53 protein-coding genes and 1 other RNA gene (2 of these 54 running past the window's edge) are annotated in these 57,506 nt (G+C 72.0%); 16 read left to right on the top strand and 38 right to left on the bottom strand.

Features of this window, described 5'->3' with window-relative positions; genetic code table 11:
* The 8 genes from ACQVFL_RS05025 to pruA form a co-directional block, all read right to left on the bottom strand.
* A protein-coding gene (locus ACQVFL_RS05025) for a hypothetical protein (protein ID WP_431728784.1) crosses the window boundary here: on the bottom strand, positions 1-415 show its start. Its footprint begins 554 nt before the window's first position; 415 of the gene's 969 nt are visible here — the first part of the coding sequence; the start codon lies at positions 413-415; its stop codon lies off the left edge, out of view.
* 94 nt (positions 416-509) lie between these two features.
* Positions 510-885: a transfer-messenger RNA gene (gene ssrA, locus ACQVFL_RS05020) on the bottom strand.
* Between the two features lie 108 nt (positions 886-993).
* Positions 994-1,473 carry an SsrA-binding protein SmpB gene (gene smpB / locus ACQVFL_RS05015; protein ID WP_431728783.1) on the bottom strand — a complete coding sequence of 160 codons (480 nt, stop codon included), beginning with the start codon at positions 1,471-1,473 and terminating at the stop codon, positions 994-996.
* A gap of 131 nt (positions 1,474-1,604) precedes the next feature.
* Positions 1,605-2,480, bottom strand: coding sequence for a permease-like cell division protein FtsX (ftsX, locus tag ACQVFL_RS05010; protein ID WP_396696018.1), 876 nt, complete (start codon positions 2,478-2,480; stop codon positions 1,605-1,607).
* Positions 2,481-2,548: 68 nt separating this feature from the next.
* Entirely contained in the window at positions 2,549-3,229 is a 681-nt protein-coding gene (ftsE, locus tag ACQVFL_RS05005) for a cell division ATP-binding protein FtsE (RefSeq protein ID WP_117229384.1), read from the bottom strand.
* Between the two features lie 118 nt (positions 3,230-3,347).
* Positions 3,348-4,469, bottom strand: coding sequence for a peptide chain release factor 2 (gene prfB, locus ACQVFL_RS05000; RefSeq protein WP_396696016.1), 1,122 nt, complete (start codon positions 4,467-4,469; stop codon positions 3,348-3,350).
* A 231-nt stretch (positions 4,470-4,700) separates the two neighbouring features.
* Complete coding sequence (locus ACQVFL_RS04995; protein WP_396696014.1) at positions 4,701-5,216, bottom strand: PadR family transcriptional regulator; 516 nt, start codon at positions 5,214-5,216, stop codon at positions 4,701-4,703.
* A gap of 205 nt (positions 5,217-5,421) precedes the next feature.
* A complete protein-coding gene (gene pruA / locus ACQVFL_RS04990) occupies positions 5,422-7,050 on the bottom strand; it encodes an L-glutamate gamma-semialdehyde dehydrogenase (RefSeq protein ID WP_431728782.1) in 1,629 nt (542 codons plus the stop codon).
* Positions 7,051-7,381: 331 nt separating this feature from the next.
* Here pruA and ACQVFL_RS04985 point away from each other — a divergent pair, with 331 nt between their 5' ends.
* On the top strand, positions 7,382-8,419 hold the full coding sequence (locus ACQVFL_RS04985; RefSeq protein ID WP_396696010.1) for a hypothetical protein: 1,038 nt from the start codon (positions 7,382-7,384) through the stop codon (positions 8,417-8,419).
* A 13-nt stretch (positions 8,420-8,432) separates the two neighbouring features.
* Here ACQVFL_RS04985 and ACQVFL_RS04980 read toward each other — a convergent pair whose 3' ends face one another.
* Positions 8,433-8,951: a DUF6912 family protein gene (locus ACQVFL_RS04980; protein WP_396696008.1), complete on the bottom strand. Its 519-nt coding sequence runs from the start codon at positions 8,949-8,951 to the stop codon at positions 8,433-8,435.
* Positions 8,952-9,150: 199 nt separating this feature from the next.
* Here ACQVFL_RS04980 and ACQVFL_RS04975 point away from each other — a divergent pair, with 199 nt between their 5' ends.
* Together ACQVFL_RS04975 and ACQVFL_RS04970 are read left to right on the top strand one after the other, a co-directional pair.
* Entirely contained in the window at positions 9,151-9,378 is a 228-nt protein-coding gene (locus ACQVFL_RS04975; protein ID WP_396696006.1) for a helix-turn-helix domain-containing protein, read from the top strand.
* Between the two features lie 121 nt (positions 9,379-9,499).
* Positions 9,500-10,135 (top strand): Rv3235 family protein, encoded by a 636-nt coding sequence (locus ACQVFL_RS04970; protein ID WP_396696004.1) that lies wholly within the window; start codon positions 9,500-9,502, stop codon positions 10,133-10,135.
* Positions 10,136-10,376: 241 nt separating this feature from the next.
* Here ACQVFL_RS04970 and secA read toward each other — a convergent pair whose 3' ends face one another.
* On the bottom strand, positions 10,377-13,304 hold the full coding sequence (gene secA, locus ACQVFL_RS04965) for a preprotein translocase subunit SecA (RefSeq protein WP_396696002.1): 2,928 nt from the start codon (positions 13,302-13,304) through the stop codon (positions 10,377-10,379).
* A 170-nt stretch (positions 13,305-13,474) separates the two neighbouring features.
* Between secA and ACQVFL_RS04960 the strand changes: the two genes are divergently transcribed.
* Positions 13,475-14,623 (top strand): GNAT family N-acetyltransferase, encoded by a 1,149-nt coding sequence (locus ACQVFL_RS04960; RefSeq protein ID WP_431728781.1) that lies wholly within the window; start codon positions 13,475-13,477, stop codon positions 14,621-14,623.
* A complete protein-coding gene (locus tag ACQVFL_RS04955; RefSeq protein WP_431728780.1) occupies positions 14,620-15,729 on the top strand; it encodes a GNAT family N-acetyltransferase in 1,110 nt (369 codons plus the stop codon). The genes ACQVFL_RS04960 and ACQVFL_RS04955 overlap by 4 nt, the downstream gene beginning before the upstream one ends.
* Positions 15,730-15,802: 73 nt before the next feature.
* On the opposite strand, the gene hpf is transcribed toward ACQVFL_RS04955, so the two are convergent.
* The 5 genes from hpf to mtrA all read right to left on the bottom strand — a co-directional run bounded on the left by hpf (position 15,803) and on the right by mtrA (position 21,666).
* A complete protein-coding gene (hpf, locus tag ACQVFL_RS04950) occupies positions 15,803-16,432 on the bottom strand; it encodes a ribosome hibernation-promoting factor, HPF/YfiA family (RefSeq protein ID WP_396695996.1) in 630 nt (209 codons plus the stop codon).
* Positions 16,433-16,682: 250 nt separating this feature from the next.
* The gene (locus tag ACQVFL_RS04945; protein ID WP_396695994.1) at positions 16,683-17,381 is read right to left on the bottom strand and encodes a ComF family protein; all 699 of its coding nucleotides are present in this window, start codon (positions 17,379-17,381) and stop codon (positions 16,683-16,685) included.
* Positions 17,382-17,389: 8 nt separating this feature from the next.
* Complete coding sequence (locus ACQVFL_RS04940) at positions 17,390-19,186, bottom strand: LpqB family beta-propeller domain-containing protein (RefSeq protein ID WP_431728779.1); 1,797 nt, start codon at positions 19,184-19,186, stop codon at positions 17,390-17,392.
* Positions 19,183-20,964, bottom strand: coding sequence for an MtrAB system histidine kinase MtrB (gene mtrB, locus ACQVFL_RS04935; RefSeq protein ID WP_431728778.1), 1,782 nt, complete (start codon positions 20,962-20,964; stop codon positions 19,183-19,185). The genes ACQVFL_RS04940 and mtrB overlap by 4 nt, the downstream gene beginning before the upstream one ends.
* A 12-nt stretch (positions 20,965-20,976) precedes the next feature.
* On the bottom strand, positions 20,977-21,666 hold the full coding sequence (gene mtrA, locus ACQVFL_RS04930; RefSeq protein ID WP_111245291.1) for an MtrAB system response regulator MtrA: 690 nt from the start codon (positions 21,664-21,666) through the stop codon (positions 20,977-20,979).
* Positions 21,667-21,875: 209 nt separating this feature from the next.
* Here mtrA and ACQVFL_RS04925 point away from each other — a divergent pair, with 209 nt between their 5' ends.
* The 5 genes from ACQVFL_RS04925 to ACQVFL_RS04905 are packed head-to-tail and all read left to right on the top strand — an operon-like array spanning position 21,876 to position 26,956.
* Positions 21,876-22,721: a hypothetical protein gene (locus ACQVFL_RS04925; RefSeq protein WP_431728777.1), complete on the top strand. Its 846-nt coding sequence runs from the start codon at positions 21,876-21,878 to the stop codon at positions 22,719-22,721.
* Positions 22,718-23,299: a DUF4129 domain-containing protein gene (locus ACQVFL_RS04920; RefSeq protein WP_431728776.1), complete on the top strand. Its 582-nt coding sequence runs from the start codon at positions 22,718-22,720 to the stop codon at positions 23,297-23,299. Before ACQVFL_RS04925 ends, ACQVFL_RS04920 begins: the two co-directional genes overlap by 4 nt.
* The gene (locus tag ACQVFL_RS04915; protein ID WP_431728775.1) at positions 23,296-24,663 is read left to right on the top strand and encodes a DUF4350 domain-containing protein; all 1,368 of its coding nucleotides are present in this window, start codon (positions 23,296-23,298) and stop codon (positions 24,661-24,663) included. Before ACQVFL_RS04920 ends, ACQVFL_RS04915 begins: the two co-directional genes overlap by 4 nt.
* Positions 24,660-25,649: an AAA family ATPase gene (locus ACQVFL_RS04910; RefSeq protein WP_396695972.1), complete on the top strand. Its 990-nt coding sequence runs from the start codon at positions 24,660-24,662 to the stop codon at positions 25,647-25,649. Before ACQVFL_RS04915 ends, ACQVFL_RS04910 begins: the two co-directional genes overlap by 4 nt.
* On the top strand, positions 25,646-26,956 hold the full coding sequence (locus ACQVFL_RS04905; RefSeq protein ID WP_431728774.1) for a DUF58 domain-containing protein: 1,311 nt from the start codon (positions 25,646-25,648) through the stop codon (positions 26,954-26,956). Before ACQVFL_RS04910 ends, ACQVFL_RS04905 begins: the two co-directional genes overlap by 4 nt.
* Before the next feature lie 23 nt (positions 26,957-26,979).
* On the opposite strand, the gene ACQVFL_RS04900 is transcribed toward ACQVFL_RS04905, so the two are convergent.
* A complete protein-coding gene (locus ACQVFL_RS04900; RefSeq protein WP_431728773.1) occupies positions 26,980-27,948 on the bottom strand; it encodes a stage II sporulation protein M in 969 nt (322 codons plus the stop codon).
* Positions 27,949-27,989: 41 nt separating this feature from the next.
* Here ACQVFL_RS04900 and ACQVFL_RS04895 point away from each other — a divergent pair, with 41 nt between their 5' ends.
* Positions 27,990-29,066, top strand: coding sequence for an RDD family protein (locus tag ACQVFL_RS04895; RefSeq protein ID WP_431728772.1), 1,077 nt, complete (start codon positions 27,990-27,992; stop codon positions 29,064-29,066).
* Positions 29,066-29,224 carry a hypothetical protein gene (locus tag ACQVFL_RS04890; RefSeq protein ID WP_396695964.1) on the top strand — a complete coding sequence of 53 codons (159 nt, stop codon included), beginning with the start codon at positions 29,066-29,068 and terminating at the stop codon, positions 29,222-29,224. The genes ACQVFL_RS04895 and ACQVFL_RS04890 overlap by 1 nt, the downstream gene beginning before the upstream one ends.
* A 78-nt stretch (positions 29,225-29,302) precedes the next feature.
* Here the strand turns inward: ACQVFL_RS04890 and ahcY are convergent, their stop codons facing one another.
* The 7 genes from ahcY to ACQVFL_RS04855 all read right to left on the bottom strand — a co-directional run bounded on the left by ahcY (position 29,303) and on the right by ACQVFL_RS04855 (position 37,014).
* Complete coding sequence (gene ahcY, locus ACQVFL_RS04885; protein ID WP_396695962.1) at positions 29,303-30,802, bottom strand: adenosylhomocysteinase; 1,500 nt, start codon at positions 30,800-30,802, stop codon at positions 29,303-29,305.
* Positions 30,803-31,095: 293 nt separating this feature from the next.
* Positions 31,096-32,259, bottom strand: a complete 1,164-nt coding sequence (manA, locus tag ACQVFL_RS04880) for a mannose-6-phosphate isomerase, class I (RefSeq protein ID WP_396695960.1) — start codon at positions 32,257-32,259, stop codon at positions 31,096-31,098.
* A gap of 3 nt (positions 32,260-32,262) precedes the next feature.
* Entirely contained in the window at positions 32,263-33,216 is a 954-nt protein-coding gene (locus tag ACQVFL_RS04875; RefSeq protein ID WP_396695958.1) for a cation diffusion facilitator family transporter, read from the bottom strand.
* Between the two features lie 79 nt (positions 33,217-33,295).
* On the bottom strand, positions 33,296-34,492 hold the full coding sequence (locus ACQVFL_RS04870; protein WP_396695956.1) for an SIS domain-containing protein: 1,197 nt from the start codon (positions 34,490-34,492) through the stop codon (positions 33,296-33,298).
* Positions 34,489-34,671 carry a Trm112 family protein gene (locus ACQVFL_RS04865; protein WP_396695954.1) on the bottom strand — a complete coding sequence of 61 codons (183 nt, stop codon included), beginning with the start codon at positions 34,669-34,671 and terminating at the stop codon, positions 34,489-34,491. Before ACQVFL_RS04865 ends, ACQVFL_RS04870 begins: the two co-directional genes overlap by 4 nt.
* A 62-nt stretch (positions 34,672-34,733) precedes the next feature.
* Positions 34,734-36,113 carry a phosphomannomutase/phosphoglucomutase gene (locus ACQVFL_RS04860; protein ID WP_396695952.1) on the bottom strand — a complete coding sequence of 460 codons (1,380 nt, stop codon included), beginning with the start codon at positions 36,111-36,113 and terminating at the stop codon, positions 34,734-34,736.
* Between the two features lie 70 nt (positions 36,114-36,183).
* The gene (locus ACQVFL_RS04855; protein ID WP_431728771.1) at positions 36,184-37,014 is read right to left on the bottom strand and encodes a hypothetical protein; all 831 of its coding nucleotides are present in this window, start codon (positions 37,012-37,014) and stop codon (positions 36,184-36,186) included.
* A 222-nt stretch (positions 37,015-37,236) separates the two neighbouring features.
* Between ACQVFL_RS04855 and ACQVFL_RS04850 the strand changes: the two genes are divergently transcribed.
* Positions 37,237-38,466, top strand: a complete 1,230-nt coding sequence (locus tag ACQVFL_RS04850; RefSeq protein ID WP_396695949.1) for an SUKH-3 domain-containing protein — start codon at positions 37,237-37,239, stop codon at positions 38,464-38,466.
* 7 nt (positions 38,467-38,473) lie between these two features.
* Here ACQVFL_RS04850 and ACQVFL_RS04845 read toward each other — a convergent pair whose 3' ends face one another.
* A complete protein-coding gene (locus ACQVFL_RS04845) occupies positions 38,474-39,913 on the bottom strand; it encodes an aldehyde dehydrogenase family protein (protein WP_396695948.1) in 1,440 nt (479 codons plus the stop codon).
* Positions 39,914-40,054: 141 nt separating this feature from the next.
* Here ACQVFL_RS04845 and ACQVFL_RS04840 point away from each other — a divergent pair, with 141 nt between their 5' ends.
* Both ACQVFL_RS04840 and gabT read left to right on the top strand, forming a co-directional pair.
* The gene (locus tag ACQVFL_RS04840) at positions 40,055-41,491 is read left to right on the top strand and encodes a gamma-aminobutyraldehyde dehydrogenase (RefSeq protein ID WP_431728770.1); all 1,437 of its coding nucleotides are present in this window, start codon (positions 40,055-40,057) and stop codon (positions 41,489-41,491) included.
* A gap of 34 nt (positions 41,492-41,525) precedes the next feature.
* On the top strand, positions 41,526-42,797 hold the full coding sequence (gene gabT / locus ACQVFL_RS04835) for a 4-aminobutyrate--2-oxoglutarate transaminase (protein WP_396696256.1): 1,272 nt from the start codon (positions 41,526-41,528) through the stop codon (positions 42,795-42,797).
* A gap of 58 nt (positions 42,798-42,855) precedes the next feature.
* Here the strand turns inward: gabT and ACQVFL_RS04830 are convergent, their stop codons facing one another.
* The 7 genes from ACQVFL_RS04830 to ACQVFL_RS04800 all read right to left on the bottom strand — a co-directional run bounded on the left by ACQVFL_RS04830 (position 42,856) and on the right by ACQVFL_RS04800 (position 49,396).
* Entirely contained in the window at positions 42,856-43,206 is a 351-nt protein-coding gene (locus ACQVFL_RS04830) for a hypothetical protein (protein ID WP_431728769.1), read from the bottom strand.
* Between the two features lie 120 nt (positions 43,207-43,326).
* Positions 43,327-43,962, bottom strand: a complete 636-nt coding sequence (locus ACQVFL_RS04825; protein ID WP_396695942.1) for a M15 family metallopeptidase — start codon at positions 43,960-43,962, stop codon at positions 43,327-43,329.
* Positions 43,959-45,086, bottom strand: a complete 1,128-nt coding sequence (locus tag ACQVFL_RS04820; protein ID WP_396695939.1) for a D-alanine--D-alanine ligase family protein — start codon at positions 45,084-45,086, stop codon at positions 43,959-43,961. Before ACQVFL_RS04820 ends, ACQVFL_RS04825 begins: the two co-directional genes overlap by 4 nt.
* 265 nt (positions 45,087-45,351) lie before the next feature.
* On the bottom strand, positions 45,352-46,419 hold the full coding sequence (locus ACQVFL_RS04815) for a threonine/serine dehydratase (RefSeq protein WP_396695937.1): 1,068 nt from the start codon (positions 46,417-46,419) through the stop codon (positions 45,352-45,354).
* The gene (locus ACQVFL_RS04810) at positions 46,371-47,510 is read right to left on the bottom strand and encodes an acyltransferase family protein (protein ID WP_396695935.1); all 1,140 of its coding nucleotides are present in this window, start codon (positions 47,508-47,510) and stop codon (positions 46,371-46,373) included. The genes ACQVFL_RS04815 and ACQVFL_RS04810 overlap by 49 nt, the downstream gene beginning before the upstream one ends.
* A gap of 165 nt (positions 47,511-47,675) precedes the next feature.
* A complete protein-coding gene (locus ACQVFL_RS04805) occupies positions 47,676-48,734 on the bottom strand; it encodes a sensor histidine kinase (protein ID WP_396695933.1) in 1,059 nt (352 codons plus the stop codon).
* Positions 48,731-49,396 (bottom strand): response regulator transcription factor, encoded by a 666-nt coding sequence (locus ACQVFL_RS04800; RefSeq protein WP_396695931.1) that lies wholly within the window; start codon positions 49,394-49,396, stop codon positions 48,731-48,733. The genes ACQVFL_RS04805 and ACQVFL_RS04800 overlap by 4 nt, the downstream gene beginning before the upstream one ends.
* Before the next feature lie 427 nt (positions 49,397-49,823).
* Here ACQVFL_RS04800 and ACQVFL_RS04795 point away from each other — a divergent pair, with 427 nt between their 5' ends.
* Complete coding sequence (locus ACQVFL_RS04795) at positions 49,824-50,678, top strand: endonuclease domain-containing protein (RefSeq protein ID WP_431728768.1); 855 nt, start codon at positions 49,824-49,826, stop codon at positions 50,676-50,678.
* 208 nt (positions 50,679-50,886) lie between these two features.
* Here ACQVFL_RS04795 and speB read toward each other — a convergent pair whose 3' ends face one another.
* The 7 genes in view from speB to ACQVFL_RS04760 are tightly spaced (at most 22 nt apart) and all read right to left on the bottom strand, a layout consistent with a single transcriptional unit that may run on beyond the window.
* Positions 50,887-51,900: an agmatinase gene (gene speB, locus ACQVFL_RS04790; protein WP_396695927.1), complete on the bottom strand. Its 1,014-nt coding sequence runs from the start codon at positions 51,898-51,900 to the stop codon at positions 50,887-50,889.
* Entirely contained in the window at positions 51,897-53,099 is a 1,203-nt protein-coding gene (locus ACQVFL_RS04785) for a saccharopine dehydrogenase family protein (protein WP_431729771.1), read from the bottom strand. Before ACQVFL_RS04785 ends, speB begins: the two co-directional genes overlap by 4 nt.
* Positions 53,099-54,517: an NAD(P)/FAD-dependent oxidoreductase gene (locus ACQVFL_RS04780; RefSeq protein WP_431728767.1), complete on the bottom strand. Its 1,419-nt coding sequence runs from the start codon at positions 54,515-54,517 to the stop codon at positions 53,099-53,101. Before ACQVFL_RS04780 ends, ACQVFL_RS04785 begins: the two co-directional genes overlap by 1 nt.
* Positions 54,514-55,350 carry an ABC transporter permease gene (locus ACQVFL_RS04775; RefSeq protein ID WP_396695923.1) on the bottom strand — a complete coding sequence of 279 codons (837 nt, stop codon included), beginning with the start codon at positions 55,348-55,350 and terminating at the stop codon, positions 54,514-54,516. The genes ACQVFL_RS04780 and ACQVFL_RS04775 overlap by 4 nt, the downstream gene beginning before the upstream one ends.
* Complete coding sequence (locus ACQVFL_RS04770; protein WP_396695921.1) at positions 55,347-56,261, bottom strand: ABC transporter permease; 915 nt, start codon at positions 56,259-56,261, stop codon at positions 55,347-55,349. The genes ACQVFL_RS04775 and ACQVFL_RS04770 overlap by 4 nt, the downstream gene beginning before the upstream one ends.
* A gap of 22 nt (positions 56,262-56,283) precedes the next feature.
* Positions 56,284-57,435, bottom strand: a complete 1,152-nt coding sequence (locus ACQVFL_RS04765; RefSeq protein ID WP_396696252.1) for an ABC transporter ATP-binding protein — start codon at positions 57,433-57,435, stop codon at positions 56,284-56,286.
* A gap of 2 nt (positions 57,436-57,437) precedes the next feature.
* Positions 57,438-57,506, bottom strand: the final stretch of a protein-coding gene (locus ACQVFL_RS04760; RefSeq protein ID WP_396695919.1) for a polyamine ABC transporter substrate-binding protein. 1,116 nt of this gene lie beyond the right edge of the window; 69 of the gene's 1,185 nt are visible here — the last part of the coding sequence; its start codon lies beyond the right edge, outside the window; it ends in the stop codon at positions 57,438-57,440.

The following is a 57,506-nucleotide window of genomic DNA, read 5'->3' as shown; positions in this document are numbered from 1 at the left end:
CACCGGGGTCGCCCTGGCGCAGTTCGCGGTACGCCTGTGCCGCGCTGACCAGCGGCACCCGCGTCGATCCGTGCGGGAAGCGTACGGTCCCCTCGGCCGGCTTCCGGTCGGGCAGGTCCACGGTGGCGCGGTACCACCCGGCCTGGAAGGCGGTCTTGGTCTGCGGGGTGAAGTCGGGCTCGCCGACGAGCACGGTGGGTTCCTGCAACGGCACGAAGCCCGTGGTCCACGCGTCGTCGGGCTGCCACGCCTGCGCCACGGCCGCCGCCCGTTGGGTGAACGCCCCCGGACGGTCCTGCGGGCCACCCGATCCGCCGGAGGCGGCACCGGACTCGTCCGGCTCGGTACCCACCGGGGCGCACCCGGCCACGATCATCATCAGGGGCAGGCCCAACAGGGCGAGTGATCGGCGCATACCGGGTTCGACGGGTGCACGCCCGACGGGGTTCCGCAATCGGAGCGGGAACGACTGCGCGCCCCGGTCGTGACGACCGGGGCGCGCAGTACGGGGGTGGAGGTGCCGGGAATCGAACCCGGGTCCTTCGCTGCCTTGTCAGGGCTTCTCCGAGCGCAGCTCGCTGTGCCTCTACTCGGCCCCTCCGATCACGCGAGCGAGTCGGTGTGACGGGCCCAGTCGCTGATTGATCTCGCCGCACGGACCCCGCGACCGGGTCCGGTTGGCCAGCCTTCTAGCTGATGCCGGCTATCTGGGTCGAAGGCGCTCCCAGGCCGACAGACTTGCTACTCGCCTCAGGCGGCGAGAGCGAAGTCAGCGCGATTGTTCTTGGCGCTTATTGGTTTCCGACGAACGATTCTCGAGACGACGTCGGCTTCCTCGGCTCGCTTCCCCTGCCGCAACACACGAAGTCGAAACCAGTCACCCCCTCGACGTGCCGCCGGATCTCCGGCGACTCCGACAAGCCTAACGCCTGCCGCAACCGGATTCATCCCGAGCCCGGGTCGATCGACCAGGAACCGGAGAATCCGGACAAATCAACCATCCATCCCTTTACCGCGCCGACCGACGGCCCGCGCGATCTCCCGATCTGCGTCCCGCTTGGCGAGGTCCTGGCGCTTGTCGTACGCCTTCTTGCCCTTGGCGAGGCCGATCTCCACCTTGGCCCAGCCGTCGTGGAAGTAGACCTGCAACGGCACCAGCGTCAGACCGCTCTCCCGGATCTTGCCGATCAGCCGGTCGATCTCCAGCCGCTTGAGCAGCAGCTTGCGGGTCCGCCGGGGCTCGTGGTTGGTCCAGGTGCCCTGGGTGTACTCGGGGATGTGCATGCCGTGCAGATACATCTCACCGTCGCGCTCCTGGGCGAACGCGTCGACCAGCGACGCCCGCCCGGCCCGCAGCGACTTGACCTCGGTGCCGGTCAACGCCATGCCCGCCTCGTACGTGTCGAGGATGGCGTAGTCGTGTCGGGCCTTCTTGTTGGAGGCGACGATCTTGCGCCCCTTTTCCCGTGGCATCGGCGGCCCCCTCTCTCGTCAACGCCCCGACCGGCGACGTGGCCCGCCGCAGAGCGGAGATCATGCTACCCGAACGACAAGGGCCCGCCCGCGTCGTTTATTCCGACGCCGACGGGCCCTGTCGAGGAGAGCTAGACCCGCAGGTAGAACCGGAGGGTGACCCAGGCGGTGACCGCACTGATCAGACCACCGACACCGGCCATCACCGGGAAGGTCAGCAGGATCTCGCCCCAGCTCACCGGCGCGAAGAGTCCCTGGAGCGCGCTGAGCGCGCCGTCGAACAGGAACACCTTCAACGCGACCAGCGCCCCGAGGCCGAGGACCGAGCCGATCAGACCCGCGACCACCGCCTCCAGCACGAAGGGTGCCTGGATGAACCAGTTGGAGGCACCGACCAGCTTCATGACCGCGACCTCACGCCGCTTGCTGTACGCCGCCACCTGGATCGTGTTGGCCACCAGCAGCAGCGCCGCGACAGCCATCGCGATGGCCGCGACGAGGGCGATGTTCTGCCCGGCGGTGAACAGGTTGAAGATCTTGTCGAGCACCTGACTCTGGTCGACGACCTGGTCGACCCCGGCCGTCCCGGTGTACTGGTCGGCGATGGTCCGGTACTGCTCCGGGTCCACCAGCCGGAGCCGGTACGACTCGGGAAGCTGGTCGGCCTTGACCGCGCTGAGCAGGTCCGGCGAGTCGCGGAACATCTCCTGGAAACGCTGGAACGCCTCGTCCTTGTTGACGTAGGTGACCTGCGAGATCAGCGGGTCGGCGTCCAGTTGGCCGGCGATCGCGGTCCGCTGCTCCTCGGTGACGTCGGCCTCGAGGAAGATCGAAACCTCGATGTTCTCGAAGTACAACTGCTTCATGTCGGCGACCTTGGTGTAGATCAGGCCGCTGGCGCCGAGCATGGTCAGCGAGACCCCCATCGTGATGATCATCGCGATGGTCATGGTCACGTTGCGCCACAGTCCGACCAGTACCTCGGACATGACGTATTTCATCCGCATCGGGATTTCCTCCGGCTCTCCGGCGTGAGGTGTTCGTCGTCAGATCGGGGTGCGGTGGGTTGCGCTCGTCACCCGTAGACGCCGCGGGCCTGGTCGCGAACGATGCGCCCACTCTCGATCTCGATGACGCGGCGCCGCATCTGGTTCACGATGTTGGAGTCGTGCGTGACCATCACGACGGTCGTGCCGGTGCGGTTGATCCGGTCCAGCAGGCGCATGATCTCGATGGAGGTGTCCGGGTCCAGGTTTCCGGTCGGCTCGTCCGCCAGCAGGATCAGCGGGCGGTTCACGAACGCCCGGGCCACCGCCACACGCTGCTGCTCACCACCGGAGAGCTCGTGCGGGTAACGGTGCTCCTTGCCGCCGAGGCCGACCAGCTCCAGGACCTCCGGCACGACCCGGCGGGCCACCGCCTTGGTCTTGCCGATCACCTCGAGCGCGAAGGCCACGTTCTCGTACGCGGTGCGGTTCGGCAGCAGCCGGAAGTCCTGGAAGACGCAGCCGATCGAGCGGCGGAAGTGCGGGCGCTTCCAGGACCGCATCGACGTGACGTCCTTGCCGTTCACCACGACGCGGCCCTTGTTGGGGGCCACCTCGTGCAGCAGCATCTTGATGATCGTGGACTTGCCGGAGCCGGATGGGCCGATGAAGAAGACGAACTCGCCCTTGTCGATCGACACGGACACGTTGTCGAGCGAAGGCCGCGACGCCTTCGGGTACGTCTTCGTCACTTGCTCAAGCTGAATCACGGGTGGTGAGTCTACGCGGTGTAACTGTCGTGCCAAGTCCCACGCCCCGCCGTTGCGGGCCATGTCATCTAATCAGCACGTCAGGTGGAGATCGATGCTGCAATCCGCCCACGATCGATCACGCACTGTCGCCGGCCAGTTGCTGCTGCTTACGCCAACGGATGCCCGCCTCGATGAAGGAGTCCAGCTCACCGTCGAAGACCGAGCTCGGGTTGCCGGTCTCCTGCTCGGTACGCAGATCCTTCACCATCTGATAAGGGTGCAGAACGTACGAGCGCATCTGGTCGCCCCAGGAGCCCGCCGCGTCGGTCTTCAGACCCTGGAGCTTGGCCTGCTCCTCCTGGCGCTTGCGCTCCAGCAGTCGGGCCTGGAGCACCCGCAACGCCGACGCCTTGTTCTGGAGCTGCGACTTCTCGTTCTGGCAGGTCACCACGATGCCGGTCGGGATGTGCGTGATCCGCACCGCGGAGTCGGTGGTGTTGACGCTCTGTCCACCCGGTCCGGACGACCGGTAGACGTCGATCCGCATCTCGTTCTCGGGGATGTCGATGTGGTCGGTCTGCTCCACCACCGGCAGCACCTCGACCCCGGCGAAGCTGGTCTGCCGCCGACCCTGGTTGTCGAAGGGGCTGATCCGCACCAACCGGTGGGTGCCGGACTCCACGCTGAGCGTGCCGTACGCGTACGGCACCTTCACGGTGAAGGTGGCCGACTTCAGGCCCGCCTCCTCGGCGTACGAGGTCTCGTAGACCTCCGTCGGGTAGCCGTGCCGCTCCGCCCAGCGCAGGTACATCCGCAGCAGCATCTCGGCGAAGTCCGCCGCGTCCACGCCACCGGCACCGGCGCGGATGGCCACCAGCGCCTCCCGGGAGTCGTACTCGCCGGAGAGCAGGGTGCGGACCTCCATCTCCTGGATGGCCTTGCCCAGCCCGGAGATCTCCGTCTCGACCTCGGTGAGGACACCGGAGTCGGACTCGGCCTCGGCGAGTTCCAGCAGCACGTGCGCGTCGTCGAGTCGCGAGCGCAGGCTGCCGAGCCGGTCGATCTCCCCGTTGACGTAGGAGAGCTGGGAGGTCACCTGCTGCGCCCGGGCCTGGTCGTCCCACAGGTCCGGGGCGGACGCCTCCTGCTCCAGGCGGGCCTTGTCCGCGCGCAGGCGATCGAGGTCGAGCACCGCCTCGATGTTGCGCAGGGTGGCGTCGAGGTCCTTGAGCTGTTCGGCGTAGTCGGCAGCGGTCACGACAGACAAGACTACTGCTCGGGCGAGGAGTTGAGCGTGCGAGCCCCGCAGTCCCGGGCCAAATACCTCCCCGCTCGGGCGAGGAGTGAGCGTGCGAGCCCCGCAGTCCCGGGCCAAATACCTCCCCGCTCGGGCGAGGAGTGAGCGTGCGAGCCCCGCAGCCCCGGGCCGAAATTCGCCCCGCTCGACCGAGCAGCCGACCTGCGCACCTCGTCGGCAGGCGGCGGGCGGTCAGCCGACGGGGGCGCTCTTGAGCCAGCTCAGGGCGGCCTTGTGGTAGGCCACGGCGAACTCCAACGCGCTGGCGTCGAAGTTGTCGCCTTCCTTCTTGGCGTTCTTGACCTGCTCACGAACCCGGGCCAGGGCCTCGGTGTGGTATTCGTTGGCCGCCGCCTGGAGGTTCTTGAGCTGGCTCGACGAGTGCAACTGCCCGAAGGCGATACGGAGGGCGATCGGGTTGCGGATGGTGTCCCGCCCGGGGTCCTCCGCGAGCCAGCGGGAGAATGTCCGCTTGCCGGCGGCCGTGATCGCGTACGGTTGACTCATCCGCGGCCCGGGTTTGCCCAGCCGGACGAAGCCTCGCTCGGCCAGCACCGGCAACTCCCGGTAGACCTGGCTGCGGGTCATCGACCAGTACGGCGCCAGTCGGCGCTCGGCGGCGGCCATCAACTGGCCACCTGTCATGGGGCCCTCGTGGAGCAGCCCGAGTAGGGCCGCCGCCGTGGGGTTGACTCCGGATTCCGCCATGCCGCTTACGCTGCCACTTTGCTGAGCCGGCGTCCAGGATTTCACCGTTTCGCCACCCATTGGGGTTTCCTATGTGCACTGTCGGCGCACGACGGTCCCCCAAGCCGCCCCCACCTGCACCGTTCCGCCCTCCGGCGACCGCCCGGATGAAAGGAAGGGCCCCCTGCTATGCACGAGGCGTTAGCAGGGGACCCTTCCTTTCATCTCAGCCCATGTGGGGGTAGGTGTGGTCGGTCGGCGGGACGAAGGTCTCCTTGATCGTCCGGGGCGACGTCCAGCGGACCAGGTTGTGCCAGGAGCCGGCCTTGTCGTTGGTGCCGCTGGCCCGGGCCCCGCCGAAGGGCTGCTGCCCGACCACCGCGCCGGTGGGCTTGTCGTTGACATAGAAGTTGCCGGCCGCGTACCGCATCCGCTCCGCCACCGCCTCGACCACCCGGCGGTCGGTGGCGAAGATCGACCCGGTCAGGGCGTACGGGGCGATCGACTCGGCCTGGGTGACCACGTCGTCGAAGCGGGCGTCGTCGAAGACGTGCACGCCGAGGATCGGGCCGAAGTACTCGGTGGTGAAGGTCTCGTGGGCGGGATCGGCGCACTCGAAGATCGTCGGGCGGACGAACCAGCCGACCGAGTCGTCGGCGGTACCGCCCGCGATGACCCGGCAACTGTCGTCGCCGGAGATCAGCTCCAGCGCGGCGGTGTGCCGGGCGAACGCCCTGTCGTCGATGACCGCACCGCCGAAGTTGCGGAAGTCGGTGACGTCGCCGTAGGCCAGTCCGTCGGCGGTGGCGGCCAGCCGGTCGCGCAGGCCAGCCTCCCAGATCGACCGCGGCACGTACGCCCGGGAGGCGGCCGAGCACTTCTGGCCCTGGTACTCGAAGGCGCCCCGGATCAGCGCGGTGTGCAGGGCGTCGACGTCGGCGCTGGGGTGCGCGACCACGAAGTCCTTGCCGCCGGTCTCGCCGACCAGCCGCGGGTAGCCGCGATAGCCGGCGATGTTCTCCCCGACCGTGCGCCACAGGTGCTGGAACACCTTCGTGGAGCCGGTGAAGTGGATGCCGGCCAGGTCGGGGTCGGCCAGTACGACCTCGGAGACCTCCTCGCCCCGCCCGGTGACCATGTTGATCACGCCGGGCGGCAGCCCGGCCGCCTCGAAGAGGCGCATGGTGAAGTGCGCCGCGAACTGCTGTGTCGGGCCCGGCTTCCAGACCACGGTGTTGCCCAGCAGGGCCGGCGCCGAGGGCAGGTTCCCGGCGATCGCGGTGAAGTTGAACGGGGTGACCGCGTAGACGAATCCCTCCAGCGGCCGGTGGTCGAACCTGTTCCACACCCCGGGCGAGGAGATCGGCTGCTCGGCGAGCAGCTTGCGGGCGAAGTGCACGTTGAACCGCAGGAAGTCGATGAACTCGCAGGCGGCGTCGATCTCGGCCTGCACGGCGGTCTTCGACTGGCCGAGCATGGTGGCCGCGTTGAGCGTGTCGCGCCACGGGCCGGAGAGCAGTTCGGCGGCGCGGAGGAAGACCGCCGCGCGCTCCTCGAACGGCAGGGCCCGCCAGCCGGGGGCGGCCTCCTTGGCCGCCGTGACGGCGGCCCGGGCGTCCTCCCGGGTGGCGTGCCCGGTCACCCCGAGGACGTGCGCGTGGCGGTGCGGCTGCACCACGTCGATCGGGTCGCCGCCGGCCATCCGCTGCGCGCCCGCGATGGTCATCGGCAGGTCGATACGCTCGGCGGCCAGTTCGGTGAGCCGCCGCTGGAGCCGTTCCCGGTCGGTGCTGCCCGGCTCGTAGGCGCGTACCGGCTCGTTGTGTGGCTCGGGTACGGAGAACACGGCGTCCATCAGGGCTCCTGGCGATCTCGACGGCAGTGGCGAAACCGTCCCGCGGTGGCGGGACGCGGTGACGAAACCGTCCCACGGTGGCGGGACCTCGGCCAATCCTCCCACGCCCACCGCACGTCGATCACAGCCCGGCCGCCCGATCGCCGTCGATCGCGAGGCGGACTCGCCCTCTCGGCATGGATTCGTACCCCGATGGGATGTTCGACCGAAGGAAAGAAGGCTGCCGGGGTGCTGCTCGGGGTTCGGGCCGGTATCCGGGCGGGACGCGTACGCTGGGTTGCCGGTGACGTACCCGGGCCAGGTCGTCGGGCCCGGTGGTGAAGGGGAGACGATGAGCGACCAGCCCGGCGGTGCGACCGCTGCGCAGCCCGATCGGGCCGAGACCGGCGATCCGGCGGCTACCGGCGCCCTCGCCGGTCGGCCCCTACGCGCCCCGGGTGCCCCGGTGCTGGCGCTGCTGGCGCTGGGCTGGCTGGCCGCCATGCTCTGGTCCACCCGGGAGGCGATCAGCTCGGCCACCGCCGGGGTCACCGCGGTCAGTCTGTCGGCCTTCGCGCTGCCCGGGGTGATCTCGGCCGCGCTGGTGGCCGGTGCCGCGGTCGGGCTGGCCGCCGCCGAGCCGGTGACCCGCCACCGGGACCGGGTGACCCTGCGGTTCGCGGCGGCGGTCGGGGCCGGTCTGCTGGTCGGGCTCGCCGCCGCACTCGTGATCGACCAGACCTACGTCGGCAACACCACCACCCGCACGATCGCGAGCACCACCGCCGCCGCAGCGGTCATCGGTGGCGCGCTGGCGGGTGCGCGCAACGGCGCCGTCGTCGGCGCGGTGGCCACCGCCACGCTGGGCACACTGCTGTTCGTGGTGGCCTTCAGCGCGGCCCGGGATCCGCTGTTCAACCTGTTCGGCGCGGGTGACAGCCAGCAGTCGCTGGTCGACGCCGCCGCCTGGGTCTCGCGTACCGAATCGCTGCTCGCCGGGCTGATCGCCGGTGCCCTGGCCTTCGGCTACCTCGCCTGGGCCCGGCGGCGGGCCGCCCGGGTCGACCCGGGCGCCACCGGGCCGCGCTGGCCGGCGTACCTCGTCGCCGGGGCCGGTCCGGGACTCCTGCTGCTGCTCGCCGAGGTGATCATCCGCATCGGCGGGCGCTCGTTGATCGACCTGGCCGCCGCGCTGAGCGAGGCCGACGCGGTGGCACAGACCTCGCTGGGCACCTCCCGGGTGGACAACGGGATCTGGGTCCTGTTCGTGGGCGCGCTGACCGCGCTGGTCGCGTTCGGCCGCACGCTCGGCCCCGCCTCGCACGACGACGAGCCGGAGAGCGACACCGAGGCCACCACCGCCGACGACTCGACCACCGCTGGTCGCTGAGACCCGCGTCGACTCAGCTCTCGTCGGCGGTCGCGCGCAGCAGCACCTCCAGTTCGCTCGGGTCGTACCACTCCAGTTCGTGGTCCTCGGCGCTGTCGACGGTGAACTGCGCGTCCGGGTCGCCGGCCAACGCCTCCGCCACCACCTCCGCGGCGGCGGCGACGTCCTTGGCGGCGTCCGCGCCGTCCACGTGGATGGCGGCGACCGCGGCGGCCGGCACCACGCCGCCCAACTCGACCACGCTGGACCCGAGTTCGCCGTCGCCGCGCCCGACCGCCCGCGCGGGCAGGTCCGCCGAGACCACCACCCGGCGACGCGGGGCGGCGGGGTCGTGCCGGATCAGTTGCAGGGCGTCCTGGGCGGCCCGGGTGAAGGCGACGTACTCCAACTCCTCCTCGTCGCCCTCGGCGTACCACTCGCGCAGCATCGGCGTCACCGCGTGCGCCTGCGTCATCCCGAGGCCGTCCTCGGAGAGCCTGGCCAGCATCGGCACGGTCGCCGGTACGTAGACCCGCACTAGCTCGTCGGTCACCGGTGGTCTCCCCCGCTCTCGTGGACCGGCCCCGCCGGTCTGCCGTACGACCACCGTCATACACCCCGTACCGCTCGGGTGGAAGTTCCGCGCCGGTCGGGTGTGTCCGGGTCGCCGGCCGACGGACGGCGCAGCGGCTGGGCCGGACCAGGTAGACAATGGCAAACTGAGGCAAACGACGCCAACCCGGGGAGTCTCCGTGGAGCCGAGGTTCCTGCTCCTGTCCGACGTGGCCACCGAGCTGAACGTGTCGGACTCGCAGGTCTACCACATGGTACGCAGCGGCGAGCTACCCGCGATCAAGATCGGCGGCCGGGGCCAGTGGCGGGTGGAGCGTGCGCGGCTGGAGGAGTACATCCAGCGCAAGTACGCGGAGACCGCCGACTGGATCCGGGGCAACCCGCTCACCGACCGCGACCCGGAGTAGTCACCTGATTCCGCCACGCCATTGACCGACCCTGATTCATGTCTCAAGATGGAGGCTGTCGAAGGTAAACAAAGGTAAACACAAGCAAAAACCGCTGACATCCGAGGCGAGGCGCAGTGCGATGACCGACCTACGGCGACCCGGGCCACCCCGCCCTCCCGTACGGCTACGACCCGCCCCCGCGATCGACCCGCCGTTCCTGGACGAGGACGCCGCCGGTTGGCCCGTCGCAGTACACGGCCAGCTCGCCCTCGACCTCTTCGCCGGGGCCGCACCGTGGCCCGTCCGACGCGAGCCCGACCGGCCACCCACCCGTCGGCCGGTCGGCGAACCCGGCCCGCAGACCCACCCGGCACCGTCCGGGCCGGGGTCCGAGCGAGCCCGACGACTACCCCCCGGGGCACTCGCCACGGCCACACCGGCAGCCACCCGGGTGGCGCACCGCTTCGTGGCGACCTGCCTGGAGGTGTTCAACGGCTTCCGGCCACCGGTGCAGTTGCGGCGTCACCTCGACCCGACCCGCACCGCCCACCTGCTGCCCGAGCTGGCGCGGGCCGCCGCCCGGGGCGCTCCGACCCGCCGCCGGTCGACCCGACCCGGTCTCCGGCTGCGCCGGCTACGTGTCTGCGAGCCGCGTCCGGCCGCCATCGAGGTCGCCGCAGTGTTCGCCGGTGCCGCCGGCCGCACCTGGGCGATGGCGCTGCGCCTGGAACACCGGCGCGGCACCTGGCTCTGCACCGACCTCCGCGTCCTCTGAGCGCCCCGACCGAGCGAGGCCGTCCGGGCCGGGACGAGGCCGTCCCGGCGGAGACGAGGCCGAACGGACCATGTCGGCTCCGGACGGGATGCCTCGGGCCGGACGAGCCGGGCACGGCCACGACGGCCGCGGCCAGGAGCGAACACTTCCGGGCCGGACACGACGGAGCCGTGGCCACCAGGACCACGGCTCCGTCGAGAACCCGTCGCGGTGGGACCGTCAGGTCCCGCCGACTGCGGCGTCAGTCCGCCGAGCCGCCCCCGGGGGCACCGTGGCACCGCTTGTACTTGCGACCCGAGCCACAGGGGCACGGCGCGTTGCGGGACGGCCCGTTGCCGGCACTCGCCTGCCCGGTCGGCGCCGACTGGCGGGCCGTGCTGGCGGCCACACCGGCACCCCGGTTGGCGGCTGAACGCTGCGGTGCCGAGGGAGCCGTCCGACCGGGTGTCGCCGGAGCCGCCGGCTCCGGGCCACCGATACCGAGGGCGGGGGCACGCTGGTCGTCGCGCTGGACGGCGACCGCACCGGCCCCGGCCTCCCCGTCGATGGTCGGCGCGGAGTATTGCAGGCCCTGCTGCTGCGGTGCCCGACCCAGACCCTTGGCCCGGACCTCCACCGGCTTGTCCAGTAGCTGGACCTCCTCGGCCTCCGGCTCCGGCTCGTTGACCTGGACGTCCAGGTTGTAGAGGAAGCCGACCGTCTCCTCCTTGATGCCCTCCATCATGGTGGTGAACATCGCGAAGCCCTCGCGCTGGTATTCCACCACCGGGTCACGCTGGGCGTAGGCGCGCAGCGAGATGCCCTCCTGGAGGTAGTCCATCTCGTAGAGGTGTTCACGCCACTTGCGGTCGATGACCTGGAGCAGCACCATCCGCTCGAGCTGCCGGGCGCCCTCGGCGCCGAGCTCCTCCTCGCGCCGGTCGTACGCGGCGTTCGCGTCGTCCCGGAACTGCGCGACCAGGAAGTCGGCGTCGATGCTGGCGCGCGAGCCGCCGACCTCCTCCTCGATGTCCTCGATGGTGAGGCCGACCGGGTAGAGCTGCTTGAGGTTGGTCCAGAGCTGTTCGAGGTCCCAGTCCTCGGCGTACCCCTCGGAGGTGGCCCCCCGCACGTACGCCTCGACCACATCGTTGATCATGTTGCGGACCTGGTCGGAGAGGTCCTCACCGTTGAGTACGCGCAGCCGCTCGGCGTAGATCACCTGGCGCTGCTTGTTCATGACCTCGTCGTACTTGAGGACGTTCTTCCGGATCTCGGCGTTCTGGCCCTCGATCTGGGCCTGCGCGCCCTTGATCTGCCGGGTGACCATCTTCGACTCGATGGGCACGTCCTCCGGGATGTTGAAGCGCTCCATCACCGCCTCGACCGCGCCGGAGCGGAACCGCTTCATCAGGTCGTCCTGGAGGGACAGGTAGAACCGCGACTCACCCGGGTCGCCCTGTCGGCCGGAACGACCGCGAAGCTGGTTGTCGATCCGGCGGGACTCGTGCCGCTCGGTGCCCAGCACATAGAGTCCGCCGGCACCGGCGACCTCCTCGGCCTCGGCGTCGCAGGCCTGCTTCCACTTCGGCATGACCTCTTCGAGCGCCTTGTCGTACTCCTCGGCGTTCTCCTGCGGGTCGAGGCCGCGCTGGCGCAGCTCGCTCGCGGCGAGGAACTCGGGGTTGCCGCCGAGCAGGATGTCGGTGCCTCGACCGGCCATGTTGGTGGCGACCGTGACCGCGCCCTTGCGACCGGCCTGGGCGACGATCTCCGCCTCGCGGGCGTGGAACTTCGCGTTCAGCACCGAGTGCGGGATGCCCCGGCGGCGCAGGAGCTGCGACAGGATCTCGGAGTTCTCCACCGAGACCGTGCCGACCAGCACCGGCTGACCGGCCTGGTGCCGCTCGGCGATGTCCTCGATGACCGCGTTGAACTTGGCCTTCTCGGTCTTGTAGATGACGTCGGCGCGGTCCTCGCGGACCATCGGCCGGTGGGTCGGGATGGTCACCACGCCGACCTTGTAGACCTTGTTGAACTCGCCCGCCTCGGTCTGGGCCGTACCGGTCATGCCGGAGAGCTTGTCGTAGAGGCGGAAGTAGTTCTGGAGGGTGATGGTGGCCAGGGTCTGGTTCTCCTGCTTGATCTCCACCCCCTCCTTGGCCTCGATCGCCTGGTGCATGCCCTCGTTGTAACGCCGACCGTGCAGGATGCGGCCGGTGAACTCGTCGACGATCAGGACCTCGCCGTCGCTGACGATGTAGTCCTTGTCGCGCTTGTAGAGCTCCTTGGCCTTGATGGCGTTGTTCAGGTAGCCGACCAGCGGGGTGTTCACCGACTCGTAGAGGTTGTCGATGCCGAGCCGGTCCTCGACCTTGGCCACCCCGCGCTCAGTGACGGCGATGGTGCGCTTGGAGAAGTCGACCTCGTAGTCGCCCTCGCCGTCCTTGCCCGCCTGGAGGCGGGCCACCACGGCGGCGAACTCGCCGTACCAGCGGGCGGAGTGCTCGGCCGGGCCGGAGATGATCAGCGGGGTCCGGGCCTCGTCGATCAGGATCGAGTCGACCTCGTCGACCACGGCGAAGTTGTGGCCGCGCTGGACCAGCTCGTCCTTCGACCACGCCATGTTGTCGCGCAGGTAGTCGAAGCCGAACTCGTTGTTCGTGCCGTAGGTGATGTCGCACTCGTAGGCCGCGCGGTGCTCGGCGGCCGGACGGTTCGGCAGCACCACACCGACGCTCAGGCCGAGGAACTCGTGCACCCGGCCCATCCAGGCGGCGTCACGCTGGGCCAGGTAGTCGTTCACCGTGACCACGTGCACGCCCTCGCCGGACAACGCGTTGAGATAGACCGGCATCACCGAGGTCAGGGTCTTGCCCTCACCGGTCTTCATCTCGGCGATGTTGCCGAAGTGCAGCGCCGCGCCGCCCATCACCTGCACGTCGTACGGCCGTTGGCCGAGCACGCGCGCCGCCGCCTCCCGACAGACCGCGAAGGCCTCGGGCAACAGGTCGTCCAGGGTCTCGCCCTCGGCGAGCCGTTCCCTGAACTGCTCGGTCATGCCGCTCAGCTCTTCGTCGGTGAGGTTGACGTAGTCGTCCTCGATCGAGTTGACGGCGGCGGCGATCGCCTTGAGCCGGCGCACCATGCGCCCCTCGCCCGCGCGGAGGACCTTTTCCAGAATCGACACGGATCAACGCTCCCCTAGACAGTCTCGAACCATCGTAGGCGTTCCGTCGGGCCGATGGTCACTGGTGGCGGTGGTCGGCCGCCGCGAAACCGACATAACGCTCCGACGGGCCGCCCACCGCTCGGTCTTCCGGTTACGCCGTGGGCGAACGATCCGGCACGATGTCTCGGATGGAGCCCGTGGAGATCGCCGAGGACGGCGTACTGCTGCGTCCGTGGCAACCCGAGGACGCCGCCGACGTGTACCGCGCCTGCCAGGATCCGGACATCCAGCGCTGGACCACCGTACCCCGCCCGTACCGGGCGGTGGACGCCCGACGGTTCGTCGCCGAACTCGCCCCGGCGGCCTGGGCGGCCGGCACCGGGGCGCCCTTCGCGGTCTGCGACGCCACCACCGGCACCCTGCTCGGCTCCTGCGGCCTCGTCTCGATCCACCAGGGCACCGGCGAGGTCGGTTACTGGACCGCCCCGTGGGCCCGGCGACGCGGTGTGGCGGTACGCGCCACCCGGGCGGTCGCCCGCTGGGCGTTCGACGCGGTGCCGCTACGCCGCCTGATCTGGCAGGCGGAACTGGGCAACCACGCCTCCCGGCTGGTCGCGCTGCGGGCGGGTTTCCGGGTCGAGGGCCGACTCCGGCTGGCCGATCCGGCACCGGAGGGTCGACCGGAGGGCTGGATCGGGTCGCTGTCGCCCGAGGAGGTGCCGGCACCGGGCGAGACGGGTCCGGCCGGGCCGGGCACCCTGCCGGCCCGGCGGGCGGCGGTCTTCGGTCGGCCGCAGCCCGTCCTGTTCGCCACCTCCGACGACCAGGAGTTGCGGCTGCGGGCCATGGAGGAGGACGACCTCGACGCGATCGAGGCCACCTGCCGTGATCCGGAGACACGGCGCTGGACCAGCCTCCCGACGGACTACCGGCGACGGGACGCCGAGTCGTTCCTGGAGTACTGCCGCCAGGCGTGGGCCGGGGGCACCGCCGCCTGTTACGCGCTCGCCGACCGGCAGGACCGCTACGTCGGCACGATCGACCTGCGGCTGTCCGCCACCGACCCGCTGCTGGCCGACGTCGGCTTCATGACCGCGCCGTACGCCCGTGGCCGGGGGCACCAGACCGCGGCGCTGGCCGCGCTCTGCACCTGGGGCTTCGCCGTGCTCGGCCTGGCCCGCGTCGAGTGGCGGGCCGGCGTCGGCAACGTCGCCTCCCGGCGGGTCGCCGAGAAGGTCGGCTTCACCGTCGAGGGCACCGCCCGGCGGGCACTCACCCACCGCGGCACCCGGGTCGACGCCTGGGTCGGCGGCCTCCTCGCGGAGGATCTGGCATGACCCCGGAGACCATCGAGACGGCGGACGTCCGGCTGCGCCCGTTCCGCCCCGACGACGTCCCCGACGTCGTCGCCGGCTGCGCCGACCCGCTGGTCCGGCGCTACCTGGACGGGCTGCCCAGCCCGTACACCGAGGCCGATGGTCGCTGGTGGGTGACCGAGGGGGCTCCGGCGGCCTTCGCCACCGGCGGCGCCGCCTACGCCGTCGCCGACCTCGACGACGACCGGTTGCTCGGCACGGTCGGGCTGAGCCATCCGGTACCGCAGCGCGCCCAGGCCGAGATCGGTTACTGGGTGGCGCCGTGGGCGCGCGGCCGGGGCGTCGCCACCGCCGCCACCCGAGCCCTGGCGCAGCGGGCCTTCGCCACCGGCACCGCCCGGCTGGAACTGCTCACCCACGTCGAGAACACGGCCAGCCAGCGGGTCGCGCTGGCCGCCGGCTTCCGACCGGAGGGGGTACGCCGCAGCGGCGGGCCGGTGCGCGGTGGCGGCCGGCGGGACCTGACGGTCTGGGTACGCCTCGCCGACGATCCGCCCGGACCGTCCCCGCGTCCGCTGCCGGACCTGCCCGACGGTCGGCTCACCGACGGGGTGGTCGTGCTGCGCCCGCTCGGCCCCGACGACGCGGACGACATGTACCGCCTGCACAGCACGCCGGAGGTGGTGGCCAGCATGGTGCCACCCGAGCCGTACGCGCGCGACGCGGTGGACCGCAGGTGCGCCGCCGCGCAGAGCCAGTGGCTGGTCGGCCGGACCGCCGCCCTGGTCCTCCGGGACGCGGCCAGCGATGCGTTCGTCGGCGGGTGCTCGCTGGTCCACGAGCCACCCGCGAGCCAGGCCATGATCGGCTACAGCCTGCTGCCGCCCTGGTACGGGCGCGGGTACGCCACCCGCGCCGTCCGGCTGCTGACCAGGTGGGGGTTCGACCACGTCGGGCTGGCGCGGCTCTGGGCGGGCACCCTGCCGGAGAACCTCGCCTCGCAGCGGGTCCTGGAGAAGGCCGGCTTCCGCCGGGAGGGCCTGCTGCGCGGGCGGCTGCCCGGCGCGGAGGACACCCGGGCCGACTCCACGGTGTACGGGCTGCTCCGCACCGACCCGGTGGACTGAGACGCTGGGCCGGTGACCGGTCGCGCCGCCTCCGGCTCGGGCGCTCCCCGACCCGGAGGCGGCGGCGGGCCGCTCAGATGTCCAGCGAGATGATGCCGTAGTCGTAGGCGTGCCGTCGGTAGACCACGCTCGGCCGTCCGGACTCCTTGTCGTGGAACAGGTAGAAGTCGTGGCCGACCAGTTCCATCTGGAAGAGGGCGTCGTCGACGGTCATCGGCTCGGCCGGGTGGACCTTCTCCCGGGCGATGTGCCAGGGCTGGTCCTGCTCGTGCTCGTCCTCGGGCCGCTCGGCCACGGCGGTGGCGGTGCCGGACTCCGCGGGCGCGGCGAGCGCGGGCAGGTCGGTCACCGGCAGGCCGGCGGTGGCGGCGGCGACCGAGATCGGCGTGTGCCGGCCACGGTGTACGCGGCGTCGGTCGGCGGCGCGGCGCAGCCGGGCGTCGAGCTTGGCGATGGCCGCGTCGAGCGCGCTGTAGAAGTCGTCGGTGCAGGCTTCCGCCCGGATCACCGGGCCCCGGGAGTAGCAGGTGATCTCCACCCGCTGGCAGTGATCGGCCTGGCGCGGATTGCGCTCGTGGAACAGCTCCACATCGACACGAATAAGTTTGTGGTCGTAGCGTTCGATCTTCGCGAGCTTGTCTGCGACGTGTACCCGGTAGTGATCCGGCACTTCGACGTTACGGCCCTTGACCACGATGTCCACGTGACCTCCCTCGATCGGATGGTCTTCGATCCGAGCAACCCGGTCGCGCGTGGTGGGGACGGCCCCGTTCGGCGTCGACCGGTCAATACGGCTACGCCTCCTCTCACCGCCGGGGGTGGGTGGAGTTGCCTTCCTACCCTCGACAGCCAAACGCTAACTCCTGTTCGCCCGGCAGTCACCCCCCGTCGCCAAGACCACCGGGTGATTTCCACAGCTCATACACGAAGGGGTGAAACGGAAACACAATCGGTTACGGTTGGCGCCTTCGCTCGGTCGCCGCGAGCACCGTCGCCACCGACGGCGACCAGCCGTGGACGGTCAGCACGCGACTGACCGCCGCCAGGGTGGCCCCGGTGGTGACGATGTCGTCCAGCAGCACCACACGCGCCCCGTCCGGCACCGATCCGAGGCCGGGTCGCACCCGGAATGCCTCCACGGCGGCAGCCGCCCGGCCGACGCTGTCCAGCGTCACCGAGTCCGGCCGTGGCGTGGCGCGTAGCGGCCGGTGGACCCGCACCGGCCAGCCCGCCGCGCGGAGCCGGTGGGCACAGTGGCGGGTCAACCGGGCGAGGTGGTCGCCGTACCGGGCCCGGGCCGCCGCCGGGGTGTCCGGCACCGGCACCAGCAGCACCGGGCGCACCGGGCCGACCGCCGCCGCGACGACCTCGGCGAGCAGGGCACCGAGCGGTCGGGCCAGCCCGTGCCGGCCATGGTCCTTGTACGCCAGCAGGGTCTCCCGCAACGGCCCGCCGTACGGGCCCAGGGCGTGACAGGGCGGCAGCCCGGGTGGCGCGGGCACCGGCCGCACCGGCCCGGGACGCAGTGCCCCGAGCGTGGCGACGCACTCCGGACACACCCCGTGCCGCAGCCCCGACCGGCGTTCCCGGCAACCGGCACAGTCGGCGGGCAGCACCAGGTCGGTCAGGTCCGCCCAGAGCCCGCCCAGCACGGCGACGCCTAGTAGAGGAAGAAGGGCGCGGTGGGGTTGCCCGGGCGCACTCCGGCCGGCGGCGGGGTGACGTCCTGGACCTGGTCCCGGACGATCCGCTCGAACGGGTTGCTGCGGTACGCGACACCGTTCGCCTCGTACATGAACGAGCCCGCGTACGGGGACAGCGGCATCGTCGGGTACGCGGCCAGGTGGCTCACCTCGGCTCCGGCGTCCTCCCGCAGCGGGGTCTCCAGGGCACCGTCCACGCTGACGTCGTAGATCGCCGGTCGACCCGCCGAGCCGGCCACCAGCAGCCGGTTCTCCGCGCCCCAGTCGACGGCCGTCGTCCGGGTCAACGAGGTGACCAGTCGCCGCGCCGGGCCGACCGTGGGCACGCCGCCCTCCCAACTGATCGCCGCCACGTACAGCGCACCGTCGACGATCAGGGCGACCCGGTGCCCGTCCAGTGCCGCAGCGACGGCGCTGACCCGGCCCGGCAGGCCCAACTGCACCGGCCGCAGTGCCGCCTGGTCGTCGAAGCGGTACAGCCGGCTGTCGGCGACCACCAGCCCGTACGGGCGACCGTGGTCGCTGCGCAGCCAGACCGGCCGGCTGATCGCGGTGTGGCCACGGGCCGGTTCGGTCACGAGGTTCTCCACCACGTCCCGGCCCCGCCCCACGCTCAGCCGCTGCTTCCCGTCCTCGCCGGTCACCACCAGCGCGGCCAGCACGTCGGGGCCGGCCCGGCGCAGCCCGGCGGAGACGATTCCGCGGTTGGCCTCGGCGGCGACCGGGACCGGCCGATTCGGCTCGCTGGTCACGGCCAGCCCGTGGATCGCTCCGTCGTAGACGCAGTACCGGGCGGTGCCGTCGAGTGTGTACAGCGGGTTGGACGACCGCTGCCCGCCCAGGTCGACCACCTTGCGGGACTGGTTCAGAATCTTGATCTCGACGGTGCCCTCCAGCTCCGGCAGAGACCAGGCGAGCTGGGTGGCGAGCTGCTCCAGACGCCCGTCGTCGGCACCGGGCATGTCCAGGTTGACCTCCCACCGGCCGTCCGCGCCGGTGGCATTGTTGATCATCTCGGTGCGGTCGGGCAGGCCGGAGGCGCCGGCCCGCAGCCATTCCGAGGGGCCTGCGGTCAACCAGCGGACCACCTCGCTGACCCGGCGTTCGGGCGGCACGGCAGAGGAGAGGTAGCGCTGGTCGGGCACCAGCCGGGTGCGGTCGGAGTTCCAGAAGTAGATCGACTGGGCCTGGTAGTAGCGGCGCAGTGCCTCGTCGCTGAGCAGCAGCACGTTGGGCGGGTCGCTGACATAGAAGCCGGCGTCGTCCTGGCCCGCCGGGCCGGCACTGATCAGCCGGAACTCGTAGGTCGACTCGGTGGCGAGCGGGGGCACCAGCATGCCGTTGGCCCGCAGCAGGCCGACCTGCTGCACGGTGATGGTGACCTTCATGCTGTCCACGTCCGGCTCGATCACCGGGTCGTCGGTCAGACGTACCACCGACAGCGCCACCTCGCTGCCCTGCCGCTCCTGCAGGCTGGGTTTGTCGGCCGCCGCGATGAACTGCTTGACCCGCTCGTACGCCCGGTCCGGCTCGCCCGCGGCGGCGGCCAGGAAGTTGCGGACGAACGCCTCGGCGTCGCTTCCGCTGGCCGTGCGGGTCGGCGGCTCGCTGCCCCGTCCCAGCGACCAGCTCGCCTCGGCGGCCGGCCCACGCTGCTCGACCTGCACCTCGGACTGATCCGGGATGCCGCATCCTGCGGTGAGAGTCAGCGCCAGGGCGGTGCCGAACACGGCGCCGGCCACCCGGCGCCTCACGAGCCCACCTCCGCGCGCTGCTCGGGCACCGGCGGCGTGGTCCCGCTGGTCCCGCTGCCCGTCCGAACGACGGTGAGCCCGCCGGCCGGTGCGGGGCCGATGGCCAACAGGCTCCCGGCCGGGGCACCGCCGAACGGCAGCGTCGCATCGGCCGGCACCAGACGCAACGGCGAGGTGGTCAGCCGGTCCCCGGCCCGCGCCGGCAGGGTGAGCCGGAACTGGGCACCCTGTCCGGGCGCGCCCCACGCCTCCAGCCAGCCGCCGTGCAGCCGGGCGTCCTCCAGGCTGATCGACAGCCCCAGCCCGGTGCCGCCGGTCTGCCGCGCCCGCGACGGGTCGGCCCGCCAGAACCGGTTGAACACCAACTTCTCCTCGCCGGGCTTGAGCCCGACGCCGTGGTCGCGGACGGTGAGCGCCACCGCGGTCTCGTCCATCCCGAGCGTGATCCGCACCGGTCGGCCCTCGCCGTGCTCCACGGCGTTGCCGACCAGGTTGCGCAGCACCCGCTCGACCCGGCGCGGATCGATCTCGGCGATCACCGGGGCGGACGGCACGTCCAGCTCGATCGCCACCCCGACCCGCTCGGCCAGACCGGAGAGCCGGTCCACCACCCGGTGCACCACCGGCACCAGGTCGGTCGGCTCGGAGTCGAGCACCGCGAAGCCGGCGTCGAACCGGCTGATCTCCAGCAGGTCGGTCAGCAACTCCTCGAACCGGTCCAGCTCGGCCTGGAGCAGTTCGGCGCTGCGGGCCACCGCCGGGTCGAACTCGTCCCGCTCGGCGAAGATCAGGTCGGCGGCCATCCGGACCGTGGTCAGCGGGGTACGCAACTCGTGCGAGACGTCCGAGGTGAACCGACGTTGCAGCCGGGACATCTCCTCCAGCCGCAGGATCTGTCGTTGCAGGTTGGTGGCCATCTGGTTGAACGAGGCGGCGAGCAGGGCCAGGTCGTCCTCGCCGTTGACCGCCATCCGCTGGTCGAGCAGACCGGCGGAGAGCCGCTGGGCGGTCCGGGCGGCGACCCGCACCGGCAGCACCACGAGCCGGGTCACCAGCGCGGCCAGCACGCCGAGCAGCAGCACCAGCGCCACGCCGGTGCCGATCACGGTGGCCCGGGCCTGGCCGGACGTCACGTCCTGCACCGTCAGCGGCACGAAGTAGTAGAGCTCCACCTGGCCGAACTGGGTCGGCACCGGCGTGCCGTAGACCAGGTACTTCGTGTCGTCGTCGCTGGTCAGGCGACCGGTGACGATCTGGTTGGCCACGTTGCCGTCGGTGACCGCGGCTCGCAGCTCGGGGCTGATCAGCGGCCGGACGTTCACCGACGGCGAGGTGCGGGGCTCGATCACCCCGGGGTAGCTGTCCGCGGTGAGGGCCACCACGACACCGCTGTTCTGCTGGGGGTCCCCGCCGGCCAGGTAGTTGACCGTGCCGTCGATGGTCTCCTGGAGCTGGGCCTCCTGGGGCTGGCCGTAGAGGCTGAACTGCTTGGCCGCGTACTCGGCGCCGTTAGTCAGCCGGAGCTGGACGTCGGTCTTGGCGTTGTCCAGCAGGATGCTGGTGATCTTGTCGGCGATCAGGAAGGCGAACCCGCCCACCAGCAGACTGGAGACGACCAGGGTGATGGTCACCACCCGGACCTGCAACGAGCGCCGCCAGGTCTGGTGCAGTCCGGCGAACAGCCGCGCGGCCCGGCCACTGAGCCCACGCCACAGCTCCCACCCGGCACCTCGCCGGTGGGACGTCGTGTCAAGATCCGGTAGCGGGGAGTTGGTCACAGTGCGACCAGGCTATCCGGTACCCGCCTTGTAGCCCACGCCGCGCACGGTGAGGATGATTTCCGGGCGCTCCGGATCCGGTTCGATCTTGGCACGCAGCCGCTGGACGTGCACGTTGACCAACCGGGTGTCCGCCGCGTGCCGGTATCCCCAGACCTGCTCCAGCAGCACCTCGCGGGTGAAGACCTGCCGCGGCTTGCGGGCGAGCGCCACCAGCAGGTCGAACTCCAGCGGCGTCAGCTTCACCTCCTCGCCGTTGCGGCTGACGGTGTGCGCCGGCACGTCGATGGAGATCTGGTTGCCGGGCGGGCCGATGGTGAGCATCTCCGGTGCCGCGTCCTCGCCCCGCCGCAGCCGGGCCCGCATCCGGGCGACCAGTTCCTTGGGCTTGAACGGCTTCACCACGTAGTCGTCCGCCCCGGACTCCAGGCCGAGCACCACGTCGACGGTGTCGCTCTTGGCGGTGAGCATGACGATCGGCACGCCCGATTCGGCCCGGATCGCCCGCGCCACGTCGATTCCGCTCATTCCAGGCAACATGAGGTCTAGCAAGACGATATCGGGTCGGTTGTCGCGGAACGCGGCCAATGCCCGTTCCCCGTCCGCCACGAAGGACGGCATGAAGCCTTCACTGCGCAGCACGATGCCGAGCATCTCGGCGAGCGCAGGGTCGTCGTCGACCACCAGTACCCGGGCTCTCATGGGGTTAATGTTTCCATCCCGTCAGTTCGGTTGGGCTCGGCGTCCTACGGCACGCTACTGCCGAAGGACGCGCGGTGCCCAACACCGGCCGGTTGCACCGCTCGCGCGCGCCACCCCGGGCCGGGGCTGCACCCGGGCGGACCGCGCGTGTCAACATGATCCCCGGGTGCGCCGCCGCGCGCCACCATCCACGCCTCCCAGGAGTACGCGTGCCCGAAGCAGGCCCCACCGCCGTGCTCCCCGGCCGCCCACTCACCGTCGGTGAACTCCTCGACTCCGCCGTACTCCTGCTGCGTCACCACGCCTCGACGCTGCTCCCTCTCGCCGCCGTCCTCGCCGTCGGCGAGCAACTCCTCCTGCTGCCGCTGCGCACCACCCTCGGCGTCGGTCCACCACTGTGGTGGCTGCCGAACCTCAACAACCTCGGCGGGTTCTGGCTGCTGCTCGCGCTCGGCGCGGCGACCGAGGCGACGATCGTCGTCCTGCTCGGCAACCCGGCCGCCCGAGCCGCCGGGGGCGCGCTGCTCGGTCACCGCCGCACCGCCCGGCACCTGGTACGCCCCACCGGCGGCCGGTGGGGCGCGACCCTGCTGCTCGCCCTGCTGGTGGGTGCCGTGATGCTGTTCCTGTCGCTGTTCGGCCCGGCGTGGTTCGTCGGATGGGCCCTGCTCGGCGCGGTGGCTCCCGCCCTCGTGCTGGACCGGGTCGTCCCGCTGCGGGCGCTCACCCGTTCGGCCTCGCTCGCCCTGCGGGTCGAGGGTCGGGCCGCCGCCCTGCGGACACTCGGGTACCTGGTCTGGTGGATCATCCGGGTCGGTCTCGGCTGGGGCATGTTCATCGGGTTGTCCACCCTCGGCCTGATCGAGGGCGAGGGTGCCCTGGTCGTGACCGCCGCCCTGCTCTGGGCCGCGGTCAACACCGTCGCGTACGCCGCGCTGGCCTGTCTGGACGCGGTCCTGCACCTGGAGACCCGCATCCGCACCGAAGGGCTGGACATCCACCTGTCCCGACAACCGGCCGACGCGACACCGACCGCCCTGGCGGTGCGCGGATGAACCCGAGCCGGTGGTGGACCGAGACCACGGCGGCACTCGGCGACCACGTGCCGCTGCCGCTGGTCACGCTGGTGCTGGCGCTGGTCACGGCCATGGTGGCGGTCGGCTGGTACACCTTCCCGAGCTGGGTGCCCCGACGGATCCCCCGACTGCGTCGCCGCACCCGGAGCCGACCGGGACGCACCGAGACGGTCCGGGCGGTGCCCACGTCCACCGTCGTCGGTGTACCGGCCCCGGCCCTGCCGCCGGTCGCCGCGCCCGACCTGGCCGACCGGCTCTCCGCCGACGGCCGCTACGCCGAGGCCGTCCGGGAACGGCTCCGCGCCATGCTGCACGAACTCACCGACCGGCGGGTGGTCTGGATCCGGCCGGGCATGACCGTCGCCGAGGTCGTCACCGACGCCCGGGCCACGCACCCACCCGTCGGTCCGCCGCTGTCCGCCGCGGCGGACATCTTCTCCGAGCTCTGGTACGCCCAACGCGGCGCCACCGCCGACCACGACCACCGGATGCGGGAACACGCCGACCGGCTGCGACAGATCCTCGCCGCCGACGCGTCGGTGGGGTCCACGTGGTGACGCCCCGGACCACCCGCCGCCGACACCGGGTGGTGATCCCGGTCGTCCTCGCCGCCCTGCTCCTCACCGTCACCCTGGTCAGTCGCGAGTTCGACCAGCCCGACCAGACCGACCCGGGCTTCCTCTCCCCGGTGTCCACCGGGGACGACGGCGGCAGCCGGCTCGCGGCCAGCCTGACCCGCGACGGTGTCGTGGTGCAGCGGGAGACCGAGACGATGCAGGCGCTGCGGGCCGTCCGGGGAGCACCGGCCACCCTGTTCGTCCCGGCGCCCGAACTGCTGCACCCGCGTACCGTCGACGATCTCGGTCTGCTGCCCACCGGCACCCGGCTGGTGCTGGTCGATCCGCCCCGGCGGGTGCTGGACGCCGCCGGGCTGCCGATCCGACCCGTCGCGCGACGCTGGGCGGCGGGGGCGGTCGCACCGCACCACGACGGCCGGGCCTGCCCGCTGCCCGAGATGGCCGGCGTCGACACCGCCGCCGTCACCCGGACACGGTACGCGCCCACCGGTCGCGTGGAACCGGTCGAACTCTGCTTCGCCGCCGGTCTGGCCCGGTTGCCGGGGCCCAGCGAGAGCCTGGTGGTGGGAGCCAGCGACCCGTTCCGCAACAGCCGCATCGACGAGCGGGACAACCGCGCCTTCGCCACCGGCCTGCTCGCCGGCACCGGCCGGGTGGTCTGGCTCGACCTGGACGGCCCCGCGCCACCGCCGCCCGCGCCACCCCCGGGTCCAGTCGCCCCACCACCGGACCGGACCGACTCCGGGTACGGCGAGCCCGGGGACGACACCGACGTGGGCACCGGCGACGGCGAGGGCAGCACCCCCGGCGACCGGTCGGGGCGGGACGCCTCCGGACCCGGCCGGTCCGGGCCGGACGACTCGACCAACCCGCTCTGGTCCGCCTTCCCGCCCTGGTTCTGGGCACTGCTGCTGCAACTGCTCCTGGCCGCCCTGCTGGTCGGTGTGTGGCGGGCCCGTCGGCTCGGTCCGCCGACGCCGGAGCCGTTGCCGGTGACCGTCCCCGCCGCCGAGACCGTGCACGGACGGGCCCGCCTCTATCAGCGGGCGCAGGCTCACGAGAGCACCGCCGAGACACTGCGGGCCGCCGCCCGGACCCGGTTGGCCCGCCGACTGCATTTGCCCGCGCAGACCGGGCACGAGGGCGTGGCCGCCGCCGTGGCGGCCCGTACCGGCACCTCCCGGGAGGTCGTCGACCGCCTGCTGCACGGCCCGCCGCCGGACACCGACCAGGATCTGCTGGACCTGGCGACCGGTCTGGACCGGGCAACCTGCGCCGATCCTGTCGTGGCACGACCGTCACCCCCCGTACCGCAGCCCCGAACCGAAGGAGACCCCCGGTGACCCGACCCGCCACCACCACCGCCGACCCGCTCGCCGCCGACCCCGCCCGGGCCGCGCTGCACCGGTTGCGCGCCGAGGTGGCCAAGGCGGTCGTCGGGCAGGACGCCGTCGTCGCCGGCCTCGTCGTCGCGCTGCTCTGCCGGGGCCACGTACTGCTGGAGGGCGTACCGGGGGTGGCCAAGACGCTGCTGGTGCGGACGCTCGCCGCCGCGCTGGACCTGACGGCCCGGCGGGTGCAGTTCACCCCGGACCTGATGCCCGGCGACGTCACCGGCTCGATGGTCTTCGACTCGCGGACCGCCGCGTTCACCTTCCGCGAAGGGCCGGTCTTCACCAACCTGCTGCTCGCCGACGAGATCAATCGGACGCCGCCGAAGACCCAGTCCGCGCTGCTCGAAGTGATGGAGGAGCGGCAGGTCACCGTCGAGGGCGAGCGGCGTGCACTGCCCGACCCGTTCATCGTGGTGGCCACCCAGAACCCGGTGGAGTACGAGGGCACCTATCCGCTGCCGGAAGCCCAACTGGACCGTTTCCTGCTCAAGCTGACCGTGCCGCTGCCCAACCGGGACGAGGAACTGGGGGTGCTGCGCGCCCATCACGCCGGCTTCGACCCGGGCGACCTGGCCGGTGCCGGGGTGGGCCCGGTGGCCGGAGCCGCCGACCTCGCCACGGCGCGCGCGGCGGTGAGCCGGGTACACGTCGCGGAACCGCTGCTCGGCTACGTCGTCGACCTGTGCCGGGCCACCCGGGTCGTACCCGCGCTGGAACTGGGCGCCTCGCCCCGTGGCGCCACCGGTCTGCTCGGCACCGCCAAGGCGTGGGCCTGGCTCAGCGGTCGCGACCACGTGCTGCCCGACGACGTCAAGGCGATGGCCCGGCCGACCCTGCGGCACCGGCTCCGGCTGCGCCCCGAGGCCGAGCTGGAGGGTGTCGCGGTCGACGCCGTGCTGGACACGGTGCTGGCCACCGTGCCGACCCCGCGATGACCTGGCGGGCGGCGGCGCTGCTCGCGGTGGGCGCGCTGACCCTGCCGCTGTGGCCGGCCCCGTTCGTCGGGGTGGCGGTGATGGTCGGCGCGGTCCTGCTGCTGCTCGTCGTGGACCTCGCGCTCGCCGCGCCGCTGCGGTCGCTCACCGCCTCGCGGGACGGCGAACGGGCCGTCCGGCTCGGCGGGACCGCCACCGTCGTGCTGCACCTGGGCAACCTCTCCGGTCGGCCACTGCGGGCCCAGGTCCGCGACGCCTGGGTGCCCTCGGCCGGAGCCCGGCCCGACGTGTCGCCGAGCCGCGCGGTGCACGTCGCCCCCGGGACGGTGGTGGCGCTACCCAGCCGGTTGACCCCGACCCGCCGGGGCGACCGGCCCGCCGTGACGCTGACGGTCCGTTCGCTCGGGCCGCTCGGGCTGGCGTTCCGGCAGTGGAACGGGCGACCCGCGACGCCGCCGTGGACCCTGCGGGTGCTGCCCCGCTTCGACTCGCGGCGGCACCTGCCCGAGAAGCTGTCCCGGCTGCGGGTCATCGACGGCCGCCAGGTCGGCCGGGGACGCGGCGCGGGCACCGAGTTCGACACCCTGCGCGAGTACGTACCCGGCGACGACGTGCGGTCCGTCGACTGGCGGGCCACCGCCCGGCGGGCCGAGGTGCTGGTCCGCACCTGGCGCCCCGAACGGGACCGCCGGGTGGTCTGCGTGCTGGACACCGGACGGACCTCGGCGGTGCGCCTCGGGGACGAGCCGCGACTGGACACCTCGATCGAGGCGGCACTGCTGCTCACCGCGCTGGCCACCCGGGCGGGTGACCGGGTCGACGTGTTCGCCGCCGACGCGGTCACCCGGGCGTCGGTCAGTGGCGCGGAGCAGCCGGCGCAGTGGAGCCGACTGGCGCACGCCCTCGCGCCACTGCAACCCGCCCTGGTGGAGACCGACTTCCGCCTGATCGCCGGCGAACTGCTGCGCCGGCACCGCCCACGCAGCCTGGTCGTCCTGCTCACCGCGCTGGAGCCCGGCGCCCTCGGTGAGGGTCTGCTGCCGGTGCTGCCCCGGCTGGCCGCCCGGCACCGGGTGGTGGTGGCGGCGGCCCAGGACCCGGTGCTCGCCACGCTCGCCACCGCAGCGCCCCACCGGGTCGAGGACGCCTACGCGGCTGCTGCGGCCTGGCGGACGCTCGCCGAACGTGACCGGCTCACGGCAGCCCTGGTCGGCCACGACGTCACCGTCATCGACGCTCCGGCACCCGACCTCGCCCCCGCGCTGACCGACGCCTACCTGCGGCTTAAGTTCACCGGTCGACTCTGATCCGATCGGCTGCCGCCCGACGGTCAGTTCGGCACGGCCGGGGCATCGCCGCCCTCGCCACGGACCCGATAGCCGAGCACGAAGACGTACGTCAGGAAGGCGAGCCAGGCCGCGGCGCCGACGGTGATGCGCAGGGCCGTCGGCACCGGGGCGGGGGTGACGAAGGCTTCGATCACCGCCGAGATCGCGAAGACCACCACCAGGCCGAGGGCGACCACCACGCCGTCGCGACCGGACCGGGCCACCGCCTGTCCCCGGGTGAGCTGCTCGGGCGGCGCGATCCACGCCCACCCGAGGCGCAGCCCGACTCCGGCGGCCACGAACACCCCGGTCAGTTCCAGCAGCCCGTGCGGGGTGATCAGGCCGAAGAACACGTCCCCCCGGCCGTACCCGACCATCACGCCACCGACCACGCCGATGTTCACCACGTTCTGCCACAGCAGGTACACCACCGGGACGATCAGCACGCCCGCCGCCAGGCACTTCGCGGCCAGCCAGGCGTTGTGCGTCCACAGGTGGAAGGCGAACGTCGGTGCGGAGAACTCGGTGTAGTAGCCGGCGAAGCCGGACTCCACCAGGTGGGCGGCCTCCGCCTCGCCGACGAACGCCGCCGCCGTCTCCGGGTTGTCCGCCACGAACCCGATCAGGGTGAAGGTGAGCAGCGTGAAGGCGGTCGCCACCGCGCACCACCAGGGGGCCGCGCGCCAGACCGCCCCGGGGAAGTCGACCAGCACGAACCGTCCGACGACCGCCCACGAGGGACGCGGTCGACCGGTGAGACGCGCCCGGGCCCGGAGCACCACCTGGGAGAGCTGGCCGACCAGGGCCGGGTCGGGCGAGCGACTGCGCAGCATGGAGAGCTGGGTGGTGGCGCGCTGGTAGAGCGCGACCAACTCGTCGACCTCGTCCACGGTCAACCGTCGGCGGCCGGAGAGCTGGTCCAGCCGGCGCCACTCCCCGCCGTGCTCGGCGACGTACGCGTCGAGATCCACCGTCCACCCCCGTCCGCGCGATCATAGTGTTCACTGTGCGGGTGAGCACAGCAGCATCGCGACCGTGGAACGCCCCGGCCTGGGGCGATGCCGAGCTGGTCAGCGGTGAGGCGGTGAAGCTGGACGTACGCGCCGCCCGGATCGGCTCCCGGGTGCTCGCGCTGCTGCTCGACGTGCTGATCCAACTCCTGTTCGGTCTGCTGCTGGCCGCGCTGGTCGGGTTGGGACTGGCCGCGCTGCCGGACGGCGCGATCGACGCCGCCACCGAGCGGGCACTGCTCACCATCGGGGTGGTGCTGCTGCTGGTGGGCTACCCGGTGCTGTGCGAGCGACTCAACCACGGCCGCACCCCCGGCAAGGCGGCGGTGGGCCTGCGGGTGGTCAGTGTCGACGGTGCCCCGGTCGGGCTGCGCCAGTCGCTGGCCCGGGCGCTGGTCGGGGTGGCCGTCGAGTGGCCCGGTCTGGTGCTGCCGCTGTTGTCCTGGGTGGCCGGGGTGACGGTGATGCTCACCGACTCCCGGGGGCGGCGTCTCGGTGACCTGGTGGCGGGCACCCTGGTGGTGCACACCCGCACCGCGACGTCCTGGCGTCCGGTCCCGGCCACCGTGCCGGCGTTGCGGAACTGGGCGTACACGCTGGATCTGAGCCGACTCGATCCGAAGCTGGCGCTGGCCACCCGGCAGTACCTGGCCCGGGCACATCTGTTCACCGGTCCGGCCTCCGACGACCTGGCCCGGCGGTTGTGGCGGGAGGTCGGCGCGGCCGTCACCCCGCCCGCACCGGACGGATATCCGGCGGCGGTCTACCTGGCCGCCGTGCTCGGTGAACGGCATCGGCGGGCCCGACACCGGCTCGCCGAGGAGCGCGTGCTCACCGCCGCGCTCTGGCCCCGGCTCGGTCTGCTGCCCGAGACCGACCGGACGTACGGCCCGGCGAGCGCGCCACTCGGCGTACCGTGGCCACGGCCCGCCGCTCCCGGGCAGCCGGGCACCGTGGCGCCGGAACCGCCCCGCGCACCGGTGCCGGCCCAGGGCCGACCGGCGGTACGACCGTCCCCGGTCGCCGAGTCCGACCAGGCTCCGGTGCCCGAGGTCGATCGCACACCGGGGAGGCCGTGATGAGAGGTCTGTTGCCGTGGTTGGCCGTGCTCGGGCTGGTGCTGCTGCTCAGTGCGCTGCGGCTGCGCACCCTGGCGGCGGTGGTCTCGCTCACCTGGCTGGTCTGGTGCGTCTGGACCTGGGTCCGGCCCGCCCGCCGCCAGGACCGGCCCCGCTGAACCGTCCGCCCCGCCGACAGCGGAGACGCACGAACGGGCCGGGCCGACCTGAGGTCGACCCGGCCCGGTACGCGTCGATCAGTAGCGGTAGTGCTCCGGCTTGAACGGCCCCTCCTGGCTGACGCCGAGGTACTCGGCCTGCACCTTGGTGAGCGTGGTCAGCTTGGCGCCGAGCGCGCCCAGGTGCAGCCGGGCGACCTTCTCGTCCAGGTGCTTGGGCAGCACGTACACGCCGATCGGGTACTCGTCGGTCTTGGTGAACAGCTCGATCTGGGCGATCGTCTGGTTGGCGAACGAGTTCGACATCACGAAGCTCGGGTGGCCGGTGGCGTTGCCCAGGTTCAGCAGACGGCCCTCGGAGAGCACGATGATCGAGTGGCCGTCGTCGAACGTCCAGAGGTCGACCTGCGGCTTGATGTTCTCCCGGGTGACGTCCGAGCGCTTGGCCAGACCGGCCATGTCGATCTCGTTGTCGAAGTGGCCGATGTTGCCGACGATGGCCTGGTGCTTCATCCGGGCCATGTGCTCGTTGGTGATGACGTCGAAGCAGCCGGTGGCGGTGATGAAGAGGTCCGCCTGCTCGACCACGTCCTCCAGGGTGGCGACCTGGTAGCCGTCCATCGCCGCCTGGAGCGCGCAGATCGGGTCGACCTCGGTCACCACGACCCGGGCGCCCTGGCCGCGCAGCGACTCGGCGCAGCCCTTGCCGACGTCGCCGTAGCCGAGCACGACCGCCATCTTGCCGCCGATCAGCACGTCGGTGGCGCGGTTGATGCCGTCGATGAGCGAGTGGCGGCAGCCGTACTTGTTGTCGAACTTGCTCTTGGTCACCGAGTCGTTGACGTTGATGGCCGGGAAGAGCAGCGTGCCGTTGCGGTGCATCTCGTAGAGCCGGTGCACGCCGGTGGTGGTCTCCTCGGTCACGCCCTTGATGTCGGCCGCGATCCGGGTCCAGCGTCCGCCGTCCTCGGCGATCGTGCGGTGCAGCAGGCCGAGGATGACCGCGTACTCCTCGGAGTCGGCGGACTCGACCGGCGGCACGGTGCCGGCCTTCTCGAACTCCGCACCCTTGTGCACCAGCAGGGTGGCGTCACCGCCGTCGTCGAGGATCATGTTGGGGCCGTGCCCGTCCGGCCAGGCCAGCACCTGCTCGGTGCACCACCAGTACTCCTCCAGCGTCTCGCCCTTCCAGGCGTAGACCGGGACACCGGCAGGGGCCTCGGGGGTGCCGTCCGCGCCGACCACGATCGCGGCGGCGGCGTGGTCCTGGGTGGAGAAGATGTTGCAGGACGCCCAGCGGACCTCCGCGCCGAGCGCGACCAGGGTCTCGATCAGGACGGCGGTCTGGATCGTCATGTGCAGCGAACCGGTGATCCGTGCGCCCGCGAGTGGCTGTGCCTCGGCGAACTCACGACGGATCGCCATCAGGCCGGGCATCTCGTGCTCGGCGAGACGGATCTCCTTGCGCCCGAACTCGGCGAGCGACAGGTCCGCCACCTTGTAGTCACCCTCGGCGAGGGTACGCGGGCGGGCCTCGGACGACGTTCCGTTGCCGGACGCCGGGAGGGTGCTGGTCATGAAAGCTCCTGTCGGACGATGGTGCTGCGCAACCACCCACCTTACGCGCGCCGCCCGATGCGGGACGGCCTGGTTGCGGACAGCACACGGGGCGGCCGGTCGTGGACGTGTGCCGTCCAGTCCCGCCCGCCCCGTGCATCCCCCCGGTTTGGTTCCCCCGCGCGTTCTCGGACTATGTCGCGATAACGCTGCGCACCCATAGAGTCACACTGAGTCAGACGCGAGTCAAGCGATTTCGGGAAAGTCGGACTTGCCGGTTCAGGCGAAGGCGGCAGGATCCTGGTCCGTCGGAATCAGAGGGAGCCGGTCGAGGCGACGTAGATCTCGCCGGCACCGCGCACCGTCAACGCACCACCGTCGGCCGGTCCCACCGCAGCCCGCCCGCGCTCCAGCGTCAACGGCGCGACACCGTCGGCGACGGTGACCTCCCCGACGGTGCAGAGCAGCACGCGCGGCCCCGGCACGGTGAGCGTCACCTCGGGCCGGTCGTCCTGCACGGTCACCCGGTGCAACGCGAAGTCCGGCACCGGTACCGGCCAGGTCACCACCCCGTCGGCGACCGGCCGGGACGACACCACCGGCTGGTCGAGCACCTCGAACCGGAGCACCCGCAGCAGCTCGGCCACGTCGACGTGTTTGGGGGTCAGGCCGCCACGCAGCACGTTGTCGCTGGCCGCCATCACCTCCACACCGGTACCGCGCAGGTAGGCGTGCAGGTTTCCGGCCGGCATCCAGATCGCCTCGCCCTCGGCCAGCCGTACCCGGTTGAGCAGCAGCGCCACCAGCACCCCCGGGTCGGCCGGATACGTCTGCGCCAGCATCGCCACCAGGTCGGCGTCCGGGCCGGTCACCGCCGCCGTCCGGGCCGCCGTGACCAGCCCCTCCCGCTCCGACTCCGGCCAGGTCAGCAGCGCGCGGACCGCATCGGCCAGGCCCGCCGGCCCGGCACCCAACGCGTCCAGCACCGGCCTCAGCTCCGGTACGCCCAACCCGGCCAACACCTTCGCCGAGACCGACGGGTCCCGGAACCCGCACAGCGCCTCCATCGGCCCGAGCGCCACCAGCAACTCCGGCTTGTGGAACGGGTCGACGTAGTTGCGCACGCCGTCGGCCCGGGCGTACTCGGCGGCGTAACCGGCCCGCGCCTGCTCCGCGTCCGGGTGCGCCTGAAGACTGAGCGGAGCCTCGGCCGCCAGCACCTTGAGCAGGAACGGCAGCCGTACCCCGAAGCGCTCGATCGCCGGCTCGCCCAGCCACCGGGCCGGGTCGGTGGTGAGCACGTCGGTCAGCGTGGCCGGACCGTCCGCACGCGACACGGTGGCCGGCGCACCCGGATGCGCGCCCAGCCACAGCTCGGCCTCCGGACCGTCGCTGGGCACCGGCCGCCCCTGGAGCGCGGCGATCGCCGAGCGGGAGCCCCAGGCGTAGTCCTTGATCGGTCCGTTCAGCAGTTCCACCGGTCAGCTCTCCCGTCGACCGGACGCCTCCGCCGGCCCCGCATCCGCGTGATACACGTCCGGCTCCAGATAGATCACCCGGGCCACCGGCACCGCCGCCCGGATCCGCGCCTCCACGGCGTCGATGTTCCGGGCCACCTCCTCGGCGGTCTCGCAGCGCGACACCGCGATCTTCGCGGCCACCAACAACTCCTCGGGGCCCAGGTAGAGAGTCTTCATGTGGATGATCCGCTCCACCTCCGGGCCGGCGGTGACCGCCTGCTCGATGGCGGCCACGTCGGCCGGTTCCGCACCCTCACCGAGCAGCAGGCTCTTGGTCTCGATCGCCAGCACCACCGCGATGGCCACCAGCAGCACGCCGATCATCGCGGTGCCCGCCGCGTCCCACCGGCCGTCCCCGGTCGCCAGCGTCATGCCCACGCCGAACAGGGCGAAGACCAGACCGACGAGCGCGCCGAAGTCCTCCAGCAGCACCACCGGCAGCTCGGGTGCCTTGGATCGCCGGATGAACCTGGTCCACGACTCGCGCCCCCGGATCAGGTTCGACTCGACGATGGCAGTGCGGAAGGAGAAGGACTCCAGCACGATGGCCACCAGCAGCACGGTCACCGGCACCCACTGCCAACTGGTGATGCCGTGCGGGTCGGACCACTTGTGCCAGGCCTCGTAGAGCGCGAAGAGACCACCGAGGCTGAACAGCACGATCGAGACCAGGAAGGCGTAGACGTAACGCTCCCGGCCGTAGCCGAAGGGGTGCTGCGGGGTGGCCGCCCGGCGGGCCCGCTTGCCGCCGAGCAGCAGCAGCGCCTGGTTACCGGTGTCGGCGACCGAGTGGATCGACTCGGCCAGCATCGACGACGAGCTGGTCAGCAGGTACGCGACGAACTTCGTCACCGCGATGCCGAGATTGGCAAGCAGCGCCGCGACGATCGCCCGTGTGCCACCCTGGCTGCTCACGCCGCGGATCTCCCGCGACGTGAGCAACCGGTGCGAGCGGCCGGACCACCGGGCCGGCCGGCTCGCACGCTGCGCCCGCTCACTGGTTGGACAGCTCCTTCATCTCCGTGATCGCCGGCACCGCCATCGGGTCCAGGCCGTGCGCCAGCGCGAGGTAGATCGACGCGAAGTCGGGCACCGCCACCAGGGAGGCCAGCCGTTCCAGCGCCGAGCCGCCCTCGGCGGTGACCACGTCGCACCGTACGCCACGTCGCTCGGCGAGGGTCTGCACCGCCTCCGCGCGTCGCTCCTCGACCGCGAGCGGCTCGTCGGTGTCGTCCTCGGCGTTCAGGCCACCGTCACGCAGCAGGACCAGCCGCAGGCGGGTGTCGCCGCCCTCGGCGTCGTCCGGGTCGGCGAAGATGTCCCGATCCCCCTCGGCGAGGCCGCCGAACACGCCGTCGAGCAGACCGACGCGTCCCCGGCCCGCCTCACCGAGCGCCCCGGTGACCACCGGGTACCGGGCGTTCGCGGAGAGCGTGTCACCGAAGCGACGGGCGGCGACCGACGCCAGCGGCGACGAACCCCAGACGATCGGGATCGAGCCGGCCAGGCCGAGCGCCAGCGACTTCGCCGGGTTGACGAAGGACTCGGCGGTCGGACGGCACCGGTCGGCGTCGGCGTCCAGCCGCGCCGCCGTCTCGGCCAGGTCGGCCTCGTTCACCTTGACCAGGCCGAGGGCCCGCGCGGCCATCAGGACCGGCACGGTGAGCCCCCACAGGCTGGCCCGGGCCGGGGCCCGCCGGGGCACCGGGATGAACGGGGCCCGGGCCCGCTCGGCCACCGAGTGCAGCGGCGAGTCCGGCGGGGCCACCGCGACCAGCCGGGCCCCGCGCCGGTGGGCGGCCTCGGCCGCGCCGAGCGCCTCGGGGCTGCGACCGGAGGCGCTCACCGCGATCACCACGTCGGCCGCGCCGACCCAGCCGGGCACGCCCGCGCTGCGGTGCGCGATGACCGGCACCGGGCAGCGTGGTCCGGCGACGGTGGCCAGCACGTCACCGGTACGACCGGCCGTGCCGATGCCGGCGATGACGACCGCCCGGGGACGCCCGTCGTCGCCGAGCACACCGAGGTTGGCCTCGGCGGCCAGGGCCGCCGACTCACGGACCTGCGCGCCGGCCGAGGCGGTGTGCCGCAGCATCCCGCCCGGGTCCCGTTCGGCCAGCGCCTGCGGGTCGTCGAGGAGTCGGTCGTCGGCGTGGCGGTGGCCGCTGACCCCGGCCGTCCCGTCGATCACGACTGCCCCGCGGGGCCGCGCGCCTCGTCCAGCAGCAGCACCGGCACGTCGTCGCGGACCTCGAAGATCCGGCCGCACTCCGTGCAGGTCAGCGTCTGGGCCTGCGCGTCGTAGTCCAGCGGGGCATGGTGTGTGTCCGGGCAGGCGAGGATTTCCAGCAACTGCGGGTCGAGGGCCACTGCGCGGCTCCTTCCACGTGTGCGGCTTCACCGATCGACGGTGCCGACCGGCGCGAGCGATCCTATCGGCGAACCACGGCCAGCACGTCGTCGCGCAGGGCGGTCATCCGCTCGGCGGTCGGTGCCTCCACGTTGAGCCGCAGCAACGGCTCGGTGTTGGAGGCACGCAGGTTGAGCCACGCCCCGTCCGGGAAGCGCAGGGTGAGCCCGTCCAACTCGTCCACCTCGGCGTCGGGGTACGCGGCCCGCACCTCGGCCACCTTCGCCGCCTGGTCCCGTACGGTGGAGTTGATCTCCCCCGAGGCGACGTACCGCTCGTACTCGGCGGCCAGCGTGGACAACGGCAGCGGCTGCTCGCCGAGCGCCGCCAGGGTGTGCATGGCGGCCAGCATCCCGGTGTCGGCGAACCAGAAGTCCCGGAAGTAGTAGTGCGCCGAGTGCTCGCCGCCGAAGACGGCGTTGGTCCGGGCCATCTCGGCCTTGATGAACGAGTGCCCGACCCGGGCCACCACCGGTTCACCGCCGTGCTCCCGGATGATCTCCGGCACGGCGCGCGAGGTGATCAGGTTGTGGATCACCGTGGAGCCGGGGTGGCGGGCCAGTTCCCGGGCCGCGACCAGCGCGGTGATCGCCGAGGGCGAGACCGGCTCGCCGCGCTCGTCGACCACGAAGCAGCGGTCCGCGTCGCCGTCGAACGCCAGCCCGAGGTCGGCGCCGTGCGCCACCACGGCGCGTTGCAGGTCGACCAGGTTGGCCGGGTCGAGCGGGTTGGCCTCGTGGTTGGGGAAGGTGCCGTCCAGCTCGAAGTAGAGCGGCACGATCCGCAGCGGCAGCGCCGACAACGCGGCGTCGCCCAGCACGCTCGGCACGGTGTGCCCGCCCATGCCGTTGCCCGCGTCGACCACCACGGTCAGCGGCCGGATGTCGGCCAGGTCCACCAGCGTGCGCAGGTGTGCGGCGTACGCGGCGAGCAGGTCCCGACGCTCGGTCGGCGCGGTCGGCTCGCCGAGCGGCTCGTCCTTGTCGAGCAGGGCCTGCGCCCGGTCCCGGACCTCGGCCAGCCCACTGTCCTGCCCCACCGGGCGGGCACCGGCGTGGCACATCTTGATGCCGTTGTACTGCGCCGGGTTGTGACTCGCGGTGAACATCGCGCCGGGCAACCCGAGCGCGCCGGAGGCGTAGTAGACCATGTCCGTCGAGGCGAGCCCGATCTCGATGACCGGGCGGCCCTCGGCGCGTACGCCGGTGGCGAACGCCTCGGCCAGCCCGGGCCCGGAGGCACGCATGTCGTGGCCGATCAGGACGGCCTCGCCGGGTGCGCCGGCACCGTCGAGCATCTGCGCGAACGCGGTGCCCAGGGCACCGGCCACCCGCTCGTCCCATTGGTCCGGCACCGTCCCACGGACGTCGTAGGCCTTCACGATCTGGGACAGATCAGACACCGGTTCCACTCCTCGGCCGCAGGTCGGTCAACGCACCTGAGCGTAACGGAGCGCCGGGCCGCGTCCCGGCTCAGCCGGAGAGCCCGCGCCCCGGTTCGTCCCCGTCCTCGTCCGCCGGCCGTCCCGGCACCGCTGCGGACCCGGTCGGACCCGGTGTCGGCGGCGTCGGCGGAGCCGACACCGGCGGGACCGCCGCAGGTGCCGAGACCGGGGGAATCACGGGCGGAGCCGACACCGGCGGGACCATCGGCGGCGCGGAGACCGGCGGGACCATCGGCGGCGCCGACACCGGTGGCACGGCGGACCCGGTGGCGACCGGTGGTGACGTACGGGGCTGGCCATCGGGCTCCGGCCGGGCGCCGTACAGACCACCGGACGGGCGCGGCGACGCCGGGGCACCGTAGACCCGGGGCGCGGCGGGCCGGGCGCTGCCGTACACCTGTCCGGGAGCCGCGGGCGGCACCGGGCCGGACGGCACCGGCGGGACGCCCCAGCCGGACGGCGACGGTGGTGGGGCGACCACACCCGGCGGCATCGGCGGCGCGACGACCGGGCCCGACGGCACGGCACCCGGACCCGGCGGCACCGGCGCGGCACCGTGGCTCGCGCCGGAGCGGTAGGTGGTGCCACCCGGGTTGCGCGGCTGCGGGATCTCGACCCGGTCCCGACGCTGCCGCCGGTCCCTCCGGGACCGGACGATCAGGAACACGATGAGCAGTGCGCCGAGGGCGACCATGCCGATGCCGAAGAACATCACCGGCGATCCGCCGGAGGACTGGTTGACGGCCTGGACGGAGTGCGCCCCGTCTCCGGCGTGAGCCGGCGCGCCACCGAGCGCCACCAGGCCGCCCAGGAACACGCAGAGCGTCGCGAGGCGCGCCGCGTGACGACGTACCGACATGATCACCCACCGTTCTTCCCCCTGACGAGGGACCGCGGTCAGGCTACTACCGGGGCACGACCTCGGCTGGTCGGCGAGCACCCCACAGGTGTGCCGCATCACGCCCACGCCGGTCCGCCGAGGCCCGTCAGGCGCCACCGAGCGCCGCACATCCCGCTCACCCTCAGTGAAAACCGTCGCACGCAGCGCCACGAAAGAGTGCTTCTCCGGTAAGTTCCCGGTGTGATCGACCGCGAACAGGCCGAGCAGATCGCCGCGGTGTGGGCCCGTCGCGACTCGATACGCCTCGGGCACGAGTGTCGACCATCGGTCACCGAGTTCGACCTCGGCTACGTCATCACCTCCACGGTCGCCACACCGACCAGGGCGCTCCCCGGCGACCTGCCGAGCACGGTGGTCGACAGACGCACCGGCGAGGTGAGCACCTGGCCCCGGGTGGCAGCCGAGGTGGTCGAGCGGCTCTATCGACGCAGTCGCCCGAGCGGGCCACCGGTGCCACGCACCGTGGACCCGGCCGGTCAGCTCATACGGGAGATCCACCGACTGCCCACCCCGACGGTCACCGCCCACCTCACCGTCGACGGGCGGATCTTCACCGCCCAGGGCGCAAAGGGCGACCTGCCGTTGCGCCCCCATCCACTGCTCGACGCGTACCTGGACGGGCTGCCGGCCGGGCATCTGGTCCGGGGGGCCGAGCGGCACGCGGAGGCCGTGGTCGTCTCCGACGTGCTCCACGACCACGACCACCGACGCGCCGCCGAGGGCATCGCCCCGATGAGCCTGGGCGACGCCAAGGGCCTGCTGTCGTCCGCCCGCATCGAGATGTTCCGGGTTCGCGAGCCGAGCGACCCGCACGCCGGCCCGGCCGAGCGGCCCTGTGACTCGTGCCTGACCCTGCTGGCGGACTTCGCCGTCCTGCCGGACACCCGGGAGCAGGTCACGCCCACCTCGCCCGATCCGCCGACCGACCCGTCCCAGGGCCGGTTCCCGCCGCAGGTCGCGCACGCTCTCGTCGCCGCCGGTTGGCGTCCACAGCACCGCGACGAGGCGGTGGCGACCGCGACCCTCCGGGACGTCCGCGCGATCCGCGGCCGGGCGTACGCGCACCCGGGCTTCCCCGCCGCCGTCGCCGCCCTCGCCGCGTTCCCGAACCTGGCCAGCCGACTGCGCGGACCGGGGCGACAGGTCCGGATCTCCCCGTTCGACCTGCTGGCACGGCAGGTGGCGCACACCGCCGACTCGCTCGCCGACTTCGGGGCGGTGCTCGGGGCGCGGCTGTTCCCGATCGGCAGCGAGGAACAGCACAGCGTCCTCGCGGTGGACGAGCAGGGCCGGGTCTTCGCGCTGGACCAGGCGGGCGAGTGGTTCCTCGGCCCGGACCTGGACGCCGCCCTGGTGACTCTGCTGTCCGGCCACGCCCCGGCCCGGGTACGCGACGACGGATCGTGGTGAGCGGGGCCTAGAGCCGGAGGCCGGTGAGGACGGTGACCCGGGGGTCGGTGTAGTCGTCCATGGCGCTACGCAGCCCCTCCCGTCCCACCCCGCTCCCCTTCACCCCGCCGTACGGCATCTGGTCGGCCCGGTACGACGGCACGTCACCGACGATCACCCCACCCACCTCCAGCGTCCGCGCCGCCGCGAAGGCGACGTCCAGCCGTCGGGTGAAGACACCGGCCTGGAGCCCGTACGCCGAGTCGTTGATCGCCGCGAAGCCGGCCTCGTCGTCGGTGACCCGGTCCACCACGAGCACCGGCCCGAACACCTCCTCGGCGCGGACCCTCGCCCGAGCGGGCACCCCGCTGAGCACCGTCGGCGGGTACGTCGCCCCGGACCGTCGGCCACCGGTCTCGACAGCGGCCCCGGCCGTCACCGCCTCGTCCACCCACGCCTCCACCCGTCGCGCCGCCTCCTCGGAGACCAGCGGCCCCACGTCGGTGGACTCCTCGGACGGATCACCGGTGCGCAGTTCCCGCACGGCCGCGACCAGGCGGGGCAGGAAGCCGTCGTAGAGCCACTCGTGCACGAAGACCCGCTGCACCGCGATGCAGGACTGCCCGGCCTGGTAGTTGGAGAAGGTGGCGATCCGCTGTGCGGCGAAGGTCAGGTCGGCGTCCTCGGCCCAGTCCGCGCAGATCAGCGCCGCCGCGTTGCCACCCAGTTCCAGCGTGACGTGCTTGTCCGGCGCGGCCCGGCGCACCGCCGCGCCGACCGGTCCGGAGCCGGTGAACGAGACGACCGGTAGTCGGGGATCGGTGACCAGTTCGGCGGCCCGGTCGTTGGGCAGCGGCAGCACCGAGAACATCCCGGTCGGCAGGTCGGTCTCGGCCAGGATCTCGCCGAGCAGCAGGGCGGTGAGCGGGGTGGCCGGGGCCGGTTTGACCACCACCGGTGCGCCGACCGCGACGGCCGGGGCGACCTTGTGTGCCACCAGGTTCAGCGGGAAGTTGAACGGGGTGATGCCCAGCACCGGCCCCTTCGGCACCCGCCGCACCAGGGCGATGCGGCCGGTGGCGGCCGGGTCGGTGTCGAGCCGTTGCAGTTCGCCGGAGAAGCGCCGGGCCTCCTCGGCCGCCCACCGGAAGGTGGAGACCGCGCGGCCCACCTCGGCCCGGGCCCACTTGACCGGCTTGCCGTTCTCGGCGGTGATCAGCCCGGCCACCTCGTCGGCCCGCTCGGCGAGCCGACGCGAGACGTGGTCCAGCGCGGCGGCGCGCGCGTGCGCGGGCAGTTCGGCGGCGGTCGCAGCCACCTCGGCCGCCGCCGACAGTGCGGCCTCGACCTGCTCGGCGGTGGCCAGGGTGGTACGACCCACCGCCCGGCCGTCGTACGGGTGATGCACGGTCAGCTCGCCGGCACCGTGGGTGGGACGGCCGGCCACGAAGAACGGGGTGGGTTCCACGTATCGCAGCGTAACCCCGGCAGTCGCCCACGGAAACGGTCGCGTCAGACCTTGTCTGCCGCGAATTCAGTAGCGAAGATGGCACGAAGATTGCGATAACCGCCGCAGCGCGGCCCCCGGACCCCTCGGAGTGATCCAGTCATGAGTGACCAGCAGAAGCTGCGCAACTTCGTCAACGGCGAGTACGTCGAGCCGGCCGACGGCGGCTACGCCGACCTGATCGATCCGTGTACCGGGGAGGCGTTCGCCCAGGCCCCGGTCTCCGGTGCCGCCGACGTCGACGCCGCCATGAAGGCCGCCGCGACCGCCTTCGAGAGCTGGCGGGAGAGCACTCCGGCCGAGCGGCAGAAGGCGCTGCTGAAACTCGCCGACGCCGTGGAGGCGCGGGCCGCCGACCTGGTCGACGCCGAGGTACGCAACACCGGCAAGCCCCGGCAGCTCACCGCCGACGAGGAGCTGCCGCCGGCCGTGGACGAGTTCCGCTTCTTCGCCGGGGCCGCCCGGCTGCTGGAGGGCCGCTCGGCCGGTGAGTACATGGCCGGGCACACCTCGTACGTGCGGCGTGAGCCGATCGGGGTCTGCGCCCAGGTCACGCCCTGGAACTACCCGCTGATGATGGCGGTCTGGAAGATCGCCCCGGCGCTCGCGGCCGGCAACACGGTGGTGCTCAAGCCGTCGGACACCACGCCGGTGTCGACGCTGCTGCTGGCGGAGATCGCCGCCGAGTACCTGCCGCCGGGCGTGTTCAACGTGGTCTGCGGCGACCGGGACACCGGCCGGGCGCTCGTCGCGCACCCCACTCCGCAACTGGTGTCGATCACCGGCTCCACCCGGGCCGGCATGGAGGTGGCCGCCGCCGCCGCGCCCGACCTCAAGCGCACCCACCTGGAACTGGGCGGCAAGGCGCCGGTGGTGGTCTTCGACGACGCGGACGTCGCGGCGGCGGCCGAGGCCATCGCGACCGGCGGCTACTTCAACGCCGGGCAGGACTGCACCGCCGCCACGCGCGTGCTCACCGGCCCCGGCGTGCACGACGACTTCGTCGCCGCTCTGACCGAGCAGGCCCGCAACACCCGCACCGGCGCGCCGGACGACGAGGACGTGCTCTACGGCCCGCTGAACAACGCCAACCAGCTCGCCCGGGTACGCGGCTTCGTCGACCGTCTGCCGGACCACGCCGCGGTGCAGACCGGCGGTACGCAGGTCGGCGAGCGGGGCTACTTCTACGCGCCCACCGTCGTCTCCGGCCTGCGCCAGCAGGACGAGATCATCCAGGACGAGGTTTTCGGGCCGGTCATCACCGTGCAGCGCTTCTCCGACGAGGACGAGGCGGTGCGTTGGGCCAACGGCGTCGACTACGGCCTGTCCGCCTCGGTCTGGACCCGCGACCACGGGCGGGCGATGCGGATGACCCGGCGGCTCGACTTCGGCTGCGTCTGGGTGAACACGCACATCCCGTTCGTCTCCGAGATGCCACACGGCGGGTTCAAGCACTCCGGGCACGGCAAGGACCTCTCGGTCTACAGCCTGGAGGACTACACCCGGCTCAAGCACGTCATGCACAACATCGAGGGCTGAGCCGGTGAGCGTCGGAAGCGGGCCGGTGCCGCCGGTGCCGTCCTCGCACGTACTGCACGAGCGGCGGGGTGCCGCCGTGGCCCGGGGTGTGGGCAGCGTGATCTCGTCCTACGTGCACAGTGCCTCGGGCGGCACGGTCACCGACGTCGACGGTCGGGAGTGGATCGACTTCGCCGCCGGAATCGCCGTCACCAACGTCGGCAACTCCGCTCCCCGGGTGGTCGAGGCGGTACGCGCCCAGGTCGAACGTTTCACGCACACCTGCTTCATGGTCGCACCGTACGAGTCGTACGTGGCGGTCTGCGAGCAGCTCAACGCACTCACCCCGGGTGCCTTCGAGAAGCGGTCGGCGCTGTTCAACTCCGGTGCCGAGGCGGTGGAGAACGCGGTGAAGATCGCCCGACACGCCACCGGACGGCCGGCGGTGATCGTGTTCGACCACGCGTACCACGGCCGGACCAACCTGACCATGGCGTTGACCGCGAAGAACATGCCGTACAAGCACCGGTTCGGGCCGTTCGCCGGTGAGGTCTACCGGGTGCCCATGTCGTACCCGCTGCGCGACGGTGGGCTCGACGGCGCCACCGCCGCCGCCCGGGCCATCGAGATGGTGGAGAAGCAGGTCGGCGCGGAGAACGTGGCCGCGCTGCTGATCGAGCCGATCCAGGGCGAGGGCGGCTTCGTCGTACCCGCCGAGGGTTTCCTGCCCGCGCTGCGCACCTGGGCGACGGCGGCCGGGGTGGTCTTCGTGGCCGACGAGATCCAGACCGGCTTCTGCCGCACCGGCGACTGGTTCGCCTGCCGGCACGAGGAGGTCGAGCCGGACCTGATCACGCTGGCCAAGGGCATCGCCGGTGGGCTGCCGCTGGCCGCGGTGACCGGGCGGGCGGAGCTGATGGACGCGGTGCACGTCGGCGGCCTCGGCGGCACGTACGGCGGCAACCCGATCGCCTGCGCCGCCGCGCTGGCCACCATCGAGACCCTGCACGAGCTGGACCTGGCCACCGCCGCCCGGCGGATCGGCGCGACCATGACGGACCGGCTGCGGAGCATCGCCGCACGCGATCCCCGGATCGCCGAGGTACGCGGCCGGGGCGCGATGCTCGCCGTGGAGCTGGTGCAGCCGGGCACCCTGACCCCGGACCCGGCCGCCGCGTCGGCGATCTCGGCCGCCTGCCACACCGCCGGTCTGCTCACCCTCACCTGCGGCACCTACGGCAACGTGCTGCGTTTCCTGCCCCCGCTGGTGATCTCCGACGCCGACCTCACCCGCGGCCTGGACATCCTCGACGCCGCCTTTGTGTAAGGAAGGGCCCCCTGCTAACGCCTCGCGTATAGCAGGGGACCCTTCCTTACATCTCAGCTCAGCGCAGCACCTCGACCACGTTGTTGCGGACGAGGTTCTTGCCCGGCTCGCGGATCTGCTCCATCGCGGCGGAGTTGAGCAGCACGCAGCTCGCCGACGGGCCGGTCACGGTCACCGTGGTCGCCCGGTCGTTGTCCAGGTTGGTCACCCGCAACCGGGTGCCGACCGGGAACCGGTCGCTGGTGGCGCCGGGCGCGCCGCCCTCCGCCGAGAATGTGATGGAGCCGGGGCAGGCGCTCTGCCCACTTGGGCCGCTGTCGGCGAACCCGAGTCCGGTGCCCACCGCCACGGTCGCCGCGGCGACCACCGCCACCCCCGCCGCCAACACGTGCTTGCGTTGCAGCCTCACCTGTCGCCTCCCGTACTCCCACCTGCGTTCGGGTGTCGGTACGGACTGGGAGCGCTACCCAGTTCACCGGCGTGACGCGTATCGAAAACAAAGTTTCGGATGAACCTCGCGTCGGCCCGGTCAGACCGGCCCGTAACAGGTGTGCGGCGCCCTGGTCAGCAGTGCCCAGTACCGGTCGCCGTACGACCAGTGCCACCACTCGGTCGGGTAGTTGACCATGCCCGCGCCGGTCATCGCGTCGACCAGGACACGACGGTTACGGCGGGCCGCGTCCCCGATCGTCGGCGCGGCCGTGAAGCAGGCGTTCCCGCTCGCCTCCGGGGTGGCGTCGACCGCCGTGCCCATGTCCACCTCCACCCCGTCAGCGGTGCAGAGCGTCAGGTCCACCGCACCACCGGTGCTGTGCGGCGCCACCTCGACCGGCGAGACGAACTTCGTGGTCTCCTCGTACACCCGCTCCGGCGACCAGTCGGGATGCGCCCGCCGCAGCTCGTCGTGGTAGCCGGTGAAGATCTCCAACTGCGCCCGGTACGGCCGGTACCCCTCGATCACCAGCAGGCGCAGCCCGTCGGGCAGTGCGTCCTGCGCGGCGAGCAACCGCTCCACCACCCCCTTGCGCAGTCGCGCGTACGCGCCCTCGGGGTCGGCCGCCCGCCCGTCCAACCGCAGTTCCGGGATCCCCCGCAGGTCGACCAGCGGCTCGCCGTCGTCGGCACCGGGCACCGCCGCGACCCGCGGATCGCAGAGCAGGATCACGGCACGTCCCCCGTGCCACCGGGACGCTCCGCGTGCCGGCTGATCGCCAACGCGACCAGACGGTCCACGATCTCCCGGTAGCCGACGCCGCTCTCCGCCCACACCTTCGGGTACATCGAGTGCGCGGTGAAGCCGGGCATCGTGTTCAGTTCGTTGACGTACAGTTCGCCGGCCTCCTCGTCATAGAGGAAGTCGACCCGGGCCAACCCCCAGCCGCCGATCGCGGCGAACGCGCGCAGCGACAACTCCCGGATCCGCTCGGCCACCTCGTCCGGAAGCGACGCGGGGACCACCATCGGGTCGCTGTCGCCGAAGTACTTCTGCCGGTAGTCGAACCAACCGCCGGTGACCGTGACCTCACCGACCGCCGACGCCTCCGGGCGGCTGCCACCGAGTACGCCGCACTCCAGTTCCCGTGCGGTGACCCCCTGCTCCACGATGACCAGGTTGTCGTGTCGCAGCGCCTCCTCGATCGCCGCCGCCAGGTCGTCGCCCTCACCGACCCGGGAGATCCCGATCGAGGAACCCATCCGGGCCGGCTTGACGAACAGCGGCCGACGCAGCTCGACCACCAGCTTCTCCGGGTCCTCGGTGGCCCGGTAGGTCGGCGCGTCGAAGGAGACGTACGGCGTGACCGGCACCCCTTCGGCGCGCAGCGCCCGCTTCATGGCCACCTTGTCCATGCCGACCGCAGAGGCGAGGATGCCGCAGCCCGCGTACGGCACACCGAGCGATTCGAGCAGCCCCTGCACCACGCCGTCCTCGCCGAACGGGCCGTGCAGCACCGGGAAGACCACGTCCAGCTCGGCCTGCACCGCGCCGGGCGGGTCCGCCGCGGTGACCAGCGCGGTGCCACGCCGCCACCCGGCCCGCAGCTCCACCGCCGGACCGGTCACTGTGAACCGGTCGTCGATGGCCCGCTCTCCACCGGTACCTTCCAGGAACTGGCGTAACACGTCGTCGGGCATCAGCCGGAACCGGCCGCTGCGGGTCACCCCGATGGCGACGACCCGGTACCCGCCGCCGGACAGCGCCCGCGCCACCCCGAGCGCCGAGGCGCAGGAGACGTCATGCTCCGCCGACGGCCCACCGAACAGGATCCCGATCCGAACCTCTGCACTCATGCCGCCACTCCGCTCCGCTGCGTGCCGCCACGAGGCACCACCACACCGCATCGATGATTCGCTCGCTCACGCTCACTCATGCCGCCACTCCGCTCCGCTGCGTGCCGCCACGAGGCACCACCACACCGCATCGATGATTCGCTCGCTCACGCTCACTCATGCCGCCACTCCGCTCCGCTGCGTGCCGCCACGAGGCACCACCACACCGCATCGATGATTCGCTCGCTCACGCTCACTCATGCCGCCACTCCGCTGATTCGCTCGCTCATGCCCGCACTCCTTCTCCTGACAGGACCGGGGTCGCCAGCCGGGCGACCAGGTCCGCTTCCACGTTCCCGCCGGTCAGCACCACGCCGACCGTGCGCTGTCGAGTGCCGCCGTCCGCTGCGGCGGCCGGTGCGGCGGCACCGACGATGACCCGCGTCGCGCCGTCGGCGGCGAGGCACAGCGCCCCGGCCAGCCCGGCCGCGCCCGAGGGCTCGGCCAGCACCTTCAGCTCCATCAGGAGCAGTCGGAACGCCGACGCGATCTCCTCGTCGTCCACCCGGATCACGCCGCGCAGGCGGGTCCGCAGGATGTCGAAGGGCAGCGCGCCGACCAGGGACGGCCGCAGACCGTCGGCGATCGTCGGTGCCGGTTGGACCGGGGTCGGTCGACCGGCGACCAGGCTGTGCGCGAGGGAGTCACAACCGAACGGCTCCACGCCGTACACGTCGATGGGCCGGTCGGACGCGGCCAGGCAGGCACCGGCGACGCCGCCGCCCCCACCCACCGGCAGGACCAGGGTGTCCAGCGGAGTGCCCGCCCGCTCGGCGTCCTCGATCAGTTCGAGGCTGGCGCTGCCCTGTCCGGAGATCACGTCCGGGTGGTCGTACGCGTCGACGATCGGGTGACCGGTCTCGTCGCTGATCCGGCGCGCGACCGCCAGCCGTTCCTCCACGGTAGACCCGGCGAGGACCACCCGGGCGCCGGCCCCACGGGCCCGCGCCACCTTCGACGGCGTGGCGTCGACCGGCAGCACCACCGTGGCGGCCATCTCGTGCCGCTTGGCCGCCAGGGCGACCGCGACGGCGTGGTTGCCGGTGCTCTGCGCGACCACACCGGTGTGACCGGCGGCGGCGAGCCGCCCCACCGCGTACAGCCCGCCGCGCATCTTGTACGAGCCACCGTTCTGCAGGTTCTCCGCCTTGAGCAGCACCCGCGCGCCGACCAGCCGGTCGATCACCGGGGACCGCAGCAGCGGGGTACGCAGCACCTGCCCGTCGAGCCAGCGCGCGGCCGCTGTCACGTCGACCGTTGGCCGATCGGGGTCGGCGGGGTCGGTGTGGGCCATGTCGTCTCCCTTGTCGATTCGATCGGCGTGCGGCGGGCCGGCAGGTCGAACAGCCAGGTCGCACGCGCCGCCAGTAGCGCCCGGTGCAGGCCGAGGCTGAGCGCCAGCACCAGGACGGTGAGCGAGAACGGGTAGCCGAAGGCCAACGCGAGCCGGGCGGAGTCGCCCAGGTCGGCGATGGGTTCGGCGATCAGTCGGTGCAGGAGTGCCAGCACCGGCATGTGGATCACATAGATCGGCAGCGTCTGCCGACCGAGCGCGGCGAGCGGCTCGCGGATCAGCGGCCACCGCGCCAGTTGCACCGCCAGGGCGACGCCCACCAGCACCGCGACGACGGAGACCAGCGGCGTCACCCCGGGCACCTGCCCGGCACCGGTCACCCGGACGGCGGCCAGCACGGCGAGGTAGCCGCCGACCGCCAGCAGCAGACGTCCGGTGGTCACCGCCGCCGACCAGCGCTGCACGTACCGGCGCAGGTGCAGGCCGGCGAGGAAGAACACCAGGTTCTGGTAGAGCCCGCCCCGGTTGCCGGGGGTGTCGAGCAGCCCCACCGCGGCGACCGCGCTGAGCGCACCCGCCGCGGCCAGCAGCAGCGCCGGGTGGACCCGCCGCAACGCCTTGGCGAGTACGAAGTAGAGCGCCAGCGCGTACAGGTACCAGAGGTTCGACGGGGTGACCGTCAACTGTGCCAGCAACTCCCCCGGGTTGGTCGCCCGGTCGGTCGGGAAGCCCGGCGCGAGGGCCAGCAGGGCGGTGTGGATCAGCAGCCAGATCGCGTACAGGTAGAGGAACCTGGCGATGCGCGGACGGCCGACCGCCCGCCACGGGCGTTGCACGGCGGTGGCCGCGAACATCCCGGAGATGGTGAAGAACAGCGGCATCCGCATCGGCAGCAGCAGTTCGCCGAGCGTCCCCCACGCGCCGGCCACCGGCACGTCCAACCGCCAGTCGATCTGGAGGTAGTCCTTCATGATCACGTGCCAGAGCAGGACCAGCAGGATGCAGCCGCCCTTGGCGACGTCCGCCCAGTCCAACCGGCCGCCGGTCGGGCGGGCTCCGGTGGTGGGCGCGACGAGCTCAGGAGTGCGCACAGGGTCTCCTCATCCGACGAAGGGCGGACATTTCGCGCAGGCGAAAGGTGATGCTCCGGACGAAACGACGGTTGCCGGAAGCGAAGCGTTCACTGTGGACCAGAGATTGGTGTCACCAGTGCCGATGCCTTCGCATCGGGCCTCGCGGATCGGCGCCCCGCCGGATCAGGGCGCCCGGGGTAGCTGGACGTCGACCCGAAGGCCGCCGTACTCGGCAGGGCGGGCGGCGATCAGGCCGTCGTGCGCCTGCGTGATCGAGCGGGCGATGGCCAGTCCCAGACCGGCACCACCGCTCTGGTTGGTGCGGTCCCGGGCCAGCCGGCGGAACGGCTCGAAGAGCCCGGCCACCGCCTCGGCCGGCACCACCTGACCGGTGTTGACCACGGTCAGCGCCGGATTGTGGCCGACCGTGACGCTGATCGCCCCGCCCTGGTGGTTGTACTTGATCGCGTTCTCGATCAGGTTGGTCACCAGGCGTTCCAGCAGCACCCGCTCACCCATCACGGTCCGGGGCACCAGGTGGGTGCTGACCGTCACCCCGGCCGTGGTGATCCGGTCCTGGTACGCGGCCAACACCTCCGTGACGATCTCGTCCAGGCGTTGCGGCAGGCGCGACCGTAGCCCCTGGTCACTCTCGCTGAGCGCGAGCAGCCCCTCGATCAGCCGTTCGTTACGCTCGTTGGTCTCCAGCAGTTGGCCGGTCACCAGCTCCAACTGCTCGCCGCTGAGCGAGCGGGACATCCCGACCTCGATCAACGTGCGCTGCACGGCCAACGGCGTACGCAACTCGTGCGAGGCGTTCGCGGCGAACCGCCGCTGTCCCTCGTACCCGGCGGCGATGCGCTCCATCATCTCGTCGATCGAGCGGGCCAGCCGGGCCACCTCGTCGGTGCCGCGCATCCGGATCCGGTAGCCGAGGTTCTGCGGCCCGACGTTGGAGATCGGACCGGCGAGGTCCCGGATCGGCCGCAGACACCAGACCGCGGCGGCCCAGATCGCCGCCACCGCGAGCACGAACACGCCCAGGGCCAGGAGCGGAACCGCGAGACCGGTGAGACCCCGCGCCGGCTCGCACACCAGCCCACTGCCGGACAGTCCGCTGGAGCAGAGCCCCCGGACCCGCCACCACAACTCGCTCGCCATCGACACGGTCAGCCCGGGCAGGGCGTACCCGGCGATCAGGGCGACCACGCCGACCAGCACGATCCTGCGACGCGGGGTCACGACGCCGCACCGATCCGGTAACCGGCCCGGGGAACGGTGTGGATGACCTGGGGCGTTCCGAGCTTCTTGCGCAGGGTCATCACAGTCACCCGCACCGTGTTGGTGAACGGGTCGGCGAACTCGTCCCACGCCTGCTCCAGCAGTTCCTCGGAGCTGACCACCCGCCCGTCCGCGCGCAACAGCACGTGCAGCACGGCGAACTCCTTCGGGCTCAGGCTGACCGCCCGGCCGTCCCGGGTGACCGAGTGCCGGGCCACGTCCAACGCCACCCCGTGCCGCTCCAACACCGGCGGCACCGCCGGGGCGGACCGCCGACCGAGCGCCTGCACCCGGGCGACCAACTCGGCGAAGGCGAACGGCTTGGTGAGATAGTCGTCCGCCCCGAGCCCGAGCCCCTCCACCCGGTCCCGGATACCGGCGGCGGCGGTGAGCATGAGCACCCGGGTACCGGAACCGGACCCGGCGAGGCTGCGGCACACCTCGTCGCCGGTGTGTCCCGGCATGTCCCGGTCCAGCACCGCCACGTCGTAGCGGTTGACCCCGATCCGCTCCAACGCGCCGTCGCCGTCGTAGCAGACGTCCACCGCCATCGAGAGCCGCCTGAGGCCCTCGGCGACCATGTCCGCCAGCAGCCGCTCGTCGTCCGCCACCAACACCCGCACGCTCTTCGCCCCCGTGATCCGTCGTTGCCGGGCATACGTTCGCAGGTGGAAGTTAAGATTTTTGTAAGCGCCCGCCGCAGCAATACTCCACGTCGACGACGTCACCACAAATGCCCGCGTGCGCCGAGGGCCCGCCTGCGCCCCATCAGCTATTACGTCCCGTTCCCACCCCCACCACGTGACACCCAGTGACCCACCTCACCCCGCTCTCCCCCGCCCCCTCCCCCGCCACGCCCCGCCGCGTGGCGTCCTCCGCGCCGTCGATCATGGAGTTGTGGCTGACCATCTGGGGCTTTTAGGGCGTTTCGAGCCAGCCACGGCTCCATGATCGGCGTGGAATGTCGAGGGATGACGAGTCATCCACAGCAGCGATGGTTGTCGTCCACAGGGGCGGACGGCGGCCATGGCGGGCCGGAACAGTGACGGGATGGCAGCACGACTGAGTCGTTACTCCGAGTTGCTGGCGTCGGGGTGGAGTCGGGGGCTGGTGCGCGGGCAGGTCACGCAGGGTTCGCTGCTCCGGCTGACCCGAGGTGTGTACGGACCTCCCGCCGCCAACACCGACGACCGTCTTGCGGCGATCTTCGAACGACTGCCGGACGGCGCGGTGGCGGGGTTCCACACGGGGGCGATGCTGCACGGCTTCGGCGACGCCCGCTCGACCAGGTGCCACGTGATCGTGCCGGCAGGCTCGGTCGTGCCGCAGATCCGTGGAGTGGTGGCGCATGAGTCCGTCGTGCCGGTCCGCGATCCCGTCCGGATACGCGGACTGCCCTGCGCCCCGATCGCCCGGTGTGCCGTCGACCTGGCGAGATCACTTCGACGGACCGAGGCAATTGCGGTGCTCGACCTCTGCCTCCGGGTGACCGACTGCCACCAGGACGTTCTCCGTGACGAACTAGGGCGCCATCGGGGCCTGCGCGGCGTGCGCCAGGCACGGGAACTGATCGGCCTGGCGGATCCCCGGGCGGAATGCCGGCAGGAGAGTCAGTTGCGGTTACTTCTCGTGGACGCCGGACTGCCGGCCCCGGAACCTCAACTGTGGGTGGACGACGGGTACGGCATACCGCTGTACCGGATCGACCTCGCCTACCGCAAGCGTCGGATCGGCATCGAGTACGACGGGCAGTCCCACCTTGACCCTCAGGTGTTCCACTACGACCGCGCCCGGTCGAACTGGCTGGCCGGCCAGGGCTGGCGGATGCGCCACTTCACCGCCGATGACCTCTATCGCCGCCCCACCCACATAATCACCACCATCCACTCCCTCCTCGCCCACTGACCCCCGCCCCCCCAACCCCAACCCCCCGCCCACCCGACCGCGTCGATCATGGACTTGTGGCAGGGTGAAATCAGATCAAAATACCCAAACCTATGGCCACAACTCCATGATCGACGCGGCACACCGGTCGGGGCCCAACGCGGGCACACGAGCCCGGGCGGGACGCGGCGCAGTGGGGGCGGTAAACCCGACGAGAGGTCGTGCTGGGTCAGCGGCGGTCGAGGAGGGGTTGGGTGGGGTCCCAGGGTGGGCCACCGGCGGCGTCGCGACGGCGGCGGGCGATGGCCGACAGCGCCTCCAGAACGACCCGGTTTCCGAGGTACGCGGTGATGTCCGCGTGGTCGTACGGCGGGGCGACCTCGACCACGTCCACCCCGACCACGGGGAGTTCGTAGCAGACCCGACGGACCGCGTCGAGCAGTTGACGACTGGTGAAGCCGCCCGGTTCGGGGGTGCCGGTGCCGGGGGCCATGCCCGGGTCGACCACGTCCACGTCGACGGAGAGGAAGACGCCCTCGCACTCGTCGGTGGCGACGCCGAACGCCTCGGTCAGGCAGTCGTCCAGGCCACGGGCCACGATCTCGGTCATCTCGTACGAGCGCATGCGCTGCTCGGCCATCCAGGACAGCGTCGAGGGGCCCGGCCAGTAGCCGCGCAGGCCGATCTGGAGGAACCGGTCACCGCGTACCGCGCCGGACTCGATCAGTCGACGCATCGGCTGGCCGTGACCGTGCAACGAACCGAACTCGATGTCGCCGGTGTCGGCGTGCGCGTCGAAGTGCACCAGCGACACCCGGCCGAGCCCGTGGTGCCGGGCCACCCCGGTGGCGTCGGGCTGGGCGATGGAGTGGTCGCCGCCGAGGACCACCGGGATCGCACCGGCCGAGGCGACCGCGTACACGGCGGACTCCAGCGCGGACAGCGACCGTTCGATGTCGCCGGAGAACATCTCGACGTCACCGGCGTCGTAGACGCACAGGTCGCGCAGCGCGTCGACGCGCAGTGCCAGCGAGGGGCGGGAGCCGTCGTGCGGCAGGTAACACGCCTGCCGGATGGCGGACGGGCCGAACCGGGTGCCGGGGCGGTGCGAGGTACCGCCGTCGAAGGGCGCGCCGATGATCACCACGTCGGCGTCGGCGTACGTGACGGGCTCCTCCAACGTGCAGGGCGGTACGCCGAGGAACGTCACGTCGGGGCCGTACATCGGGCCGTACCGGGTCATCGTTCCGCCATCCCCCACGGCGAGCCGTACGCGGTGAGCAGGTCGAGGAAGGGCTTGGGCGGCAACGCCTCCGGACCGAGCACCCCGCTGCCCGACCACGCGCCGTCGGCCAGCAGTTCCAGGGCGACGACCGGGTTCACCGCCGTCTGCCAGACCACCGCCTGGTGGCCGTACTCGCGCATCGACCACTCGTTGTCGACCACGTGGTAGAGGTAGACCCGGCGCGGCCGGCCGTCGGTGCCGATTCCGGTGACGTACGTGCCGGCGCAGGTCTTGCCGCGCATCCGGTCGCCGAGGGTGGCGGGGTCGGGCAGGCAGGCGGCCACCACGTCGCGCGGCGACACCGACACCGGGCCCACGCGCACCGGCTCGGTCGCGGCGAGACCGAGTTTGTGCAGCGTCCTGAGCACCTCGATGAACTCCGCGCCGAGGCCGTACTTGAAGGTGACCCGCCTCGCCCGCACCCAGCGCGGGATCAGCAGCACCTCCTCGTGCTCCACGTTGACGCACTCGACCGGCCCGATCCCCGCGGGGAACTCGAACACCTCCGGCTCGCTGAACGGCTCGGTGGTGAACCAGCCCCGGTCGGCCTCCCAGATCACCGGCGGGTTCAGGCACTCCTCGATGGTGGTCCAGATGGAGAACGAGGGGGCGAAGTCGTAGCCGTCGACGGTCAGGTTCGCCCCGTCGCGTACCCCGATCTCGTCGATCTCGCGGAACAGCTCGTCGGCGGCGTAGCGGGCGAAGACGTCGGAGAGGCCGGGTTCGACGCCGATGCCGCACAGCGCCAGCCGCCCGGCCGCCGTCCAGCGGTCGGCCGCCGCGAACTGCGCGTCGCCGAGCATGACGCCGGTCTCCTGGTGGGGCCGGGTCGGGTGCGGGTGGGACAGCGACATAGCCATGTCGAGGTAGTCGGCGCCGGCCGCGTACGCACCGTCGAAGATCGGCATGACGAAGCGTGGGTCGACCGCGTTGAGCACGTGGGTGATCCGGTGTTCGCGGCAGAGCGCCGCGACCGCGTCCGCCGAGGCGGCGTCGACACCGGCGGCGACGAAGCGATCGTCCCGTCCGGCGACGGCCCGCGCGGCACGGGTCTCGTCGTGATCGGCGACCACCATGGTGTCGAAGAAGGCACGTCGGGCCGCGATGGCGACGACGGCGGAACCGACGCCTCCGGCCCCGATCAGCAGCACACGCATCACGAGTCGAACCCCAGACCGAAGCGATCGAGCGTACGGAGCCACAGGTTGCGCCGCCCCTGAGCGGCGTCGGCCCGGGCCATGGACCAGCGGGTGAGCCCGATGCCGACCGCGCGGGCCGGTTCGGGCGGGAACGGCAGCGGACGGCTGCGGACCAGGTCGAGCCGGGTCAGCGGGCTGTCCACGCCGTCGAGCAGGTCGAGCAGCACCCGGGCACCGAACCGGGTCGCCCCGACGCCGAGCCCGGTGTACCCGGCCGCGTACGCGAGACGACCGGAGTACGCGGTGCCGAAGAAGGCGCAGAACCGGGTGCTGGTGTCGATCACCCCGCCCCAACGGTGGCTGAACCGGACGTCGGCGAGCTGCGGAAACGTGGTGAAGAAGTGGCGGGCGAGGGCGCTGAAGGTGGCGTCACGCTGTTCCAGTGCCGGCGTCATCCGGTTGCCGTAGTGGTAGACCGCGTCGTAGCCGCCGAACAGAATCCGTCCGTCCCCGGTGAGCCGGTAGTAGTGGAACTGGTTGCCGGTGTCGGCCAGGCCCTGCCGGTTGCGCCAGCCGACGGCGTCGCGTTGCGCGGGCGTCAACGGCTCGGTGGTCAGCGCGTAGTCGTACACCGGCACGATCCAGGTGCGCAGGCGGCGCAGCAGCGGCGGGAACGCGTTGGTGGCCAGCACCACCCTGGCCGCGCGGACCGCCCCGGGGCGGTCGTCGGCGGCGACGGTGCGGGCCAGCAACGCGTTGGTGTCCCGGTGCAGGCCGGTGACCCGGGTGTGCTCGTGCACCCGCACGCCGAGGTCCACGCAGGCCCGACGCAGTCCCCACGCCAACCGCGCCGGGTCGAGCATCGCCACCCGGTCACGGTCCCACAGACCGCCCAGGTACGTCGGCGAGTTCACCTCGGCGCGCACCTCGTCGGCGTCGAGCAGGCTGACGTCGTGCCCGAACCGCCCGGCCAGCGCGGCGTCGGCGGCCAGCCCGTCGAGCTGGTACGGCTCGACCGCCACCGACAGTTCGCCGGTCCGCGCGAAGTCGCAGTCGATCCGATGCTCCGCCACGGTCGCGGCGATGGCGTCCAGGTTCTCCCGGCCGAGCCGCTCCAGCGTCCCGATCTCGTCCGGGAACCGCTGCACCCCGTTGGCCAGCCCGTGCGTCAACGAGGCGGCACAGAACCCGCCGTTGCGACCGGAGGCCGCCCAGCCACAGGTACCCGCCTCCACCAGCAGCACGTCGCGTGCCGGGTCGGCCTGCTTGGCCAGCAGGGCGGCCCACAACCCGCCGTAGCCGCCCCCGATCACCAGCAGGTCCGCGGTGGTCGGGCCGGGCAGCGGCGGCAACGGGTCGGGGCGTTCCGGCCGGTCCAGCCAGTACGGTGCGCGTACCGCGTCGGCCAGCGCCCGACCGGTGGACGGCCCGGTCATGACCGGCTTGTCGCCCGGACGACCGGCACCGCGATCGCCGCCCGGCGGGCCCGCCGCCCCCGCAGCATGCTGGCCAGCACCAGCAGCAACGCGATCGCGAACATGGCGGTGCCGATGACGTTGACCTGCGGCGGGATGCCCCGCTGGGCGGCACCCCAGACGTACATCGGGAACGTGACGGTGGTGCCGGAGTTGAAGTTGGTGATGATGAAGTCATCGAAGCTGAGCGAGAACGCCAGCAGGGCGGCGGCCACGATGCCGGGCAGCACCAACGGCAGCGTGATGCGGCGGAACGTCTGCCACTCGCTGGCGTAGAGGTCCATCGCGGCCTCCTCCAGCCGCCGGTCCATCCCGGCCAGCCGCGCCTTGACCGTGACCACCACGAACGACAGGCAGAACATCACGTGCGCGATGACGATGGTCCAGAAGCCCAGCGGCACCCCACCGGCGACGAAGAGCGCCAGCAGCGAGGTGCCCATCACCAGTTCCGGCGTGGCCATCGGCAGGAAGATCAGCACGTTGAGCCCGGAGCGTCCCCGGAACCGGTGCCGGACCAGCGCGAACGCCATCAGCGTGCCGAGCGCGGTGGCGACGACGGTGGCGATGAAGCCGATCTGCACGCTGCGGACCACGGCGTCGCACATGTCGGAGGTGGCGCACGGGTTGCGCCAGTTGTCGAGCGTGAACTCGTGGAAGTCGTACGAGAGCCGGTTGGAGGGGCGGTTGAACGACAACGCGCCCACCACGGCGATCGGCAGGAACAGGTAGCCGAGCACCAGCAGGGCCACGCCCATCACCCAGTGCTGGGCCAACCACCGGGAGACGCGGCTCATAGAACCTCCTCCGTGCCGGCCCGACGCAGATAGACGAAGACCACCGCGAGGATCGCCGACATCAGCAGGAACGACAGCGCCGCGCCCTGCGGGTAGTCCAGCCGGACCAGGAACGCCGAGTCGATGACGTTGCCGATCATGTACTCGTTGGGGGTGCCGAGCAGTTCGGCGTTGATGTAGTCGCCGGTGGCCGGGATGAAGAACAGCAGCGTCCCGGCGATCAGGCCCGGCATCGACAGCGGCAGGGTTACCCGGCGGAACGTCTTCAGCGGGCTGGCGTACAGGTCGCTGGACGCCTCCAGCAGCCGGTGGTCGAGCCGCTCCAGGCTCGCGTACAGCGGCAGCACCAGGAACGGCAGGAAGTTGTACGTCAGGCCGAGCACCACCGCGATCGGGGTGGCCAACAGCCGCCCGTCCGGACCGAGCAGGTGGACGTCCCGCAGCAGCCCCACCAACCAGCCGTTGTCCGACAGGATGGTCTTCCAGGCCAGCGTACGCACCAGGAAGCTGGTGAACATCGGCGCGATCACGCAGACCAGCAGCAGGCTCTTCCACCGGCCGGCCTTCTGCGCGATCGCGTACGCCAGCGGGTAGCCCATCAGCAGCGCCAGCACCAGCGCGATGCCGGCGTACAGGAACGAGCGGCTGAACTGCGGCCAGTACGCCTGCAACGCCGCCGGGTAGTTCCCGAACGCCCAGGTCATCGCGTACCCGGTGGACAGCGTGCCGTTCGGGTCGTAGAGGCTGGCCGCGGCGAGCTGCACCAGCGGCAGGGCGAAGAAGAGCAGCAGCCAGGCCCCGCCGGGCAGCAACAGCAGGTACGGCAGGAGCCGGTACCGCCCCGATCGGGCAGCCGGCGGCGGCGACGCCGGCTGCCCGGAGCCGGTGGGTACGTGAGCCAGCGCGCTCACGCCGTGATCTCGCTTCGCTGGCTCATGAGGACGCACCGACCGGCTCGTCCAGGACCGGAGTGGTGCGGTCCTCCTCGTCGGCGCGGCGACCGAGCAGGAAGGCGTGCTGCGGATCCCAGTACGCCACGGCCCGCTCGCCGACGGCGAAACGCTGTTGCGCCCCGCTGTTGGCGACGAAGACGCTCAGCTCGGTGCCCCAGCCGGTGCGCAGCAGGTACTGCGTGCTCACCCCGACGTAGGAGGCGTCGGTGACGGTGCCTTCGAGGTGCTGGTTGCCGGCGGGCACCTGCACGGCGGCACCGACCAGGTGCAGCTTCTCCGGGCGTACGCCCAGAAAGACCGGACCCTGGTCGGTGCGGGCCCGCGCCGACGGCACGGAGAACCGCGCGCCGTGCGCGGTGACCAGGAGGTCGTCGCCGTCGGCACCGGAGACCTCGCCAGCGATCAGGTTGGACTGGCCGAGGAAGTTGGCCACGAACGCGGTGGCCGGGAACTCGTAGATCTCGGCGGGTGGGCCGAGTTGCTCGATCCGCCCGGCGTTCATCACCGCGACCGTGTCGGCCATCGTCATGGCCTCCTCCTGGTCGTGGGTGACGTGCACGAAGGTGATGCCGACCTCGGTCTGGATGCGCTTGAGCTCGATCTGCATCTGCCGGCGCAGCTTGAGGTCGAGCGCACCGAGCGGCTCGTCCAGCAGCAGCACCTGCGGGTGGTTGATCAGGGCCCGGGCCAGCGCGACCCGCTGCTGCTGCCCGCCGGAGAGCTGGGCCGGGCGACGCCGTTCGTACCCGTCGAGCTGCACCAGCGACAGCATCTCGCGGACCTGCCCGTCGACCGAACGGATGCCGCGCCGCCGCAGGCCGAAGGCGACGTTCTCGAAGATGTCCAGGTGCGGGAAGAGGGCGTAGCTCTGGAAGACGGTGTTGACCGGTCGCTTGTACGGGCGCAGCCGGGCGATGTCCCGGTCGCCGAGCAGCACCTGACCGCTGGTCGGCTCCTCCAGCCCGGCGATCATCCGCAGGGTGGTGGTCTTGCCGCAGCCGGACGCGCCGAGCAGGGCGAAGAACGAGCCCTGCGGAACGGTCAGGCTCAGGTCGTCGACGGCGGTGAACGGGCCGAACGTCTTGGTGAGGTTGGCCAGCCTCAGGTCGCCGGCCGGGGTGTCCCGCGCCATCGTCACGCTCCGATAACCTGCTGGAACTTGGTCTCGTACTCGCGCTCCTGCTGCTCGTCCAGAGCCATGAA

The sequence above is a fragment of the Verrucosispora sp. TAA-831 genome, assembly GCF_050780145.1.
Classification (GTDB): Bacteria; Actinomycetota; Actinomycetes; order Mycobacteriales; family Micromonosporaceae; genus Micromonospora.
Note: the sequence above shows the minus strand (reverse complement) of the source record. Positions and strands in the feature narration are given on the sequence as shown.

Coding starts and splice junctions, on each gene's coding strand:
- ACQVFL_RS04840 (WP_431728770.1), top strand. CDS start 40,055: ATGAGTGACCAGCAGAAGCTGCGCAACTTCGTCAACGGCGAGTACGTC.
- ACQVFL_RS04905 (WP_431728774.1), top strand. CDS start 25,646: ATGACCTGGCGGGCGGCGGCGCTGCTCGCGGTGGGCGCGCTGACCCTG.
- ACQVFL_RS04970 (WP_396696004.1), top strand. CDS start 9,500: ATGACCGACCTACGGCGACCCGGGCCACCCCGCCCTCCCGTACGGCTA.
- ACQVFL_RS04855 (WP_431728771.1), bottom strand. CDS start 37,014: ATGTCGGTACGTCGTCACGCGGCGCGCCTCGCGACGCTCTGCGTGTTC.
- pruA (WP_431728782.1), bottom strand. CDS start 7,050: ATGGACGCCGTGTTCTCCGTACCCGAGCCACACAACGAGCCGGTACGC.
- ACQVFL_RS04890 (WP_396695964.1), top strand. CDS start 29,066: ATGAGAGGTCTGTTGCCGTGGTTGGCCGTGCTCGGGCTGGTGCTGCTG.
- ahcY (WP_396695962.1), bottom strand. CDS start 30,802: ATGACCAGCACCCTCCCGGCGTCCGGCAACGGAACGTCGTCCGAGGCC.
- ACQVFL_RS04955 (WP_431728780.1), top strand. CDS start 14,620: ATGACCCCGGAGACCATCGAGACGGCGGACGTCCGGCTGCGCCCGTTC.
- ACQVFL_RS04815 (WP_396695937.1), bottom strand. CDS start 46,419: ATGGCCCACACCGACCCCGCCGACCCCGATCGGCCAACGGTCGACGTG.
- mtrA (WP_111245291.1), bottom strand. CDS start 21,666: ATGAGAGCCCGGGTACTGGTGGTCGACGACGACCCTGCGCTCGCCGAG.
- speB (WP_396695927.1), bottom strand. CDS start 51,900: ATGACCCGGTACGGCCCGATGTACGGCCCCGACGTGACGTTCCTCGGC.
- ftsX (WP_396696018.1), bottom strand. CDS start 2,480: ATGCGGATGAAATACGTCATGTCCGAGGTACTGGTCGGACTGTGGCGC.
- ACQVFL_RS04960 (WP_431728781.1), top strand. CDS start 13,475: ATGGAGCCCGTGGAGATCGCCGAGGACGGCGTACTGCTGCGTCCGTGG.
- ACQVFL_RS04920 (WP_431728776.1), top strand. CDS start 22,718: ATGAACCCGAGCCGGTGGTGGACCGAGACCACGGCGGCACTCGGCGAC.
- ACQVFL_RS04775 (WP_396695923.1), bottom strand. CDS start 55,350: ATGAGCCGCGTCTCCCGGTGGTTGGCCCAGCACTGGGTGATGGGCGTG.
- ACQVFL_RS04795 (WP_431728768.1), top strand. CDS start 49,824: ATGGCAGCACGACTGAGTCGTTACTCCGAGTTGCTGGCGTCGGGGTGG.
- ACQVFL_RS04780 (WP_431728767.1), bottom strand. CDS start 54,517: ATGACCGGGCCGTCCACCGGTCGGGCGCTGGCCGACGCGGTACGCGCA.
- ACQVFL_RS04995 (WP_396696014.1), bottom strand. CDS start 5,216: ATGGCGGAATCCGGAGTCAACCCCACGGCGGCGGCCCTACTCGGGCTG.
- ACQVFL_RS04820 (WP_396695939.1), bottom strand. CDS start 45,086: ATGAGTGCAGAGGTTCGGATCGGGATCCTGTTCGGTGGGCCGTCGGCG.
- smpB (WP_431728783.1), bottom strand. CDS start 1,473: ATGCCACGGGAAAAGGGGCGCAAGATCGTCGCCTCCAACAAGAAGGCC.
- ACQVFL_RS04785 (WP_431729771.1), bottom strand. CDS start 53,099: ATGCGTGTGCTGCTGATCGGGGCCGGAGGCGTCGGTTCCGCCGTCGTC.
- ACQVFL_RS04985 (WP_396696010.1), top strand. CDS start 7,382: ATGAGCGACCAGCCCGGCGGTGCGACCGCTGCGCAGCCCGATCGGGCC.
- ACQVFL_RS04765 (WP_396696252.1), bottom strand. CDS start 57,435: ATGGCGCGGGACACCCCGGCCGGCGACCTGAGGCTGGCCAACCTCACC.